This is a genomic window from Saccharopolyspora spinosa NRRL 18395, assembly GCF_000194155.1.
GTDB lineage: Bacteria > Actinomycetota > Actinomycetes > Mycobacteriales > Pseudonocardiaceae > Saccharopolyspora > Saccharopolyspora spinosa.
This window is the reverse complement of sequence record NZ_GL877879.1, coordinates 2,147,452-2,203,817: the sequence shown is the minus strand read 5'-3', so window position 1 is coordinate 2,203,817 and position 56,366 is coordinate 2,147,452. Positions and strand designations below refer to the sequence as shown.

Annotated in this window: 55 protein-coding genes and 1 pseudogene (1 of these 56 running past the window's edge); 31 read left to right on the top strand and 25 right to left on the bottom strand. The window is 67.0% G+C overall.

All coding sequences use genetic code 11. From position 1 onward, the window contains the following. The 3 genes from SSPN_RS46435 to SSPN_RS0129430 form a co-directional block, all read right to left on the bottom strand. Positions 1 to 843, bottom strand: partial view of a cytochrome P450 family protein gene (locus SSPN_RS46435; RefSeq protein ID WP_337466362.1) — the 5' portion only. 30 nt of this gene lie to the left of the window's left edge; the window shows 843 of its 873 coding nt (coding positions 1-843); its start codon is at positions 841 to 843; its stop codon lies off the left edge, out of view. Positions 844 to 1,955: 1,112 nt separating this feature from the next. Further along, a complete protein-coding gene (locus SSPN_RS0129435; RefSeq protein ID WP_010312107.1) occupies positions 1,956 to 2,336 on the bottom strand; it encodes a Smr/MutS family protein in 381 nt (126 codons plus the stop codon). 24 nt (positions 2,337 to 2,360) lie between these two features. After that, positions 2,361 to 3,785, bottom strand: a complete 1,425-nt coding sequence (locus SSPN_RS0129430; protein WP_010312105.1) for an MFS transporter — start codon at positions 3,783 to 3,785, stop codon at positions 2,361 to 2,363. Between the two features lie 356 nt (positions 3,786 to 4,141). On the opposite strand from SSPN_RS0129430, the gene SSPN_RS0129425 reads away from it, so the two are divergent. The 3 genes from SSPN_RS0129425 to SSPN_RS0129415 all read left to right on the top strand — a co-directional run bounded on the left by SSPN_RS0129425 (position 4,142) and on the right by SSPN_RS0129415 (position 8,040). Then, entirely contained in the window at positions 4,142 to 5,560 is a 1,419-nt protein-coding gene (locus SSPN_RS0129425; RefSeq protein WP_083822169.1) for a glycosyltransferase family 4 protein, read from the top strand. A 156-nt stretch (positions 5,561 to 5,716) separates the two neighbouring features. Further along, positions 5,717 to 6,715, top strand: a complete 999-nt coding sequence (locus SSPN_RS0129420; RefSeq protein WP_010312099.1) for an NAD-dependent epimerase/dehydratase family protein — start codon at positions 5,717 to 5,719, stop codon at positions 6,713 to 6,715. Next, positions 6,712 to 8,040: a D-arabinono-1,4-lactone oxidase gene (locus tag SSPN_RS0129415; protein ID WP_010312097.1), complete on the top strand. Its 1,329-nt coding sequence runs from the start codon at positions 6,712 to 6,714 to the stop codon at positions 8,038 to 8,040. The genes SSPN_RS0129420 and SSPN_RS0129415 overlap by 4 nt, the downstream gene beginning before the upstream one ends. Before the next feature lie 278 nt (positions 8,041 to 8,318). Here SSPN_RS0129415 and SSPN_RS0129410 read toward each other — a convergent pair whose 3' ends face one another. Next, positions 8,319 to 9,317 carry an NAD-dependent epimerase/dehydratase family protein gene (locus SSPN_RS0129410; protein ID WP_010312095.1) on the bottom strand — a complete coding sequence of 333 codons (999 nt, stop codon included), beginning with the start codon at positions 9,315 to 9,317 and terminating at the stop codon, positions 8,319 to 8,321. Positions 9,318 to 9,786: 469 nt separating this feature from the next. Here SSPN_RS0129410 and SSPN_RS62290 point away from each other — a divergent pair, with 469 nt between their 5' ends. Genes SSPN_RS62290 through glnA form a run of 4 tightly spaced genes read left to right on the top strand, consistent with a single transcriptional unit; the run spans position 9,787 to position 14,759 of the window. Further along, entirely contained in the window at positions 9,787 to 9,870 is an 84-nt protein-coding gene (locus SSPN_RS62290) for a hypothetical protein (RefSeq protein WP_337466378.1), read from the top strand. Continuing rightward, on the top strand, positions 9,867 to 10,427 hold the full coding sequence (locus tag SSPN_RS60550; RefSeq protein ID WP_029535824.1) for an alpha/beta hydrolase fold domain-containing protein: 561 nt from the start codon (positions 9,867 to 9,869) through the stop codon (positions 10,425 to 10,427). The genes SSPN_RS62290 and SSPN_RS60550 overlap by 4 nt, the downstream gene beginning before the upstream one ends. A 20-nt stretch (positions 10,428 to 10,447) precedes the next feature. Further along, entirely contained in the window at positions 10,448 to 13,306 is a 2,859-nt protein-coding gene (uvrA, locus tag SSPN_RS0129395) for an excinuclease ABC subunit UvrA (RefSeq protein ID WP_010312093.1), read from the top strand. 28 nt (positions 13,307 to 13,334) lie between these two features. Beyond that, positions 13,335 to 14,759 (top strand): type I glutamate--ammonia ligase, encoded by a 1,425-nt coding sequence (gene glnA / locus SSPN_RS0129390; RefSeq protein WP_010312092.1) that lies wholly within the window; start codon positions 13,335 to 13,337, stop codon positions 14,757 to 14,759. Between the two features lie 42 nt (positions 14,760 to 14,801). Here glnA and SSPN_RS0129385 read toward each other — a convergent pair whose 3' ends face one another. Beyond that, on the bottom strand, positions 14,802 to 16,862 hold the full coding sequence (locus tag SSPN_RS0129385; protein WP_010312090.1) for a M28 family peptidase: 2,061 nt from the start codon (positions 16,860 to 16,862) through the stop codon (positions 14,802 to 14,804). 152 nt (positions 16,863 to 17,014) lie between these two features. Here SSPN_RS0129385 and SSPN_RS58750 point away from each other — a divergent pair. After that, positions 17,015 to 17,128 (top strand): annotated as a pseudogene (locus SSPN_RS58750) (Atu4866 domain-containing protein); the annotation flags it as partial. 58 nt (positions 17,129 to 17,186) lie between these two features. On the opposite strand, the gene SSPN_RS52280 reads toward SSPN_RS58750, so the two are convergent. Continuing rightward, positions 17,187 to 17,657 (bottom strand): citrate/2-methylcitrate synthase, encoded by a 471-nt coding sequence (locus tag SSPN_RS52280; RefSeq protein WP_237710778.1) that lies wholly within the window; start codon positions 17,655 to 17,657, stop codon positions 17,187 to 17,189. A gap of 429 nt (positions 17,658 to 18,086) precedes the next feature. Here SSPN_RS52280 and SSPN_RS0129370 point away from each other — a divergent pair, with 429 nt between their 5' ends. Next, positions 18,087 to 19,112: a hypothetical protein gene (locus tag SSPN_RS0129370; RefSeq protein WP_010312083.1), complete on the top strand. Its 1,026-nt coding sequence runs from the start codon at positions 18,087 to 18,089 to the stop codon at positions 19,110 to 19,112. A gap of 781 nt (positions 19,113 to 19,893) precedes the next feature. Here the strand turns inward: SSPN_RS0129370 and SSPN_RS0129365 are convergent. Together SSPN_RS0129365 and SSPN_RS0129360 are read right to left on the bottom strand one after the other, a co-directional pair. Continuing rightward, positions 19,894 to 20,142: a hypothetical protein gene (locus SSPN_RS0129365; protein ID WP_010312081.1), complete on the bottom strand. Its 249-nt coding sequence runs from the start codon at positions 20,140 to 20,142 to the stop codon at positions 19,894 to 19,896. A gap of 14 nt (positions 20,143 to 20,156) precedes the next feature. Further along, positions 20,157 to 20,369 carry a hypothetical protein gene (locus SSPN_RS0129360; RefSeq protein ID WP_010312080.1) on the bottom strand — a complete coding sequence of 71 codons (213 nt, stop codon included), beginning with the start codon at positions 20,367 to 20,369 and terminating at the stop codon, positions 20,157 to 20,159. A 327-nt stretch (positions 20,370 to 20,696) separates the two neighbouring features. Here SSPN_RS0129360 and SSPN_RS0129355 point away from each other — a divergent pair, with 327 nt between their 5' ends. The 8 genes from SSPN_RS0129355 to SSPN_RS0129315 all read left to right on the top strand — a co-directional run bounded on the left by SSPN_RS0129355 (position 20,697) and on the right by SSPN_RS0129315 (position 28,321). Further along, complete coding sequence (locus tag SSPN_RS0129355; RefSeq protein WP_010312078.1) at positions 20,697 to 22,130, top strand: helix-turn-helix domain-containing protein; 1,434 nt, start codon at positions 20,697 to 20,699, stop codon at positions 22,128 to 22,130. Continuing rightward, positions 22,127 to 22,678 (top strand): GNAT family N-acetyltransferase, encoded by a 552-nt coding sequence (locus tag SSPN_RS0129350; RefSeq protein WP_010312076.1) that lies wholly within the window; start codon positions 22,127 to 22,129, stop codon positions 22,676 to 22,678. The genes SSPN_RS0129355 and SSPN_RS0129350 overlap by 4 nt, the downstream gene beginning before the upstream one ends. A gap of 356 nt (positions 22,679 to 23,034) precedes the next feature. After that, positions 23,035 to 23,277, top strand: coding sequence for a nucleoside hydrolase (locus tag SSPN_RS49415; protein ID WP_158309668.1), 243 nt, complete (start codon positions 23,035 to 23,037; stop codon positions 23,275 to 23,277). 79 nt (positions 23,278 to 23,356) lie between these two features. Next, the gene (locus SSPN_RS61855; RefSeq protein ID WP_010312072.1) at positions 23,357 to 23,479 is read left to right on the top strand and encodes a hypothetical protein; all 123 of its coding nucleotides are present in this window, start codon (positions 23,357 to 23,359) and stop codon (positions 23,477 to 23,479) included. Positions 23,480 to 23,998: 519 nt separating this feature from the next. Continuing rightward, positions 23,999 to 25,504: an APC family permease gene (locus tag SSPN_RS0129330; protein WP_010312067.1), complete on the top strand. Its 1,506-nt coding sequence runs from the start codon at positions 23,999 to 24,001 to the stop codon at positions 25,502 to 25,504. A 282-nt stretch (positions 25,505 to 25,786) separates the two neighbouring features. After that, on the top strand, positions 25,787 to 26,596 hold the full coding sequence (locus tag SSPN_RS0129325; RefSeq protein ID WP_010312065.1) for a thioesterase family protein: 810 nt from the start codon (positions 25,787 to 25,789) through the stop codon (positions 26,594 to 26,596). A 533-nt stretch (positions 26,597 to 27,129) separates the two neighbouring features. Then, positions 27,130 to 27,585, top strand: a complete 456-nt coding sequence (locus SSPN_RS0129320) for a hypothetical protein (RefSeq protein WP_010312063.1) — start codon at positions 27,130 to 27,132, stop codon at positions 27,583 to 27,585. A gap of 217 nt (positions 27,586 to 27,802) precedes the next feature. Next, complete coding sequence (locus SSPN_RS0129315; RefSeq protein ID WP_010312061.1) at positions 27,803 to 28,321, top strand: family 43 glycosylhydrolase; 519 nt, start codon at positions 27,803 to 27,805, stop codon at positions 28,319 to 28,321. Positions 28,322 to 28,504: 183 nt separating this feature from the next. Here SSPN_RS0129315 and SSPN_RS0129310 read toward each other — a convergent pair whose 3' ends face one another. Next, a complete protein-coding gene (locus SSPN_RS0129310) occupies positions 28,505 to 29,368 on the bottom strand; it encodes a LysR family transcriptional regulator (RefSeq protein WP_010312059.1) in 864 nt (287 codons plus the stop codon). 81 nt (positions 29,369 to 29,449) lie between these two features. On the opposite strand from SSPN_RS0129310, the gene SSPN_RS0129305 reads away from it, so the two are divergent. Continuing rightward, positions 29,450 to 30,340 carry an EamA family transporter gene (locus tag SSPN_RS0129305; protein ID WP_237710777.1) on the top strand — a complete coding sequence of 297 codons (891 nt, stop codon included), beginning with the start codon at positions 29,450 to 29,452 and terminating at the stop codon, positions 30,338 to 30,340. A 215-nt stretch (positions 30,341 to 30,555) separates the two neighbouring features. Continuing rightward, a complete protein-coding gene (locus SSPN_RS0129300) occupies positions 30,556 to 31,479 on the top strand; it encodes an alpha/beta hydrolase (protein WP_010312055.1) in 924 nt (307 codons plus the stop codon). A gap of 384 nt (positions 31,480 to 31,863) precedes the next feature. On the opposite strand, the gene SSPN_RS0129295 is transcribed toward SSPN_RS0129300, so the two are convergent. Continuing rightward, entirely contained in the window at positions 31,864 to 34,032 is a 2,169-nt protein-coding gene (locus tag SSPN_RS0129295) for a putative bifunctional diguanylate cyclase/phosphodiesterase (RefSeq protein ID WP_203218565.1), read from the bottom strand. Positions 34,033 to 34,762: 730 nt separating this feature from the next. Between SSPN_RS0129295 and SSPN_RS62285 the strand changes: the two genes are divergently transcribed. The 3 genes from SSPN_RS62285 to SSPN_RS55605 all read left to right on the top strand — a co-directional run bounded on the left by SSPN_RS62285 (position 34,763) and on the right by SSPN_RS55605 (position 36,731). Further along, positions 34,763 to 34,909: an FAD-dependent monooxygenase gene (locus SSPN_RS62285; protein WP_337466361.1), complete on the top strand. Its 147-nt coding sequence runs from the start codon at positions 34,763 to 34,765 to the stop codon at positions 34,907 to 34,909. Positions 34,910 to 34,959: 50 nt separating this feature from the next. After that, entirely contained in the window at positions 34,960 to 36,198 is a 1,239-nt protein-coding gene (locus tag SSPN_RS0129285) for a phytoene desaturase family protein (protein WP_010312050.1), read from the top strand. A gap of 86 nt (positions 36,199 to 36,284) precedes the next feature. Further along, positions 36,285 to 36,731: an MFS transporter gene (locus SSPN_RS55605; protein ID WP_143539666.1), complete on the top strand. Its 447-nt coding sequence runs from the start codon at positions 36,285 to 36,287 to the stop codon at positions 36,729 to 36,731. On the opposite strand, the gene SSPN_RS0129280 is transcribed toward SSPN_RS55605, so the two are convergent. After that, complete coding sequence (locus SSPN_RS0129280; RefSeq protein WP_029535821.1) at positions 36,691 to 37,083, bottom strand: DUF5997 family protein; 393 nt, start codon at positions 37,081 to 37,083, stop codon at positions 36,691 to 36,693. The genes SSPN_RS55605 and SSPN_RS0129280 overlap by 41 nt on opposite strands. 60 nt (positions 37,084 to 37,143) lie before the next feature. Between SSPN_RS0129280 and SSPN_RS0129275 the strand changes: the two genes are divergently transcribed. Further along, on the top strand, positions 37,144 to 37,887 hold the full coding sequence (locus SSPN_RS0129275; RefSeq protein WP_010312044.1) for a LysR family transcriptional regulator substrate-binding protein: 744 nt from the start codon (positions 37,144 to 37,146) through the stop codon (positions 37,885 to 37,887). 5 nt (positions 37,888 to 37,892) lie between these two features. On the opposite strand, the gene SSPN_RS58745 is transcribed toward SSPN_RS0129275, so the two are convergent. Beyond that, complete coding sequence (locus SSPN_RS58745) at positions 37,893 to 38,087, bottom strand: hypothetical protein (RefSeq protein WP_010312042.1); 195 nt, start codon at positions 38,085 to 38,087, stop codon at positions 37,893 to 37,895. Positions 38,088 to 38,136: 49 nt separating this feature from the next. On the opposite strand from SSPN_RS58745, the gene SSPN_RS63030 reads away from it, so the two are divergent. Beyond that, positions 38,137 to 38,490: a hypothetical protein gene (locus tag SSPN_RS63030; RefSeq protein WP_395474244.1), complete on the top strand. Its 354-nt coding sequence runs from the start codon at positions 38,137 to 38,139 to the stop codon at positions 38,488 to 38,490. Here SSPN_RS63030 and SSPN_RS0129260 read toward each other — a convergent pair. From SSPN_RS0129260 to SSPN_RS0129250, 3 genes are read right to left on the bottom strand one after another with little or no spacing between them, the layout of a single operon-like run. After that, positions 38,398 to 39,255, bottom strand: a complete 858-nt coding sequence (locus tag SSPN_RS0129260; RefSeq protein WP_010312040.1) for a geranyl diphosphate 2-C-methyltransferase — start codon at positions 39,253 to 39,255, stop codon at positions 38,398 to 38,400. The genes SSPN_RS63030 and SSPN_RS0129260 overlap by 93 nt on opposite strands. Positions 39,256 to 39,272: 17 nt before the next feature. Continuing rightward, complete coding sequence (locus SSPN_RS0129255) at positions 39,273 to 40,334, bottom strand: family 2 encapsulin nanocompartment cargo protein terpene cyclase (RefSeq protein ID WP_010312038.1); 1,062 nt, start codon at positions 40,332 to 40,334, stop codon at positions 39,273 to 39,275. Beyond that, a complete protein-coding gene (locus SSPN_RS0129250; RefSeq protein WP_010312036.1) occupies positions 40,334 to 41,725 on the bottom strand; it encodes a family 2B encapsulin nanocompartment shell protein in 1,392 nt (463 codons plus the stop codon). Before SSPN_RS0129250 ends, SSPN_RS0129255 begins: the two co-directional genes overlap by 1 nt. A gap of 793 nt (positions 41,726 to 42,518) precedes the next feature. Here SSPN_RS0129250 and SSPN_RS46420 point away from each other — a divergent pair. The 5 genes from SSPN_RS46420 (at position 42,519) to SSPN_RS60540 (ending at position 47,082) form a co-directional block, all read left to right on the top strand. Further along, positions 42,519 to 42,902 (top strand): serine hydrolase, encoded by a 384-nt coding sequence (locus SSPN_RS46420; protein ID WP_083822164.1) that lies wholly within the window; start codon positions 42,519 to 42,521, stop codon positions 42,900 to 42,902. Positions 42,903 to 42,965: 63 nt separating this feature from the next. After that, a complete protein-coding gene (locus SSPN_RS0129240; protein ID WP_010307527.1) occupies positions 42,966 to 44,654 on the top strand; it encodes an IS1634 family transposase in 1,689 nt (562 codons plus the stop codon). A gap of 216 nt (positions 44,655 to 44,870) precedes the next feature. Beyond that, on the top strand, positions 44,871 to 45,161 hold the full coding sequence (locus SSPN_RS60545) for a serine hydrolase (RefSeq protein WP_010312033.1): 291 nt from the start codon (positions 44,871 to 44,873) through the stop codon (positions 45,159 to 45,161). Between the two features lie 518 nt (positions 45,162 to 45,679). Next, a complete protein-coding gene (locus SSPN_RS0129230; protein WP_010312029.1) occupies positions 45,680 to 46,366 on the top strand; it encodes a DUF899 family protein in 687 nt (228 codons plus the stop codon). Positions 46,367 to 46,398: 32 nt separating this feature from the next. After that, the gene (locus SSPN_RS60540; protein ID WP_337466377.1) at positions 46,399 to 47,082 is read left to right on the top strand and encodes a GntR family transcriptional regulator; all 684 of its coding nucleotides are present in this window, start codon (positions 46,399 to 46,401) and stop codon (positions 47,080 to 47,082) included. A 192-nt stretch (positions 47,083 to 47,274) separates the two neighbouring features. Here the strand turns inward: SSPN_RS60540 and SSPN_RS0129220 are convergent, their stop codons facing one another. The 8 genes from SSPN_RS0129220 to SSPN_RS46395 form a co-directional block, all read right to left on the bottom strand. Next, on the bottom strand, positions 47,275 to 48,000 hold the full coding sequence (locus tag SSPN_RS0129220; RefSeq protein ID WP_010312026.1) for an aspartate/glutamate racemase family protein: 726 nt from the start codon (positions 47,998 to 48,000) through the stop codon (positions 47,275 to 47,277). Between the two features lie 85 nt (positions 48,001 to 48,085). Further along, positions 48,086 to 49,564, bottom strand: a complete 1,479-nt coding sequence (locus SSPN_RS0129215) for an NCS1 family nucleobase:cation symporter-1 (protein ID WP_029535819.1) — start codon at positions 49,562 to 49,564, stop codon at positions 48,086 to 48,088. A 106-nt stretch (positions 49,565 to 49,670) separates the two neighbouring features. Then, positions 49,671 to 49,892, bottom strand: a complete 222-nt coding sequence (locus tag SSPN_RS0129210) for a hypothetical protein (RefSeq protein ID WP_143539665.1) — start codon at positions 49,890 to 49,892, stop codon at positions 49,671 to 49,673. Positions 49,893 to 50,117: 225 nt separating this feature from the next. Further along, positions 50,118 to 50,558, bottom strand: coding sequence for an ankyrin repeat domain-containing protein (locus SSPN_RS46405; protein WP_010312020.1), 441 nt, complete (start codon positions 50,556 to 50,558; stop codon positions 50,118 to 50,120). Next, the gene (locus tag SSPN_RS60535) at positions 50,540 to 50,695 is read right to left on the bottom strand and encodes a hypothetical protein (protein WP_010312018.1); all 156 of its coding nucleotides are present in this window, start codon (positions 50,693 to 50,695) and stop codon (positions 50,540 to 50,542) included. Before SSPN_RS60535 ends, SSPN_RS46405 begins: the two co-directional genes overlap by 19 nt. A gap of 209 nt (positions 50,696 to 50,904) precedes the next feature. After that, the gene (locus tag SSPN_RS46400) at positions 50,905 to 51,240 is read right to left on the bottom strand and encodes a tRNA-specific adenosine deaminase (RefSeq protein WP_202798928.1); all 336 of its coding nucleotides are present in this window, start codon (positions 51,238 to 51,240) and stop codon (positions 50,905 to 50,907) included. 30 nt (positions 51,241 to 51,270) lie between these two features. After that, positions 51,271 to 52,560 (bottom strand): ArsB/NhaD family transporter, encoded by a 1,290-nt coding sequence (locus tag SSPN_RS0129190; protein WP_010312012.1) that lies wholly within the window; start codon positions 52,558 to 52,560, stop codon positions 51,271 to 51,273. Then, entirely contained in the window at positions 52,560 to 52,811 is a 252-nt protein-coding gene (locus SSPN_RS46395) for a hypothetical protein (RefSeq protein WP_010312010.1), read from the bottom strand. Before SSPN_RS46395 ends, SSPN_RS0129190 begins: the two co-directional genes overlap by 1 nt. A 288-nt stretch (positions 52,812 to 53,099) precedes the next feature. On the opposite strand from SSPN_RS46395, the gene SSPN_RS0129180 reads away from it, so the two are divergent. Continuing rightward, positions 53,100 to 54,095, top strand: coding sequence for a HAMP domain-containing sensor histidine kinase (locus SSPN_RS0129180; RefSeq protein WP_202798927.1), 996 nt, complete (start codon positions 53,100 to 53,102; stop codon positions 54,093 to 54,095). Beyond that, positions 54,088 to 54,744 carry a response regulator gene (locus SSPN_RS0129175; RefSeq protein WP_010312006.1) on the top strand — a complete coding sequence of 219 codons (657 nt, stop codon included), beginning with the start codon at positions 54,088 to 54,090 and terminating at the stop codon, positions 54,742 to 54,744. The genes SSPN_RS0129180 and SSPN_RS0129175 overlap by 8 nt, the downstream gene beginning before the upstream one ends. An 81-nt stretch (positions 54,745 to 54,825) precedes the next feature. Here the strand turns inward: SSPN_RS0129175 and SSPN_RS0129170 are convergent, their stop codons facing one another. Both SSPN_RS0129170 and SSPN_RS0129165 read right to left on the bottom strand, forming a co-directional pair. Beyond that, on the bottom strand, positions 54,826 to 55,476 hold the full coding sequence (locus SSPN_RS0129170; RefSeq protein WP_010312004.1) for a 4'-phosphopantetheinyl transferase family protein: 651 nt from the start codon (positions 55,474 to 55,476) through the stop codon (positions 54,826 to 54,828). After that, on the bottom strand, positions 55,473 to 56,333 hold the full coding sequence (locus SSPN_RS0129165) for a metallophosphoesterase family protein (RefSeq protein WP_029535818.1): 861 nt from the start codon (positions 56,331 to 56,333) through the stop codon (positions 55,473 to 55,475). The genes SSPN_RS0129170 and SSPN_RS0129165 overlap by 4 nt, the downstream gene beginning before the upstream one ends. Positions 56,334 to 56,366: the final 33 nt, after the last annotated feature.

Genomic DNA, 56,366 nt, shown 5'->3' with positions numbered 1-56,366 from the left:
CTTCGACCACGTCCGCCCAGGAAACTTCGCCGGCCCGGACGAGGGCGAGCTGCTCGGGGTGAGTGAGCAGAGCCGTGACGGCGTGGTCGATGAGATTGGCGGAGGTTTCGTGTGCCGCCGCAAGCATCGACATAAGAGTGCCCACCAACTCCTTTCGTTGAGCCGTGAACCGTCGTCGTCGCGGGCGGCGATGAGCGCGGTGGCCATATCGTCGCCGGGATCTTTCCGTTTGGTGGCAACGAGGTCAGCTAACCCGCTGTACAGCCCCTGTCGATTGGCCTCAGCTTCTTCTGGACTGGCCGAGGTGGCGACGACACCGTCGATGCACTGGCGCAGGGCAGGACGCGCGGCGTCGGGAACACCAAACAGTTCGCAGATAACCTCGGCCGGCAGCGGATAGGCGAACTTCTTGCGGAGGTCTACCGGCTCTCCACGCGGTGTCATGGCCAGTCCGTCGAGCAACTTGTCGGTGATCTGCTCGACACCCGGCCGGAGTTTCTCGACGTGGGGCGGGGTGAACGCCTTGGACATCAGCGAACGCAACCGCCGGTGCTCATTGCCGTAGGCGGTGAACAGGCTAGGCACCGAGACGTAGACATACAGCGGCCACTCCTCGGTTATCTCACCGTTGATGAAGGCAGGCCAGTGCTGTCGGGCGTCCTTGGAAACGCGTGGATCACTCAGCAGCCGTTTGAGCAGATCGTGGCTGGTTACCGCCCACGCCACCACTCCACCAGGAAGTTCCACCAGCGTTGCGGGGCCTTGTCGCCGGATGCTGGCCGCCTCCGCGTAGACGTCGGCGCCGGTGGGGTCGATCTTGAATGGGCAGGATTGCTGCTCCATCGGCTTTCTACAGGGGTTTGTCGAACCGGGTGGGTCCGTCTATGAGCCGAGGTAAACGAGAAGGTATTCAGGGCATAGCGAAAGGGGGCCCGTCGCCACTCCAGTCGTTCAGCACGCGGATTATTCCGTATTGACCTGGGATGATCTCCCTGTGTGATGGCTTGTGTCTCGTCTGTGAGGGATTAAATAGGACAACGCGGTGGTTCACCTGCCTACTTGCGCGAAGGTGCATCTCGCATTGCACGAAAGTCCTGCGAGTCGGGGATATCAGCGGATTCCGCGTCATAGGGGCGAAATGGTCTCAGCCGTTCACGGGTGGTGGAGGCTAAGCAGGCACCTCCTGCGAATCCCGCAGGTGATCCTCCGCATTTACACGCCGGCACTGCGGGCCTGGCCACCCGCTGGAACTCCGACCCGTCGAAGGACGGGGCAACCACATCATTCTGTGGAATCTGAGCTATCGAGCTCGGTCCTGTTTCCCTGGCACCGGCACGATTGGGTTTGAGGGTGATGTGACGTCGTTTGGGCGTGAATGTTTACACCGGCCTCGGGGGTGGGTTGGGCCATGTCGGCGAAGTGACGTCACCAGCATGGTCCGATGGGACGATCGGCGTTGCTCTGAATGGAGAAGTGCCGATGCCGAGGTCGAAGGTCGAGCACGGGGCGATCCGCCGTGACACCCGCCCTCTCGCCGTTGATCGGTCGTCTCGCCGACCGCATCGGTACCCGCCCCCTGGTGCTGGCGGGCCTCGCGACCATCGGGCTATTCGCCCTGTTCCTCTCGACCGTCACGGCAGGCGCGTCGGTGATCCCCGCAGGAGTCGACGCTCGGGCTCAGCGTCAGTCCCGGCCTGGGCAAGGCCCTGCGCGGGCTTGCCCAGGCCGGGGTCGTTGTGGAACCGGTCAGAGGACCTTGTCCAGGGATGTGCGAAAGCGGGGATTGTGTTGCTGTCGGGAAAGAACTCCGGCGGTGGGAGGTCGGCGACGATCTTCCCGTCGTCGACGAAGACGACGCGGTCGGCGACCTTGCGTCAGGCGGTCACCGACCTGTGCCTGAGACCGCCCTGCTGGGCGATGAAGTACTTTTCGGCGGGCCTAATGCACCAGCCGCGCTACCTCAAGTGCACCAGCACCATCCCGTCGTTGCCGGGGACCACCTCCACACGTCGGTACAGCTTCTTGATGTGGGGCTGCTTCAGCATCGCGAGAACGCGGTTCTTGAGCTTGCCGGAGCCCTTGCCCGGAATGATTTCGACGAGCGGCACCTTCTCGCCGGCGGCACGGAAGATCGCGTTGCGCACCGCGTTGTCGATGTCCCTGTCGCTGCGGAAGATCGGGTGAAGATCCACGGTCAGCTTCTCCGGCATCGCTTTCTCCCAGGTGTGATCACTGAATTGGCTCCCGCTGGACCCAAGCATGATGCGGGCGAGAACCCAAGCCTCGTGCGCAGGGTTGAGCACGAACGCGCGCAGTTTGTGCCCGTCAAGGACCATCAGCCACCAATCACGACGGCGCTATCAGCTTGGTTGCGGGGTGGAGGCGGCGCTTGCCTGCGTGCGCACGGCGTTGCCGGCCTGTGGGTGGAGGCGTAACGCCCCGGCGGTGGCGATCAGCGCGGCCAGCCCGAGCAGGGTGAAGGCCACGGTGTAGGCCGCCCCGCTGCGCGCGCCGAACACCATCTCACCCAAGGGCGCGCCGAGACGCAGAGCCACCGTAGCCAGCGCGATCGCCAGCCCGGTGGACAACTGCTGCGTGGTGGCAGCCAGCGTGTTGGCGTCGCGCATCTGCTCGGGCGGGACATCGCTGAGCCCGATCGTGGCGTACGCGGTCAGCCCCACCGAGCGGGCAACCCCGGACAGCAAGGCCAGCGCGGCGAGCACGGGTAGCGGGGTGGAGGCGGTGGTGAAGCCGAGACCGATCATGGACAGCGCGAGGGTGATCGTGGAGACGAGCAGCACCGGCCGGAAGCCGAAGTGGTTGAGCATGGGGGTGGTCGCCGGCTTGATCGCCAGGTTGCCGACGAAGATGAACAGCACCAGCGTGCCCGAGGTGATCGCGCTGTAGCCGAACACGTTCTGCCACATCAGCGGGCACAAGAACGGTGCGGCTCCGACCACGATCCAGAACAGGAACCCGCTGGACTGGGAGAGACGGAAGGTCGGCACGCGCAGCGTGTGCAGGGTGACCAGCGGGTTCGGGGTGCGCAGCAGGTGCCAGCCTGCCACGGCGAGGCAGGCGACACATAGCGCGGTCAGCGTGGTGGTCACCGGCCAGCTCGTGTCGCTGTCCGAAATCAGGTGCGCGGTAAAGGTGAGCCCGCCGAGCCCGCCGCAAGTGAGCACCAGGCCGAGCCAGTCCAGTGGTCGCTGGGCGGTGCCGCTGTCGGCTTCCCTGACCAGTTTCCATGCCGCCACAGAGGCGAACACGCCGAGCGGCACGTTGATCAGGAACAGCCACTGCCAGGACGCATACGTGGTGATCAGTGCACCGGCTAGCGGTGCGACGACGGGTGCCAGCAGACCGGGCCACACGATGTAGGCCATCATCCGCAACAGGTCCGGTTTCTCCGTCCTGGACAGCACTGCCATCCGCCCGACGGGCACCATCATCGCGGCGCCGACGCCCTGCATCACACGCATGGCCACCAGCATCGGAAGGCTGCCGCTGGCTGCACAACCGAGCGAGGCCAGGGTGAAAATCACGATTGCGGCCAGAAACACCGGCCGGACACCCAGCCTGCTGGTCAGCCAGGCGCTAAGTGGGATCAGCACGGAGAAGGTGACGAGGTAAGCCGTCATCACGAGACCGACCGCAGTCGGTGGTACGCCGAACGACTCGCCGATGTCAGGGGCGGCCGTGGTGACGATTGTGCTGTCCAAGTTCTCCATGAAGAAGCAGCCGGCGACCAGGAACGCGGTATTCCGGTGGCGCGCGTCGATCATGGCTGTCCGAGTCCTCACGGCGTGAATTTATGGGATAGCGAACGTCCACCACGCCTCGATCCGCTCACGAGCGCCGGCGCTGACCGTGGCATCACACTGCGCGGTCCGTTCAAGGCTCCCCATGCTCGTCTGGGAATCGCGTGACATGAATCAGACGCAGCGAAGAACAGTCTGAACGGGCACCCATAGTGCACTTCTTCCTCTAGTTCACCGAGCTTGATGCTCCGTTCGGATAGGAAGTGACCGCGCCAACCACAGCAACCTCGGGGCGTACGGCCTACAGCAACGGTGCCTTGGGTGCTGATTGCTCAAGCAGGAGCGTGGTGGGCTCTGGGACAGCGAAAGGAGGTTCCGGCATGGGGTGCCGCAGGCCAAGGTCACTGGTCGAGCGCAGACCGACCTCGCAGGCTTTGGTCAGCCTCGCCGGGCGAACCGCTTTCCCGGAGCGCCACCACATTTCAACGAACATTCCGCAAACATCCCGAACATTTTCATGCTGGACCGAGCTACGGGCAAACCGGATCCATTGGAGTGCGCCAAGCACGGCGTCCACGGCCCTGCGGCGATCCGGCAAGCGGCGCAGGTGTAGCCGGATACGGCATCTGGAGGTCATCATTGCCAGTCAACGTCCCGCGCGCATAGTTGTCCACGATTACCTGGGGCATCCGTTCCAAATCGAACTCAGCCGCGAATTGGCACGGCGAGGACACGATGTCCGTCACGTGCACTGCTCGACCATCGCAGTCGGACAAGGGAAGCTGCAGGTCGGAGAACCAGATTCCGGTCGCCTGTCGATCATTGGTGTGCCTCAGCAACAAAACCCGATTTCGGGTCCTGACACATACGGCCAAGACGTCGGCAGCCTCATCGGAGACTTCGCACCCCACGTGGTGATTTCGGGAAATAGCCCGGTCCCGGTTCAGCGGGACATCCAGCAAACCTGCGCTCAGTGGCGAATCCGGTTTGTGTACTGGTTGCAGGATGTCTACTCCGCGCGTGCACCCAGCGTGAAGACCCGCCCCGACGACTGGGAACGCACCGCACGGTGCGAGAAGGCCACCTTGCTGAGCAGCGATGCGGTTGTTGCCATCGCAGAGCCGTTCGCGGATTTCGTTCGTCAGTGTGGGGTCCAGCCGGAGCACATCACCGTGATAGAGAACTGGGCGCCGCTGGCAGAAATGGAATGCGACAGCGACGACTGGGCACCGGCGAGCTCCTACCACAGCTCCGGAGAGCCCATTTTCCTCTACTCTGGCACGCTGGACGACCGTCACGGCGCAGACCTGCTGGTGCGGTTGGCGAAGGCCTGCGATGCCCGGAACACCGGCGTCCTGATCGTCGTCAGCGAGGGAAGCGGCCGCCGTGCACTGGAAAGTGCACGCGCGCTAGGAATACGTCGGCTGCAGTTATACGACTTTCAGCCCTACGAACACGTTCCGCGCATGTTCGCGGCGGCCGACGTGCTACTCGCTGGGCTGAGCACCGAAGCGGGTCAGATGTCGGTTCCCTCCAAGGTACTGGCCTATCTATGCGCCGGACGCCCGGTGCTCGCTGCCATCCCCTCGACGAATCGTGCCGCGCAGTTGCTTGCGGAAATCGGAGCGGGGCAAGTAGTCAGCCCAGACGACCCGGATAAATACGTGGAAGCGGCGTTCGCCCTGCTCGCTGACCCCGCACGTCGTCTGCGCATGGGAAGCGCAGGACGGCAGTACGCCCGACGCGCTTTTGCGATCGAACCGATAGCCGACCGCTTCGAGGAGATCCTCGTGCCCTGACACCCCGGAGTACCTGATCGCACAGCAGTCCGTGTGCAACGCGACGTATCGATGACTAGGGAAAACCCTAACAGCCAGGACTGCGGATTGCCTTGCAAAACGTCGAAAATCGGCGCTTTCCGGATTGATCGTAGATACCTAGAGGAGTTGATTGCCGTGAGTGACTACAGTAGCAGTTCAGCTCTCGTAGCCGGCGGCGGGGGCTTCATCGGCGGGCACTTGGCCGCTCGCCTGCTGCGCGAGGGCTACCGCGTTCGCGTGGTCGACTGCAAACCGGTTGACGAGTGGTACCAGGTACATCCCGACGCGGAGAACGTGGTGGCCGATCTGTCACTTCTCGACGCAGCACGCGCGGCGGCCGACGGGATGGACGAGGTTTACAACCTAGCCGCCGACATGGGTGGCATTGGTTTCATCGAAGGCAACAAGGCCCGCTGCATGTTGTCAGTGCTGATCAACACGCACCTGCTGATGGCCAGCCGCGATGCCGGCGTGGACCGATTCTTCTTCTCCTCGTCCGCCTGTGTCTACGCCGCTGCGCACCAGACCGCCCCGGATCTTGAACCGTTACGGGAAGAGATGGCTTATCCTGCGATGCCCGAAGACGGTTACGGGTGGGAGAAGCTCTTCGACGAGCGCATGTGCCGGCATTTCTCCGAGGACTTCGGCCTGCGCACCCGGGTAGCCCGCTTCCACAACATCTACGGCCCGCATGGGACGTGGGACGGCGGACGCGAGAAAGCCCCGGCCGCGATCTGCCGGAAAATCGCTGCTGCGGTCATTAACGGCGACGACCAGATCGAGATCTGGGGCGACGGGGAGCAGAGCAGGAGTTTCACCTACATCGACGACTGTGTCGAGGGCATTCTCCGCATCATGCGCAGCGACTGCGACCAGCCACTCAACCTGGGCAGCGAGGAGCTCGTCACCATCAACCAGCTCGTCGATCTGGTCCAGGAACTTGCTGGCTGCTCACTAACCCGGCACCACAACCTTTCCGCTGCGCAAGGTGTGCGGGGACGAAACAGCGACAACACGCTCATCCGTGAACAGCTCGGCTGGGCACCAGCCGTATCGCTGCGCGAGGGAATTTCCGAGACGTACAAGTGGATTTACAAGGAAGTCGGCTACGCCTCGCACAGGTTCCTGCCATGACTGGCGTCGCAGAGCACGCTGGCGCCAGAGGGGACTGGACGAACTGGGCAGGGTCCGCCCGGTGCTTCCCGGCCCGTCGCGTCAGCCTGCGCAGTGAGGACGAGCTGGTTCAGCAAGTCCGGGACGCATATACCACGGGTCAGCCGCTACGCATTGCCGGAAATGGGCACTCCTTCGCGCCACTGGTCAGCACGGACAGCGTCCTCGTTGATCTGCTTGAGTACGATGATGTCGTCGCAGTGAACCCCGCCGCCATGACGGTCACGGTCCAGGCCGGCACACCGCTCTGGCGCATCAACGCCGAGTTGGACCGGTACGGACTCGCGCTCGAGAACATGGGGTCCATCAACGTTCAAACCGCGGCCGGCCTGGTCTCGACGGGGACACACGGTTCGGGCACCCGCTATGGCTGCCTGTCGAGTCAGATCGCGAGTATGCGGCTCGTCACGGGACGCGGGGACGTCGTGGAGTGCTCGGCGACGTCCGAACCAGACGTTTTCTCGGCTGCTCGTCTGGGCTTGGGCGCTTTGGGAGTGATCTCTACGGTCACATTTCGTTGCGTACCGGCATTTTCGCTCGGCCTCGAGGAGAGAACAGAGTCATTTTCCCAGCTAATCGAGCGCCTGCCCGAACACGCCGAGAGCATTGACCATCCCGTCTTCTTCTGGCCTATGTGGAGCGACCGGGTACACATCCGTGCCTTGTCGCGCACGACGGCGCCACGGCGGCCTTCGTCACGGTGGCAGGCCTGGCGAGATCACTACCTGGCGGGCCATGTCGGACTGCAAGGTGTGCTCTGGGCCCACCGGCGCGATGCTGCGCTCGTGCCATTTGCCTCCAAAGTCCTGACGCGCCGACCTCTTCGGTCGTTCGTTGACGTGAGCCATCGGGTTTTCACGTTTCCACAACACGTCCGTGTGGTGTCGATGGAGTACGCCGTGCCGCTCGAGGCGTTGGGACAGGCGTTGCAGGAATTGCGTCGAGCACTACCGTCCTCCGGCGAGGTGGTTTCGCTGCCCCTGGAGATACGGGTGGCAGCCGGCAATGACATCCCGCTCAGCCCGGCTTACGGGCGCCGAACGGGTTACGTCAATTTGGCGACCGATGGGCGCAGCCCGCACGACAAGATATATCAGGTCGCCGAAAGGGTTCTTAGCGATTTTGATGGTCGCCCGCACTGGGCGAAGCTGCATTCCCAAACCGCAAGCAGCCTCGCGCCCCGCTATCCACGCTGGAACGACGTGCAGCGGATTCGCCAATCTCTCGATCCGAAAGGAATCCTGATCAACCCCTACCTGGAGCGAATCTTCACGGGTACGGCCTGAGCGCCTGCAAGCCTCCGGTCCATCCTTGCCATGTTGGGAACCGTTGGCCCGGAGGGGAAGGCCGCTTGCGCCTTCCGGCAGGCTCCGCACCGTCGGTGTCCCAATGGTTGCAGGCCGCCTTCGCTGCTGAACGTCATCGAGTGCGTACATACGTCCCCTATCCCGTCGCCGTTCTGGTCGGTGCCGGTGTGCCGACCACCGCCGACATCCCAGCGCCGCGAGGCGACCGCAGGACGCGAAACGTTACTTGTTACGTGAAAGAGGCCGAGTGTGCGGCTTCAGCTTTGGGCGGTGAGTTTCTGCTGCCACCAGTTGATGGTCGCCGCGAGCGCTTCTTCGGTTGGGGTTGGTTCCTCGTCGAACGTTTTCGTGTAGCCGCTGGAGTCGATCACGAATGGGGAGTCGAACTGGTAGCGGATCTCGGACAGCTCGCGCACCAGCGGGGAAACCAGGCCGATCGCCTGCAGCGCCCACCACGGCATGGCAGACACGCGAGGCACCGCGACACCGGCGATTCGGGACATCTGCTCGATGGCCTGGCGTGCCGAAAAGGGTGGCGCGGTGGGAACATGCCATGCGCGGCCCCATGCCTGCTCTTCCCGGGCCAGTCGGACCAGGGTGCGCGCGATGTCGGGCACGTAGGTCCAGCTGTGCGTTGCATCCGGGTTACCGAGAACCTGGACCGGCCGTCCCTTGAGCAGCTTGGGCACGACGCGTGCAGCCAGGTGACCGCCCGCAGTCACGCCGGGGCCGATGAAGTCGGACGCGCGTGCTTCCGTCACGCGGACGCGCCCCTCCTGGTGACGCGCCAGGGCGTCCTGCCAGACGCGTGTTCGAACTTTGCCCTTGCGGAATCCGGCATTCAGCGGGAGGTCTTCGGTCATCGGAACGTCCGTCGGACCGTATGCGTAGAGGTTGCCGGTGAGGACCAGAACCGCATTGGTGCGTTCGGCAACATCGAGCAAGGCGGTCGACAGTCGCGGCCAGTCCTGGGTCCAGCGGTGGTAGGGCGGGGCCGCGCAGCCGTAGATGGCCACCGCGTCGGCGCTGGCCTCGGCAAGCCGGTCCGCGTCACCGGCATCCAGTGCGACGTGCTTGATCGGGCTTTCGGAAGGGCCGCCTGAAAGGCTGATCAAGCGGACCTCCTGGCCCTGTTCGGCGAGCAGATTCGCCGTGGCCGCACCGACCGGCCCCTTGCCGACTACGACGTGGACTGACATCCGGTCTCTCTTTTCGACGTCGAGATCGCTGAACGTCGTCGAGGCATCGATCGACATTCATCCCCACGCGTTTCTACCAGCACCCCGAGCAAGAACAAGAAAGATATACGCGTAGGGGGTATGACGAAAGAGGCGGTGATGAACGAGTCGATGCACGCCGGTCACCACGGGCAAGCTGCCGCGCACCACGAATCGGAGCACGCGGGGGCGCTGCGCCGGAAGGCCCGCAGTTCAAGAAGGACCGCTACACCTTCGCTCCGGAGACGGCGCGGCTGGCTGCGGGCGAGGCCGGCGACTACCCGTGTCTCTGGCACCTGCACCCGGTCGAGGTCGGCCACGGGGTCTGGTCGGCGCCGCTGGCGTTGGCCGAGGCGGGCGAGTACCGGGCCTTCGTCGACTTCCGGCTGCTCACCGAGCACCCGTGGGCCGCTCAGATCGCGGAGCGCTCCGGCGGTGGTGATCTCGGCGGGTTACCGCCTGGCCCCTCGAACACCGCTTCCCGGCCGCGCTGCACGACGCCTACGTTGTGCTGGCCTGGACGGCCGAGCACGCAGCCGAGCTGGGCGTCGACCCGGGGCGGATCGCGCTGGGTGGCGTTGCGGGCACGTGACCAGCAGGGGACCGCCGATCGGCTTCCAGCTGCTCAACCAGCCCGGGCTCGACGACAGGCAGGAGACGTGGTCGGCGCGGCACTCCACCGGCACGCCCTGGATGAATCGCGACAAAGTCACCGCGGCGTGGCGGCACTACCTGGGCTCGGCTCGTGCCTCGCCGTACGCCGCCCCAGCGCGGGCCGTCGATCTGTCCGGCTGTTGCGCGGTCACGGCCTCGGGGATCATCTGGCTGGCCGCGTTGGTCGCCGGGACCGGTCGCGGCGGCGATCCGCATCTGGCCGGGACGCTCGATGGCCGCCACCGATGCGGAGCGCGCCGAACACGACCACGAGGCCACCGGCAGCAAGTGAATGAGTCGGTAGGTTGCGACACGACGGGCGCCGCTTCCGGCAGTTCTTCGCCCGGCCTGCCACCAGCTGCCTTCGCAGATGGTTGGTGCGGTCAACTGGACAACTCAGGCCTGGGTGCGCCAGGGGCCTTGCCGGAGGGCCTGGACCTGCCGCCGCGGTGCGCCACGGCGCGGTCCTGTGCCAAACTGGCTGTGTTGTCCTGACGTGGTCTGGTTCTTGAGCCGTGGCTGACCGACTGGTCGTGCGTGGCGCGCGTGAGCACAACTTGCGCGGCGTGGGTGTCGACCTGCCCCGGGACAGCTTGATCGTGTTCACGGGTCTGTCCGGTTCCGGGAAGTCCTCCCTGGCGTTCGACACGATCTTCGCGGAAGGCCAGCGCCGATACGTGGAGTCGTTGTCGGCGTACGCGCGGCAGTTCCTGGGTCAGATGGACAAGCCGGACGTGGAAGTCATCGAAGGACTCTCGCCCGCGGTGTCGATCGATCAGAAGGCGACCAGCCACAACCCGCGGTCGACGGTGGGCACCGTCACCGAGGTCTACGACTACCTGCGGCTGCTGTACGCCCGCGTGGGCGAGCCGCACTGCCCGGTCTGCGGCGAGCGGATCAGCAGGCAGACCCCCCAGCAGATCGTCGACCAGGTGCTGGCCCTGCCCGAGCGCACCCGGTTCCAGGTGCTGGCGCCGGTGGTGCGCGGACGCAAGGGCGAGTACGCGGAACTGTTCGCCCGCCTGCGATCGCAGGGGTACGCGCGGGTGTCGGTGGACGGCGAGGTGCACCACCTCGACGACGTGCCGAAGCTGAAGAAGCAGGAGAAGCACTCCGTCGAGGTGGTCGTCGACCGGCTCGTGGTCAAACCGGCGGCGAGGCAGCGCTTGACGGAGTCGGTGGAGGCGGCGCTGGCACTGGCGGACGGCGTCGTGATCGTGGAGTTCGTCGACCAGCCGCCGCAGGCGCGGGACCGGCAGTGGCCGTTCTCGCAGAATCTCGCCTGCTCCCGCGGCCATCCGATCGGCGTGCAGGACTTCGAGCCGCGGTCCTTCTCCTTCAACTCCCCGTACGGCGCATGTCCGGTGTGCACCGGGATCGGGGTGCGCCGCGAGGTCGACCCGGAACTGGTGATCGCGAATCCCGAGTTGTCGCTGGCGGATGGTGCCGTGGCACCGTGGCAGGGCGGTCAGACCAGCGAGTACTTCCAGCGCCTGCTGAGCTCCCTGGCCGACGCCCGGGGCTTCTCGGTGGACATCCCGTGGCGACGGCTGCCCGCGAGGGTCCAGAAGGCGGTGCTCTACGGCTCCGACGACCAGATCCACGTGCAGTACCGCAACCGCTACGGCCGGCGGCGGTCCTACTACGCCCGCTTCGAAGGTGTGATTCCGTTCCTGGAGCGCCGCTTGGAGCAGACCGAGTCGGACTACGTGCGCCAGCGGTACGAGGGCTACCTGCGGGAAGTGCCCTGCCCGGAATGCGCGGGCACCCGCTTGAAACCGGAAGTCCTCGCCGTCACGCTGGAGCACAAGACGCTGGGGAAGCGCTCGATCGCCGAGGTGTCCGCGTTGTCGGTGGCGGGCTGCGCGGAGTTCCTGCGCGGCTTGGTGCTCGGCCGCCGCGAACGCGCGATCGCCGGCCGGGTGCTCTCGGAAACCCAGGCGCGCCTGGGTTTCCTGCTGGATGTCGGGCTGGACTACCTGTCGCTGGATCGGGCGGCGGGCACGCTCGCCGGGGGAGAGGCCCAGCGGATCCGTTTGGCCACGCAGATCGGCTCCGGGCTGGCCGGGGTCCTCTACGTGCTGGATGAACCTTCGATCGGCCTGCACCCGCGCGACAACCACCGCTTGCTCGCAACGCTGACCCGGCTGCGCGACCTCGGCAACACGCTGATCGTCGTCGAACACGACGAGGACACCATCCGTGCTGCCGACTGGGTCGTGGACATCGGTCCCGGCGCGGGTGAGCACGGCGGGACGATCGTGCACAGCGGTCCGCTGGACACCTTGCTCGCCAACCAGAAGTCGCTGACCGCCGAATACCTGACCGGTCGCCGCAAGATCCCGGTACCGGCCGTGCGGCGTGCGGTCGACCGCAACCGCGTACTGACGGTCCACGCGGCACGCGAGCACAACCTGCGCAGCATCGACGTGTCCTTCCCGCTGGGCTGCATGATCGCCGTGACCGGCGTTTCCGGCTCGGGGAAGTCCACTTTGGTCAATGATGTCCTCTACAACGGGCTGGCCCGGAAGCTGCACGGCGCCCGCGCGGTACCGGGAAAGCACGGCTCCATCACCGGAATCGACAGCATCGACAAGGTCGTCCACGTCGACCAGTCGCCGATCGGCCGCACGCCGCGTTCCAACCCCGCGACCTACACCGGGGCGTTCGATCCCATCCGCAACCTGTTCGCCGCCACCACCACGGCAAAGGTCCGCGGCTACCGGCCGGGTCGGTTCTCCTTCAACGTGCCCGGCGGACGCTGCGAAGCATGCGCCGGCGCCGGAACCATCCGGATCGAGATGCAGTTCCTCCCCGACGTGTACGTGCCGTGCGAGGAGTGCGGTGGGGCCCGCTACAACCGCGAAACCCTGGACGTGAGCTACAAGGGGAAGACGATCGCGGAGATCCTGGACATGCCCATCGAACAGGCGCTGGAGTTCTTCGGGGCGTTGCCGGGCATCGCCCGCCGCCTGCGCACGCTGGTCGACGTCGGGCTGGGGTACGTGCGGCTGGGGCAGCCCGCGCCGACGCTGTCCGGTGGTGAAGCGCAGCGGGTGAAGCTCGCGACGGAGCTCACCCGGCGCTCGAACGGCGGCACCGCGTACATCCTGGACGAGCCCACCACGGGACTGCACTTCGACGACGTCCACAAGCTGCTCGACGTGCTGCAACGGCTGGTGGACGTCGGCAACACGGTCATCGTCATCGAGCACAACATCGAGGTCGTCAAGACCGCCGACTGGATCATCGACCTGGGGCCCGAGGCCGGATCCGCCGGTGGTCGGGTGGTCGCCACGGGCACTCCCGAAGCGGTCGCCGGCGACGAGACCAGCTACACCGGGCAGTTCCTGCGCCGGGCGCTCGCTTCCTGAAACCAGATCGAGAATTTCGGAGGTAGCGATGTTCAACAGCCCGGAGGAGGTCCTGCGGTTCGTCTCCGATGAGGACGTGAAGTTCATCGATGTCCGGTTCTGCGATCTCCCGGGCATCATGCAGCACTTCGCGGTGCCCGCCAAGTCGTTCGCCGCCGAGATCTTCGACGAAGGCATCGCCTTCGACGGGTCGTCGGTGCGCGGATTCCAGGCGATCCACGAGTCGGACATGCTCCTGCTGCCCGACCCCTATACCGCGCGACTGGATCCGTTCCGCAATAAGAAGACGTTGAGCCTCAACTTCTTCGTGCACGATCCGTTCACGTTGCAACCTTACTGCCGCGATCCGCGAAACATCGCGCGCAAGGCCGAGCAGTACCTCGCCGGCTCCGGCATCGCCGACCTCGCCTACTTCGGGCCGGAAGCCGAGTTCTACCTCTTCGACTCGGTGCGGTTCTCGAACGCGGAGAACACCTCGTTCCACGAGATCGATGCCATCGAGGGCTGGTGGAACACCGGTCGCGCCGAGGACGGGGGCAACCAGGGGTACAAGATCAAGTACAAGGCGGGGTACTTCCCGGTGCCGCCCACCGACCACCTGGCGGACCTGCGCGACGAGATCGTGCTGAACCTGATCGATGCGGGTTTCACCGTTGAGAAGGCCCACCACGAGGTCGGCACCGCGGGGCAGGCCGAGATCAACTACCGGTTCAACACGCTGCTGCACGCCGCGGACGACCTCCAGCTCTACAAGTACATCGTGAAGAACACCGCCTGGCAGCACGGCAAGACGGCCACGTTCATGCCCAAGCCGCTTTTCGGCGACAACGGTTCCGGCATGCACACCCACCAGTCGTTGTGGAAGAGCGGCAAGCCGCTGTTCTACGACGAGGCGGGCTACGCAGGGCTCTCCGAGCTCGCGCGGCACTACATCGGCGGCATCCTGCACCACGCGCCGAGCCTGCTGGCATTCACCAATCCGACGGTGAACTCGTATCACCGCATGGTGCCCGGCTTCGAGGCGCCGGTGAACCTGGTCTACTCCCAGCGCAACCGCTCGGCCTGCATCCGCATCCCGGTGACCGGCGCCAGCCCGAAGGCCAAGCGCATCGAGTTCCGCTGCCCGGACTCTTCCGGGAACCCGTACCTGGCCTTCGCGGCGATGATGCTCGCCGGCCTGGACGGCGTCGCGAACAAGATCGAGCCGCCAGACCCGATCGACAAGGACCTCTACGAGCTACCGCCGGAGGAGTCCACCGACGTCGTCCAGGTTCCGTCCTCACTGGACGCCGTGCTGGAAAGCCTCGTGGCCGACCAGGATTTCCTGCTGCGCGGTGACGTCTTCACCACGGACGTTATCGAGACCTGGATCGCCTTCAAGCGAGAGCGCGAGATCGACCCGCTGCGACTGCGCCCGAACCCGTACGAGTTCGAGCTGTACTACGACGTTTAGCAGCTGCTGCCTCCGCCGGGACCGTGGCGACCGGGCCACTGGCTAGGCTCCACGGGCCGCTTCGGCCGCTTTGTGCAGGGAATCGATCAGCAGATCGCGGTACTTCTCGGCCGTTGCGGTGTCGCGGTCGGTGATGGCGTCATCGATCGCTGGCAACGGCTGCACCGCGTAACCCGTGTACAGGCCCGGTGCGTAGACCATGTGCTTGTACCAGTCCCGGCCGGGCAGACCTTCCCGGTGGGTCAACGCACGTTCCTGAGCGATCAGCGCGTCGTTGACGGCATCCGCGTCGGCGTGCCGTCGGGTCTCCAACCGCTTGGCCGCCTCCTCCCACTGCCGAGCGGCGAGGTAGGCGGGGGCGAGATCGACGACCTGGTGGTCGGCCTGCTTCGCGTCGAGATCCCGTAGGTGACCGGCGACCGCGGCCGCGTAGTCGGAGTAGACCAGTGGTGCGGTGTCCGAACCGGCCAGGCGCAGCGCGAAAGTGCCCGCGTACGCGGCGGCTACCTCGTGGTACCGGTAACCGGGATCGAGGGAGTTGCGCATGAGGTGCAGGTCGTCGTAGGCGCTGTGATACTCGCCGCCCGGTGTCGACGTGCCGAACTCGGCCGAGGCGATGCCGAGATGGTCCAGGAACGCGGTGTAGTCCGATCCGCTGCCCAACCGCTCCGGCACCGGTTTCTGCTCGCCCGACGACTGCTGCCAGTTCCGGTACAGCGTGCCGTGTTCGGGGTCTGGGATGTCCTTGGCGATGTCGGTCAGCACGTGGTCGAGTGCCGGGACGGAGCCTGCGGAGAAGTTCTCGCCGCCGCCCGCGCCGTCCATGTTGAGGTACACCAACGCGTTCTTGAGCAGATCGGCCCGGTGCTGCTCGACCCATTCGGTCGACCCCAGCAGCCCGTACTCCTCGCCGTCCCAGCCAGCGAGGACGATGGTCCGCTCCGGTTGCCAACCGCGATCCCGCAGTTCGGCCAGCGCCCGAGCCGTTTCCATCAGCGTGGACCACCCGGCGACGTCGTCCTTGGTGCCGTAGGCCCACGAGTCGAAGTGCGCCCCGAGGACCACCTTCTGCTCCGGGTGCTTGGAACCGGGGATCTCCACGATCACATCGTTGACCGGGATCTGCTGGTAGTCGATGTCCAGGTCGAGGTCGACCCGGGTCGGCCCGGGGCCCACCCGGTAGTCCAGGTCCAAGCCGCCCTGCCACCCCTCGGGCGCGGGTGGTCCTTGCAGCGCTGCCAACAGGTGCTGGGCTTGGCCGTAGGAGATCGGCGTGGTCGGCACGCTCGTCACGTTGTCCGCTTCGGACGGATCGATGCGGGGCGTGTCCGGTGTGGACGGTTCTCCGGGCGTGAGCGGGTCGCCCGGGTGCTGGAAGATGTACTGCACGCTCCCGCGCTGGATGCTGTCGGCGTTGCGCCACGGCCCGTCCGGGTAGACGGCGCCCTTGGCGAAGCCGTCGTCCGCCGGGTCGGAGTACAGGATCAACGCTGCGGCGCCGTGCTCTTCGGCCACCTTCGACTTCACGCCGCGGAAGCTCTGCCCGTAGCGGGCGAGCACAATCTTGCCCCGGGCGTCGACGCCCATCTTCGCCAGCTCGGCGTAGTCGTCCGGCAGGCCGTAGTTCACGTAAACCACGTCCGCGGTGACGTTTCCAGGCGGTGAATAGGCGTTGTACCCGACGACCACGTCGTCGAACCCCCCGTGCCACGGGAAAGGCGGTTCCTTCACTTCCAGTTCCCGCTGCTCGGGCCCGGTCATGGTCACCGAGATGTCGCGCGGCACCGAGGCGTGGACGCCGTAGCTCTCCAACCTCGGGTGCAAACCCCAATCGGCCAGCTTGTCCATCGAGTACTGGGCCCTGCGCATGGCGCCGCTGGTTCCGACCCTGCCGGTGTAGGTGGACATCGCTTCGCTCATGCGCGCCGCGCTATCCGCGTCGACCTCCTTCTGCAGCGCGCGCTCCCAGAAGCGAAGGTGGGCGTTTGCGTCCTGCGCGGTCGCGGGGGAGGGCTGCACCGCGAGCCCGGCGACGAGCGTCGCGGCCAACGCCGCCGAACCGAACAACCACCTACCGCGTCGATGCGGTGCGTGCAGGGACATTCGTCCTCCTGATGCCGTGGCATGCAGTTAGCAAGACGAAAGGTACAAACGCGTCCCCGCCGACACAACGATCACCACCCGTTCGCGCGGGGTGATCGTGGACGTGCGCCGCGCCCGAACAGGTCGCTACCAGCAGCAAGTCATTCCAAGCCGGCAACCACCTCGACTACGCCGACGACACCAGGTTCACCGCGACGGGCGACGTCCGCGACGGAGTGCTCCACCACGAGCACCTCGTGCTCCATCCCGAGGAAAGGCAGTCTTGACGGATGTCGCTCGGGCTTGACTGCGCCACCACCAACGATCGAGGAACGGATTTCCATCTCAGAGCAACGACCCAGTGGTGTACCTGGCGTTGCTGGTGTGAAGCGAACGGACTGTTCGCGTCGATAGGTGTGACGAGCGGGCCGTTCGCCCAAACCCATCACCGGATTTGCCGTGGGGCGCCGGTTTGGTCTCTTCCGAGGTGTGGGCGAGGACGCCGACGCTGCGGGAGAGGACGAACAGCCCTCGGCGCAGTTCTGGGGGAAACCCGAGTTCGGAGTAGACGATGGCGGTGGCTCCGTCGATGTTCATGGGTACCGGTCGGGAGCGGCCTTCCGCGAACGCTGCTTCCAGAGCGGGGCCTGCTTCCAAGGCGCGGCCCGGCACTTCTCCGGCTTCGACCGCTTCTGCGACGAGTTCGAGGAGCGGATCGCGGCGCGGGTCGCGGAGGTGGAAGTGGTGGCCGAATCCCGGGATGTGGCGGCCTACGGCGCGATAGGAGGCGACCAGATCGCGGGCGGCGCGGCGCACGTCGTCGGCTCTGTTGAGGCCGAAATCGCACGTGGCGGCGATGCGAGCGGCAGCGATCGACGGCGCCTGCGGGCCGTGCCGGCGAAGGTCTTCAACGGTGTCGTCCCCGCGCTACTGCGCAGGCTGGTCGGCAAGGACGTTGGCCAACTGGCTCAAGGTTCCGCACTCGCCGCTGTGGCAGGCTGTCGTTCGAAGCTACGTGGCCGTGCTCGGGGGACTGGAGCGGATCTAAGACCGTTCCCGGCTGGGCAAGCGGTTGCTCGATAGGTTCGGCAAGGCCCAGTACGAGCCGGGTGACCGCGCTCGCCATGCGCCCTTCCCCGGATATCGGCACTGGTAGTACCTTCGAATGTCGGTTGCCGCTCCTGTATGTCAAACTATTAGGGTACTGACAGTACCGTAATCTTGACGTTTGGAAGAAGGCGCGACATGCGGGCCAAGGGCATCAGCTACGACACCGGTTTCGTCCACGGCGCAGCGATCGGGCACAAGCACTTCGACTCCGAGGTGGTCGAGCGCGAGCTGCGCATCATCCGCGACGACCTGCACTGCACCGCGGTCCGTGTTATGGGTGGCGATCCGGAACGGATGGAGATCGCGGCGGCGCACGCGGCCGACCTCGGTCTCGAAGTCTGGTTCTCGCCGTACCCGCTGGAGCTGACCACCGGCGAGATGCTGTCGCTGTTCGCCGACTGCGCCGCGCGTGCGGAGCGGCTGCGGCTGCGGGGCGCCGAGGTCGTGTTCGTCACCGGTGCCGAGCTCAGCCTCATGAACAAGGGATTCCTGCCCGGCGACAGCACGGACGAGCGGGTGGCGCTGCTGAGCCAGCCGCATCTCGTGCGCGAGCAGATCGGCGAGATCAGCGCGCGCGTCAACGACTTCCTAGACAAGGCCGTGGCACTCGTCCGCGAGCACTTCGGCGGCGAGGTGACCTACGCCTCCGTGCCGCTGGAGCGCGTCGACTGGGCACCCTTCGACATCATGTCCGTGGATCTCTACCGGTCGGCCGAGATCGCTGACCGCTTCGCCGAAGGCGTCCACGGCCTGGTCGCGCAGGGAAAGCCCGTCGCGATCACGGAGTTCGGCGCGGCCAGCTACCGAGGTGCTGGCGAAAGGGGCGCTCGCGGCCTGGAAATAGTCGAGTACGACGGCGAAACCCGTGCGCCTGTCCGCTTGAAGGGTGAGTACGCCCGGGACGAGGGCGGACAGGCCGCGTATCTGCGCGAGTTGCTGGAGGCGTTCGATGCTGGAGGCATCGACAGCACCTTCGTGTTCACCTTCGCGCTGCCGGACCACCCGCACCGCCCCGACGGCGACCCTCGCGACGACCTGGACCTGGCCAGCTACGGCATCGTCAAGGTCTACGAAGACCGCCGCGGAACCACCTACCCCGATATGACATGGGAACCGAAAGCCGCGTTCACCGCGCTAGCCGGCTACTACCGCGAACACTGAGGCGGCGAAAGCGGTCTTGCCTACGCTCACCCACTGCTCCTGCATCGGTGTTGTGCCCGAAGGCCATCCCGCAATCACGGGACAGCCTTCCGGAATTCCGCGCGTTCAGGACCTGGCAGTTCGCCCGGTGCCCGTCGCCTCCTCGACGAGGCTCGTGCTAGGCGGAGCTGTCGTGACATGTTCCAGCCGAGGACGCCGGTCGGCCGCCCGTTCTGGGTGCAGGTGGCGATGAACCTCCGCTCAGACCCGTCGCCGTGGGCTTGGATGGCTGGTCGGAGGAAGTGGAGCTGGCCGGGCCCGGCCAGCGCTACGTGGGTGCCGCAGTGTCTGACCACAGTGGACGAACGGCGGCGGAGCGAGCACCACGTGGAGCCGGTTCCACGAGCGCCACGGTCAGGTGCAGCTCGGAAAGCCCTAGCGCGAAGCGGAGTACGAGCAGGGCACGCAAGTATTCGTCGTCCGCGGACATTGGCGTGGGAAGGAAGTTGTTCCCTTGCTGGCAGCGTAGATCGACACGCGGTCGGAGGACCTGGCGGTGACGAACGATCCTGCCTCCCGACGGCGGTTGTCCACCGAGACGGGTGTGCCCTCGTTGTGGCAGAACGTGCACGTCGTCCCACACGCATCGATGATCTTCGCGCGTAGCGTTCTATTCCTCAGAAAGGTCGGTATTTCGTCCACCGATCCATCAGATCTTCGTTTCCACGGCGGTCTCTTCCAGTGCGCTCGGGCAGGTGAGGCCGGCCGTAGCGGCGTCTTTAACCGGCTACGGCCGACCTCGTTACGGCTCGGTGCCGCGGAGGATGTCGCGGTCTTCGACATCGGGTCGCGTCTTCATCCGTTTCAAGGCGTGCAGGACGATGCGCAGGAAGTTCGGGTCCTTCGCCGCCTCCACCGGGTCGTCGAACGGCGGAATAGCCGGGAGCGGAAGCAGCATCGTGCGCATGTCCGGTGGCAAGTCCCAGCCTAGATCGCCGGACCAGGCGGTTACGTAGCCGTCTGTGGTTCGATCGGCGGGGTGCTTGCCCACACCGGTACACGTCATCAGTGTCCAGCCGGCGGTGAAGGCGGCTCGTCCGTTGACTTGCCCGCGAGATTGGACAGCTGCGTCAGCAAGGCCTCGACATGTTCGCCGACGACGTGGGTGACATCGGAAGGCCGGGCGAAAAGCATGACGCCACGCCCGGTGCGCCCCAAGCAGAGCTTGACCCCGTCCCGCCGGATGCCCTCGCCCTGAATCTCAATCCAATTCGGCAATATTGGCTCCTTCCTGCCGGTTAAAGGCTCCGGGCGGTGCGTCGGGGGGCTTCCGCACCGCCCGGAGGTGGAACCCCGGTCGGACGTCGAGTTCGGGGCACAACGTCGGACCGGGCGCCTGTCGCCAGACGGCGCGCTCCGCTGGCCCGGCAGTCCGGACGGCTGTTGCCGGGAGTGATCCCAAGAACCGGTGGAGCTGCCATGCAAAGAGCCTCGCGCTCCCCACTGCTTCGCGGAACGCCCTGAGGACACACCCAAGACGCACTGCTGACGTACTTGTGCGCGGATTGCTGGATGTGGTGGTCTGGGGCGTGCGATCATTGGCCAATGCCGCCTATCGCTCGTTGGACGGGGTTCGAGGCCAAGCTGTTTCGCAGCGCACTACGTCTTACGGTTGATGACTTCGCGGCTTTGCTCGGTGTGCATCCCAGGACGATCAACAAGTGGGAGAAGCGGCAAGCCGAGATCACACCGCTTCCCGAAATGCAGGCTGCTCTCGATACTGCACTTCAGAAGGCTGCCGGTGACGCTCGCGAGCGGTTCGTCCAACTGACGCAATGCGCCTCCGCCGCCACAGAAGCAAGCTCGGCTGATCGTGCCCAACTAGTCCCCGGAATTGAGCCGATGGGCCCAGAGTTGGCCGCTGTCGGCAACATCGTTGAATTCATCGGGAGCGACATGGCAACGCGTCGAGAATTCTTGGAGCTGTCGCTGCTGGCAGGTGCAGCTCTGATCGTTCCAGTCCGGCAGTGGTCCGCCTGCGCCCCGGTCGTACCGATCAAGCCCGGGAAGGTAGGTTGGGACGAAATTCACGGCCTTGAACGCGCGGTAGAGCTGTTTCGGCGGTGGGATGAGTCTGGCCAGGGCGGCTTGCACCGCAAGGCGGTGCTCGGGCAGCTCAACGCCGTGGTCGAAACCCTTCAGCACAGGTATCCCGACGCAGAGCAACGTGGCTTGTTCCAGGTAGCTGGCGAACTTGCTCAGCTCGCGGGCTTCATGACGTGGGACGCCGGTCTCCCGGTCGCAGCTCAACGCTACTTCCTCTACGCCTTGAGTGCGTGCAAACGCGCTGGCGCGCTCGACCTAGGAGCCAAGATCGTTGGCGACATGGCGCAGCTGTCCAAGGCCCTCGGCAAGTACGAAGACAGCCTGGCGATGGTGCGGACGGCGCTAGCGACTTTGCCTAGAAACGCCAACCCGTTGGTCCGATCGGAGCTTCATGGCCATGAGGCGTGTACCTATGCGAGATTTGGCCGGGACGAGGTAACGAATACTCGCCGGGCCGTCGAAGCTTCGTTGGAGGCTTTCGACCGGGCCACACCCGACGCGCAGCAGACCTGGAACCAGTACATGGACCGCGCCGAGGTTGAGAGCCTCGCGTCAGCGGCTTACACCCAGCTCGTGCTCGAAGACCCCACATCAGGACAAGCGACTACATACACAAGGCACGCAGAGGACCACGCACTTAACGCGGCGGCCAACCGCCAGCAGCACCGCCTACGCAGCCGACTGTTCGATGACCTCCGCCTCAGCAAGGTTCGGCTCGCGCAGCAGGAGCCGGACGAGTCGGGCAAGCTCGCCCAACGTGCCTTGGCCCGGGCTGCGGAGACCAGTTCTTCCAACGCGATCAACCGGCTCGTGGCCCACTCGCAGAGCCTCACAGCCCGCTACGGTGACGTGGTGGCCGTCGTTGACTTCCGAGCCAACTTAGCCGACTACGTGCACAAAGTCGCCCCAGGAAGAGAGAACGATCTGGCGTGAGTGATGTCGAGTTCCACTGCGTGCCCTTCGAGGAAGCAGGCCAACTCCGCGACGAGCTGGGCGAGGTTTACCGCGAGGTCTTCTCGGAGCCGCCCTACGAGTACGGAGACGAGCACGTGCGCCTGTTCAAGGACCGCTTCGACGTACAGCACCAGCGGCCAGGCGCGGGTCTGGTCGTCGCCCGCAGCTCGGGCGGAACAATGGCTGGCTTCAGCTTCGGTCTCACCTTGTCGCCGTCGGCTCCGTGGTGGACCGACCTCACCACCGACGTCGAACCAGGAGTCACGGATGAACCGCCCGGCCGCACCTTCGTTCTGATCGAACTTCTCGTGCGTAAACCCTGGAGGCGCACAGGCGTGGCCGCACAACTCCACGATCTTCTCCTTGAAGATCGGCCCGAGGAACGAGCGACGCTGACGGTTCAACCCGCTGCTGGCCCTGCCCAGCACGCATACGCGGGCTGGGGCTGGCGAAAGGTCGCGCAGAAGCGGAATCCGCTGCCCGGCTCCCCGATCTTCGACGTGCTGATCAAAGACCTTCGGGAGTAAATCGCGTTTGAGCAAAAGGAAACAGCCCTTTCTCGGTTCCTCCGCGAAGGGTCCAGCAGAGCGCGCCCACCAGCGGGGAGAGGGCATGCCCGAGCAAGAATCCACCGAAGGCGGTTCAGCGCCGCATCGTGAACCCCGGACGACGATTTCGCCGCCATGCTCAAAGGAGAGCAGGGAACCGTCCAATGTGGACCGCAATAGGGGCCCGAACGGCAGTCGATCGCGGCGGAGCTAGCCCGGATCATCGTGCAAAGGGGCGGTGATCCGGGCAGCTGAAACGTCTGCGTTTGGGGACGATGTCTCATTATGTTGGGAAGTCCTGCCCGCACCGACTCCCCGATGACAAGGACCTTCCCGTGACCACGAGGCTTGTGCTCGATCGCGACACCGGGTCCGACGATGCCGTCACGATCATGGCCGCGGCACTGCACCCGGGTCTGGAGCTGCTCGCCATTTCGACCGTCAACGGCAACGTCGCACTGCCTAACACGGAGAACACCCTGGGGCGCTCGACCACATCGGCGTACACCTGCCCGTCCGCGCCAGCGCCGCCCGTCCGCTGGTGCGGTCCGACTTCCCCGTCCCCCGGCACATCTTGAACGCCGATACCCCGGACTTCCAGATCGAGTACCTGGATCTCGCGCCAGCGACGACGGAGGTCCGGCCGGATCGGTCCAGATGCTGATCGACACCTTCCTCACGGCGGCGAACGATGATGTCGTCATCGTCGCGACCGGTCCGTTGACCGACCTCGCGCTGATCGCCGAACCGCGGTTCGCGGCGGGATCGGCGAGCTCGTGATCACGGGCCGAGCCCACCTCCGGGGGCAACGTGACTCCTGCGGCGGAGTTCAACTTCTGGGTCGACCCCGGAGGCGGCTCGCGCGTCTTCCGCGAGGTGCTGCGCGACGCGTACCGCAAGGACACGAAGGCCGAGTTCGTCGCCCGGTGACACCAGCCCACTGGGATCTCGACTGCGGTAGCACGCAGGTAGATCGTTTATGCGACGCAGAGTGCGCCTACGACCGCCGGCCGGCCTCTGCTGATCGGCACGCTGGGTGACCTGCGGCGTTCGAGTCGCCGGACAACGGGTGCCAGAGGACTATTCCGGTATCCGCGTTCGCGGGGGTGGTACGGGTGCCCGAGTTGCTGGTGCGAGGCGACAGCCGCGAGGCCGTCAACCCGTTCGATGCGAGCGTGACCAGTGCGGTCGACGAGGCGAACGAACCTGAGGTCGCATCGACGCCGTGGCCATGCATGGTGCTCGTGGCCGCCGAACGCGGTCGACCTGATCCGGACCTGAGCGACCGAGGGGGCCGTGATGTCCACTTCGGACCGCAGCACCGGCGGCGACGACGTGCGGCTGAGCGAACTCGGCTACACCTCCGAATTCCGCCGGGAAATGAGCCTGTGGGCGAACTTCGCCCTCGGGTTCACCTACCTGTCGCCGGTGGTGAGCACCTACACGTTGTTCGGGGTCGCGCTGGCCACCGGTGGTCCGCCGATGATCTGGAGCTTCCTGCTCGCCGGAGCCGGGCAGTTCCTGGTCGCCCTGGTCTTCGGCGAGATCGTCGCGCAGTTCCCGCTGGCCGGCGGGATCTACCCGTGGTCCCGGCGGTTGTGGGGCAAGCGTTGGGCGTGGATGTCCGGCTGGGTCTACCTGATGGCCTTGCTGGTGACGATCACGAGCGTCGCCTACGGCGCCGGGCCCTACATCGCCTTGCTGTTCGGCTTCCAGCCGACCGTGATCAACAACGTGCTGTGCACGATCGCCCTGATCGTGGTGGCCACCCTGATCAACTACGGCGGCACGAAGGTGCTGTCGATGGCCGCGATCATCGGGTTCACCGCCGAACTGCTGGGTGCCTTGTTCGTGGGCATCTGGCTGCTGACGACCCATCGCTTCCACGGCCTGGGCGTGCTGTTCGACAACTTCGGCGCCGGTGGGACCGGCTCCTACCTGCCGGTGTTCCTCGCCGCCGCGATCATCGGTTTCTACCAGTACTACGGCTTCGAGGCGTGCGGCGACACCGCCGAGGAAGTCCCGCACCCGGGCCGAAACGTGCCGAAGGCGATGCGGCGCACCATCTACATCGGCGGAGCCGCGGCGACGTTCGCATGCCTGACGCTGCTCCTGGCGGTGCCGGACTACGGCAAGGTCATCTCCGGCGAAGACTCCGACCCGCTCATCAACGTGCTCAACAGCGCCTTCGGCGCCCTGGGCGCGCGGGCCGTGATGGCCGTGGTGCTGATCTCGTTCCTGTCCTGCACGATCAGCCTACAGGCGGCGGCCGGCCGGCTGACCTACTCGTACGCCCGCGACGAGATGATCATCGGCTACAAGCTGCTGCGCCGCTTCTCCCACGCCCGCCACGTGCCACCGTACGCACTGCTGCTGGCCGGGGTCGTGCCGGTGCTGATCGCCTTTGGTTCGCTGGTGTCCACCGACGCGCTCACCAAGATCGTCTCGTTCGCGATCCTGGGAATCTACCTGGCGTTCCAGATGGTCGTCTTCGCCGCCCTTCGCGCCCGGCTGAAGGGCTGGCGGCCGACGGGGGAGTTCACCCTCGGCAGGTGGGGCCTGCCGGTGAACGTCCTGGCACTGGCCTACGGAGTCGGCGCGATGGTGAACATCTCGTGGCCGCGAACGCCGGAAGCCGCCTGGCACGACAACTACATCGTCCTGCTCTCCGGTGGTGTCGTCGTCGCCATCGGCCTGGTCTACATGTTCACCACACACCACTACGGCCGCAGCAACGCTCAGGCTGGGGACGCCATACCGGCCCGTCGGCCGACCGCCGATCAGCCCTTCAAACCAGACGGATGACACGTGTACCGGCACCACCCGGCGCCGCCGGGTGGTGCCGCCGATGGGGATCGTCAGCCGCACCTGATCCATTTTTGGTATAACCAATCGTCTTGGTGGCAAGTTCTGGGCTCCCGGACCCCGTCGGAGCCCGTGGTGGAGCGGACCGCCGGTCGACTGCTCGGTCGGGGTGCCGGTATGACGCTCCCAACGCTTGGGGTCCACCTTGCGTTGCGCCGTCTTACGATCCTGAGCGTTGAGAGCGGCACCGCCGCACCCGCCCGCAGTCCCTGGAGAAACCCTGTGAACGCAGGCACACCTGCCACGAACAGCTACTACGAGCGGATCGACGAACACCGCTACAAGCCCACCTGCCACGCCAGCGGCGCGTGGAACCCGGACGAGCAGCACTTCAGCCCACTGGGCGGGCTCATAGTCCACGCGATCGACCAGCAGCTGGCCGCACGTCCGGACGACGGCTTGGTCCTCGGCCGCATCAGCTTCGACATCCTCGGGCGTCTTGCCCTCGACGAATGCGAGATCCGGGTGGAGACCATCCGGCCCGGCCGCACCATCGAACTGATCGAAGCCACCGTGCTCGTCGCCGACCGCCCGGTCGTGAAGGCCCGCGCATGGCGCCTCGCAGTACTGGATACCGAAGCCGTCGCGGGCGGCGGCGCCGACCCGCTCACCCCGCCCGAAGAGGTCGCCCCCTGGTCGATGGACTCGGTGTGGCCCGGCGGGTACATCGCCTCCTTGAACGCCCGCCCGCTCGCGCCGTCGCAGCCCGGCCGCACGACGGCCTGGATCTCGACCGAGCTCGACCTCGTCGCCGGTGAGTCCAGCAGCCCGCTGGCGTCCTACATCGCGCTCGTCGACACTGCCAACGGCATCGCCCCGCGCCAGTCGCCCACCGACTGGATGTGGCCCAACGTCGACCTGACGATCCACCTCCACCGGCAGCCCGAAGGCAGCTGGACCGGCCTGGACACCACCGTCGTCTTCGGCAGCACCGGCCAAGGCAGCACCAGCACCGTCCTGCACGACATCAACGGCCCGGTCGGGCAAGCACAGCAGATCCTCACCGTCCGACCGCTGCGGACCGACGGCTGATCAACGCCCCTGCCCAAGGTGTACCGGCGCACGGCCGGGGCCTTCGTCGCTGCGCTGGGACAATTGCCAAGCAGCAACCCGTTTCCGGGCACGGTCGATCGACCACGGGCGCCGGTGCTTGCGCAACGAGCTGGTGAAGCGACGAACACGCGACAGTTGATTTCGCAAGGTCACCAGTACTGTCCCCTGGCGCAGCTGATCGACCAGGCCCGCCGCCAAGTCGTCATCTGGGACGAGCTCGCCCCGCCCTGGCGGTCGCCGACCGCCGCGACGCCCACTCCCTCGCCCAACGACTCGAACCGCCCACGAGGCGCGCAGCGCGTGACGGAGCAAGGGGTCCGGCGATCTCCCGGCCCGCTCGCGGGTCGTCATGCGAGCGACATCTGACAGTCATTGGAGATATCCGGTCTGGCAACAATCGACTCGATGTCCGACCGGGTTAAACGGGTTCATTCGCGTCACGGCCAAGCCGAGTCCGTGCCAGACTCCGCTCGCGCATTCGGACGATGCGCCTTGCTGATCTGGGAGGAATCATGGCACGAGCTGGTTTCCGGAGCGGTCTCACGGCGTCCGCGATGGTCGCCGCGTCACTGCTCGCGTCGATGGTGGTGACGCCTGGTGCCAATGCGGCCGGCAAGCTGTGGGGGCCGATCTACGCCAAGAGCGGCCAAACGGCCATCGGCTCCGCAGATGGAGACTTCGCCAACAACGGGGGTGTCTACGCGACAGTCGGCGCCAATTGGCGTGACCTGCGCAACGATGGCATGCCCACGTTCGTAAGGGTGGAGTTCTTCTTCCTCGTAGAGGGCAAGTGGGAAAGCGCGGGCAGCAGCGAGTCCGCCCGAACCCACACACACGCCAGCGGGCCCCTGTCCCGCAGGCTGCGGCATGAAGCGACCGCAGCACGCGCCGCGATTCACGTGTGCGTCGACCGCAACATCCTCCCGGACTTCTGCTCGCGCGACGCGATCGTGTCGTTCAACTACTGACCCGATTTCTTCCTGACCATGCGCTGCGCAGAAAGCCTCCTTCCGACTGGGAAAACGCTTGGCCGGGCGGCCCGACGGCACCGACTAGTTTGGAACCGCCGGGATACGGTGAGAACTGCCCATGCGCGCCGACTGGGTTGCGGGCTGGCCACCCCACGGTGGCCAGTGGCCTGCTGTCAGCAGTATGTCGGGAGGGGGACCGTGGAGAACGGTTCCGTTGGTCGCGTTTTCATGTGCCCATGAGACCGGCCCGTCCGCGGTAGGCGGCCCAGCCAACGGCCCGAACGCGATTCGCCGCATCTACCTCCGGGGCCTGACGGCCGACGGGCTGTCCATCAGCGGCGACCGGACGCTGCTCGGCGAGCGCGACTTCAAACACGAGAACCCGCAGATCATTTACCAGAAGGGTAAGTACTTTCTCTTCATGTCGCGGGACGAGTACCGCAGCGCCGAATACGCGACCACCGTGAACTGGGCGGACAGGGTCACCGGCCCGTATCCGGCCAGCCGCGCCCACAACCTCCTCACCAAGGAGAACACCAGCATCGCCGGCCCCGCGAGCGCCGAGCTGGTGAGGCTCGCTGACGGCCGGACCGTGGCCTTCTGCCACGGCTGGCGGCAGAACGGCGGCGAATGCGACGCGCCGCGCTACCGCTACGCCGCCACGATCACCTGGGGAGCCGAAGGCGACGACACGCGACTTGAGGAGCCTCACCCCGGCGAAGTGCACTGCTGAGCAGACGCGGGAGATCACACACCCCGCAAGCCCCATCATCCAGAGGCAGCTGGTCCTTGGTGGTGTTGATGACCGATTCGATGCGTTGCCGGATGAGGGCGAGGTTGCCATAACGGCGGTTCTCGTCCCGGCGGTCGGGACGCACGAAGGTAATGCCGAGTTCGCTCGGATTCGCTTCGTGGCTCAGGGTTTTCCGGGCGTGAGAACTTCGTGTGCGAGTGCCAGCAGGTCCGGGATCGCCGGGTGTCCCACGCCCTCGCGCCAGGCGAGGACGACCGGGACCGCTGGGGCGTCCGCGAGCGGGCAGTAGACCAGCGAGGGGTGTGCGTGGCTGCTCGGGGTGGCCGACGTCGAGACCCCCACGGCTCTGCCCGCCGCTATCGCGATGAGCCATTCGTCGGTGTTGGTCACCTCGATGGTCGCGGCGGGGCGGGCCGTCGGCGGCCACAGGTCCAGCGTCGTGGTGCCCGAGACGGTGTTGAGGGCGATCGGGTGGGCGGCGAGGTCCGCCAGGGTGATCTGGGGGAGCGCCGTCAGCGGGCTGTCCGTCGGCATGACCACCACCCGCTCCTCCGACAGCAGCAACTCCGTGCGGAGCCCGGTCGAGGTGACTGTGCCGCGCAGAACGGCCGCGTCGACCTTGCCCTGCGTGAGGCCCGCCGTCCGGTCGTCGATTCGGAGCAGCTCCAGCGGAATGCCGGGGTGCGTCTCGTCCCAGCGGCGCAGCAGCGGGACGGTGTGGTCGCCGAGCGCCGCCCAGGTGTGGCCCAGGCGCAGCGGCCAGCTCGTCAGCCCTCGGGGGTCGAGAGCGGTCTCGACGGCGGCGATGGCGGCGGCTGCCTTGTCGCGGAACGTGCGGCCTTCGGCGGTCAGCTCCAGGTGGTGCGTGGAGCGGTCGACGAGGCGGGCGCTCAGGTGGACTTCGAGTTGGCGCAGGGTGCGGGAGAGCGCGGGCTGGCTCAGGTGGAGGCGAGCGGCGGCGCGGGTGATGTTGCCTTCCTCGGCGATGACGAGGAAAGCGCGCAGGTGTCGCAGCTCGATGGTCATGCGTCATGAGCATAACCGCGGCCGACTCGGCATTTCACCAGGCGCGGCCGGATTCCTAGCGTGAAGCGCATGAAATCCACGGTGCAAAATTCATCCGCGACGACGGCTGCGCCCGCTCCCACCTGTCCCGCCGCGGGCCACGGCACCCTCAGTGGCGTCGGACTGGTGCTGGCAGGGGCGGTGTCCGTGCAGTTCGGGTCGGCCTTCGCCGCGCTGCTGTTCCCCCGGGCCGGGGCGCTCGGGGCGGTCGCACTGCGGGTGGCGTTCGCCGCGGTGCTGCTGCTGGTCATCACCCGGCCCCGACTGCGCGGGTACTCGCGCGCCGACTGGGCTGTGGCCGGCGGGTTCGGCCTGGCTCTCGGTGGCATGAACATCCTCTTCTACCAGGCGATCGACCGCATTCCGCTGGGGCCGGCGGTCACCCTGGAAGTGCTCGGGCCGCTGCTGCTGTCGGTCGTCGCCTCGCGTCGCGTCGCCAGCCTGCTGTGGGCCGGTCTCGCGCTGGCCGGGGTCTATCTGCTGGGCAGCGGCGGCTTCGACCAACTCGACGTCGCGGGTGTGGCCTTCGCGCTGGGGGCAGGGACGATGTGGGCGGCGTACATCGTGCTCAACGCCCGCGCGGGTGCCCGCTTCCCACGGCTGGACGGCCTGACGATCGCGATGTCCGTCGCCGCGCTGGTCAGCCTGCCGCTGGGCATCGGGGCATCGGGCGGGACGCTGCTGGAACCGGAGGTGCTCGGTCTGGGCCTGGCGATAGCGGTGATGAGCTCGGGCGTGCCCTACGCCCTCGAACTGCTCGCCCTGCGCCGCCTGCAGGCGGCGACGTTCGCGGTGCTGACGAGCCTGTCGCCGGCCATTGCCGCGACGGCGGGTTATCTGGTGCTGGACCAGGGGCTGTCGCTGCTGCAATGCGCCGCGATCGCGATGGTGGTCACGGCGAGCGCGGGCGCGGTGCGCGCGGGCAAGCGCTGAGTCGAAGCCCCACCGCCTGCCGCACACCGCGACCACCGGATCGATCAGCGCCCACCGCTCACCGAAAAGTCGCTGAGGGTGCCGATTTCGTCCGGCTCGCCCGGCTCCCGCCGTCGAACCGCCTTTCGGGTGCGAATGGGCGGGACCGTCGCAGCGGTGGCCGGGTCGGTCGCACTGGCCGGACAATGGTGGTACCTCGGCAAGGGGGTGGCCACGTGTACCTGGATCCCGAGCTGGCAGCAGCCCTGCCCGCGCTGCCCGACCTGCACATCCAGGACCTCGCTGGGGCCCGTGCCCGGATGCAGCAAATGGCTGCGGGCGCGGCGCAGCCCGACGAGGTCGTCATGACCGACCGCGCGGTGCCCGGTGTGGATGGTGGCTCCGTGCAGGTCAGGGTCTGCAAGCCGCCCGATGCCGCCGGCCCGCTTCCCGCTCTGCTCTTGTTGCACGGCGGTGGATTCGTGATGGGCGGGCTGGACGCGGTCACCGCGCAAGCCGCGGATCTGTGCACTCGGGTGCCTGCGGTCGTCGTGGCTGTCGACTACCGGCTGGCCCCGGAACATCCGTATCCGGCTGCCCTGCAGGACTGCGAGTCAGCGCTGCGCTGGATCGCCGCTGGAAGTGGAGCGATCGGGGTCGACGCTGCGCGGATCGGCGTGTACGGGATGAGCGCCGGCGGCGGTCTCGCCGCCGCGCTCACCCTGCTCATCCGCGACCGCGGCGGACCACCTCTGTGCTTCCAACTGCTCGATGCCCCCGAGGTCGACGACCGGCTGGACACCACCTCGATGCGGACGTTCGACGACACTCCATTGTGGAACCAAGCCGACGCGGTGCTGAGCTGGCGGTACTATCTGGAGGGCTGCGACGGGGCCGTTCCTCCTTACGCCGCACCGGCTCGCGCCAGCGATTTCTCCGGCCTTCCCCCGGCGTACGTGTCGGTTTACGAGAACGACCCGCTGCGCGATGAGGGATTGGCCTACGCGTCCGGCCTGCTCGACGACGGCGTATCGGTCGAGTTGCACCTGTTCCCCGGCACATTTCACCGGTCGGCCGTCGTCGCGAGCGCGACCGTATCCCGGCGTCAGGCCGCCGAAACCCTCGACGCGCTCCGGCGGGGTCTGAACCCCGTCGCATGACCACAGTCCGAGCGGCGTCGTTGCGAGGCGTACCTACGTGCTCGAATCGTGTTCTTGAACGTAACAGAAGATCGCGTCCGGCGTAGATTCTCGCTTTGTTTCGGCTGATTAACGCGATGTCTCCGCTCGCGGGCGGGTGTGAAACAGACGGCATCCGGGATACGAAAATGCTGACACCTAATTTCGCATAGCGGAGTTATGAGTTTGCGATGTGGAATCAAAATGCTAGGACGCGACTGCGGCGGGGCGTTCCCCGGACGAACTACGACGTCGGGCGCGAACGGGCCGGTGAGATCGCGGGCAACCGCCATCTCACCGGAGTACAGCGCAACGAACACAAAGCGACCGCCTACCGGGCTCCCACGGTGGCTGACACAGGTGTCTTCAACCCCGAGCTTGTTTCGTACCAGTACTACGCAGCGCCATTGTGGACGATCGCGTTCGGGGCTTGCCTTTCCCCGAGTCGTGTTTCCGGGGGCCGGCGGACTCCGGGGACTTGAGGAGGGCGTGGAACTCCGCTGCGGGCAGCGGGCGGGAGAACAGGAAGCCTTGGCAGGCGTCGATGCCGAGGCTGTTCAGCAGCGCGTGCTGGGTGGTGTTCTCGACGCCTTCGGCGATGCAGGTGCGGTCCATCGCCCGGGCCAGTTCCACCACAGCACGCGCGATCCCGAGATCGGCCGGGTCCGACCCCATGCCGGAGACGAACCGCCGGTCGAGCTTGACGATCTGGGTCGGCAGGTCCTTGAGCCGAGCCAGCGAGGAATAGCCGGTGCCGAAGTCGTCCATCGCGAACCGGACTCCCGTCCGAGCGAGTTCCCGCATCGCTTGGCGCGGTCTCGCGGGCAGGTCCACGAGCAGCGTTTCGACCATCTCCAGGACGATGCGGTCGGGGGCGATGCCGCTGGCGGTGATCGCAGTGGAGACCTCGTCGCTGAAGTTCGGGGCGTCGGGACGGATTCCGGAGACGTTGACCGTGACTCCGATGGGCCGCTGCCAGGTGACCGCCTCCCGCAGGGCGGTGCGCAGTACCCAGCTGTCCAGGTCGTGCATGAGACCGCCGTTCTCGGCGACGGACAAGATCGTGTCCGGTGTGAGGAGTCCGCGTTCCGGATGCGGCCACCGCACGAGCGCTTCGGCCAAGGTGATGGTTCCATCCCTAGCCACGATCGGCTGGTAGTGCAGCTGCAGGCGATCGTGGCGCAGCGCGGCGCGGAGATCTTCTTCCAAGGTCAGCTGCGCGGTGGGAGTGCCTGGACCGGTCCGCGCGCGTCCGCGGCCCCTCTTGGCGTTGAACATCGCCGCGTCGGCGTCGCGGATCACGTTCTCAGTGGTGGTGTGCTCGCCGGGTGTGGTCGCGCCGATGGAGGCGGTGACGCTGACCAACCGACCCTGCAACGGGACGACCGCGCGGAGCAGGTCGGCCGCCTTGCTGGTGAGTGCGTCGAGCCCGCCGCAGGCTTGCACGTTCGAGCAGATGATCAGGAACTCGTCCCCGTAGAGCCGCGCGGGCGTGCAGCACGCCGGGAGCTCGCTGCGCAGGCGGCGGGCGAGCGCTACGAGCAGTTCGTCGCCCGCATCGTGGCCGAGCGAGTCGTTTACGCGCTTGAAGTTGTCGATGTCGCAGAACAGCACGGCTATCTGGTCGCTGCTGCTGTTGAGCATGGCGACGAGCAGTTCGTCGACGCCCTGCCGGTTGAGCAGCCCGGTCGTCGGGTCGTGTGTGGCCTGGTGGTGCAGGACCTCTGCGCGGCGGATCTGCTCCGTGACGTCCTGGAACACGGCCAACCAGAACCGGTCCCCGTCGTCCTGCACCGAGGCTGCGCACCGCACGTGGCAGTACACCGGCTCACCATCTGCGCGGGCGAGGACCCGGTGCGACATCCTCTCGCCGCCCGCCCTCGCTGGGTGCGGGACCAACCCGGACCCAGCGTCGTCGGGGTGCATCAACTCTGACGCGGCCTTGCCGTGCAACCGGTAGCCCAGCAGATCGCACAGCGCCGCGTTGGCGTCGAGGACCTGGTCGGATTCGTCGAGCAGAGCAATGCCCACCGGTGCGAGCTGGAAGAGGTCGGTGAACCGCCGAGCCGACCGCTCGCGCTGCGTGCGTCCCTCGGACTCGTCGCGGGTCACCTTGATGAAGCCGGTCAAGCTGCCGTCCGGGGCCCGCTGCGCGGTTATCACGACGTGCGCCCAGAAGCGCGTGCCGTTCTTGCGCACGCGCCAGCCCCGGTCGATGAAGAAGCCGCGCGCGGCGGCCTGGCGCAGCTCCCAGGACGGGAATCCCGCCTCGACCTGCTCACGCGGGTAGAACCTCGAGAAGTGTTGCCCGATGATCTCGTCGCTGGCGAACCCCTTGATCCGCTGCGCACCCTCGTTCCAGCTGGTCACCAGGCCGTCCTGGTCGATGGCGAAGATGGCGCAATCACTGAGGCCCGCGGCGACGTCTCCGATCAACCGCTCGGTGTCGATCTGTGCTTCCGACTGGTGGAACCGGCGGCTCGGCTCCCACCGACCACTCAAGTTACACGCAGCCTCTTCCTTTTGCGTGTTCACCGAAACTCCATTCGTTCTGCGAAGGAACGACGTCACCCGGTCGAGGAAATCCAAGCGGACGAGGCGACTCTGCTTGCAGCTCTTGGGCGTTATCAGCTCGCTTTGGGGGAAGGCGTCTCACGTTTCCAACCGCCTGCTCGACGGCTGGCAATCGACGCTACCGGCCGTTCAGTTGACGCTGCAAGACGGTCGCCGGTCCACCGCAACACGACATCGCACGCGTGCGGATACGGCGTCTTCAAGCCCGTCCGCACCGACCGCAGTGCTGGACCTCATCGACAACTCGCACTTCCCCGAGTCTCTCAGGCGAAGTCCTCCCGGCTGCCGCCTCCGTGGAGATTGCTGCGCACCGCTGCCAAGAGCTGAATATTTGGTGCTGTTCCGCCTGGAACCTCCCTGCTGCTCTACTTTGGACTCCCGGTCGGACGATCCGCTCGCGCTCGAAATGCGGATCGGCGAATTCGCGAGATCGATGCAATTACTCCGGGGCGGATCGCAGACGTGGAGTATTCATTCGCGCACTGGTTGTGAACGGTGGGCGAGAGTGGGCGAGACTCCGTCGCCGTTTCGCGCAGGAATGGCCGGGCAGCGCCGCTGGCGTTTTGTGGCTCACGAAGTCGTTGCGCTCCCAGTGGTGGCCAACGGCCCCGTTCCGTTGGGGGTCGGCTGAACCCGCGTGGCCCGGCTACCGTTCGATCCGCAGCGGCGACTCCACGGTTGGGAGCTGGGCATGAGCACGGCGGTTGTGGTGGGCAGCGGCCCCAACGGGCTCGCCGCCGCCGTCGCCCTGGCCCGGGCGGGGGTGCAGGTCACCGTGCTGGAGGCCGCCGGGGAGGCGGTGGCACCCGTTCCGCCGAAGCGATCCTGCCCGGGCTGATCCACGACCAGTGCTCGGCAGTTCACCCGCTGGCCGTCGGGTCTAGCTTCTTGGCGAGCCTCGATCTGGCCCGCTACGGCTTGGAGTGGCGGCTGCCGGAAATCGACTGCGCGCATCCGCTCGACGACGGCACTGCCGGGGTGCTGCACCGCTCTGTCGCCGAGACCGCTGCTGGACTCGGCAAGGACGGTGCCCGCTGGTCGCGCCTGTTCGCTGGCCCTTCGGCGGGTTACGACGCGCTGTCGGAGGACATCCTCGGACCGCTGCTGCGCATCCCGCACCACCCGTTGCGGCTCGCCCGCTTCGGGATTCCGGCCCTGATGCCGGCATCGGTGCTGGCGAAGGCCTTCGCGGGGGAGAAGGCGAAGGCCCTGTTCGGCGGGGCCGCATTGCACGCCTTCCGCCCGCTGGACCGCCCGCTGAGCTCCAGCATCGGGCTGGGGATCCTGACCGCGGGGCATCGGCATGGCTGGGCGGTCGCGGCCGGTGGCTCCCGGTCGATCGCCCATGCGATGGCGGCGCTGCTGCTCGATCTTGGCGGCAAGATCGAGACCGGCGTCCGGGTGCGGTCCACTTCCGGCCTGCCGGACGCCGACGTGACGATGTTCGACCTCGCGCCGACCGGAGTGGCCCGCATCCTGGGGGATCGGCTGCCGCCGCGCATCGCCCGGGCCTACCGGCGGTTCAGGTACGGGCCGGGCGCGTTCAAGGTCGACTTCGCGGTCGAGGGCGGCGTGCCCTGGACGGCCGAGTGGGCGCGCCGGGCGGGCACCGTCCACATCGGAGGATCGTTCGCCGAGATCGCCGCGACCGAGCGGGAGATCCACGCCGGACGGATGCCGCAGCGGCCGTTCGTGCTCGTCGGGCAGCAGTACCTGGCCGACCCGCAACGCTCGGTCGGAAACGTGCATCCGGTGTGGAGCTACGCCCACGTGCCTCGCGGATACACCGCCGACGCGACCGAAGCGATCATCGCGCAGCTCGAGCGCTTCGCCCCCGGCTTCCGGGAGCGGATTGTCGGCACTGCTGTGCGCACCACGCACGATCTGGCCGAGCACAACCCGAACTACATCGGCGGCAACGTCGTCACGGGGGCGAAGAACGTCCCCCAACTCGTGTTCGGGCCCCGCACCACCTTCACCCCCTACGACGTCGGCGTGCCCGGGCACTTTCTGTGCTCGGCGGCCACACCTCCCGGGCCGGGCGCTCACGGCATCTGCGGCGCCCAAGCCGCGGCCCGAGCCTTGAAGTACCTGCGCGGCGGCGCACACCGTCGTAGCGGACCGTGACCGGAGTGATTTGTGCGGAGTGCTGGAAATGCTTCGGTGGGCAGGATCAGATCGGGTAGGCACCGGTCAGGTCGCCGACGGCGCGCATGCTGAGTCCGACGAGGCTCGCCGAAATGGCTTGCGGTCTCGTTGAGCCCTGGCAGCACTCCGAAGAAGAACGCGTCGTTGCTAATCGCGCCGGTCCGTTGTTCTCCGGGTGGCGGGAGGTCGTGGCGAACCGGATCTTCTGCTGGTTCGCCGCCAGCTACAGCGGGCAGCTCGTCGCCTACAACCAGCGGTACCTGGCGTTACCCCGCGAAGTCGTTCGCGCGACCGGGGACGACAGCGCATCGGGCTGGCTGTTCGCGCTTTCAGCGATCGTGGTGACCGCTGGGCAGCTCCCGCCCAGCGGCTTGGCCCTGCGCTGTCTCGGCGCGGTGACCAGCGTTGATCGGCACGCTGGCGCGCCGGGGCCTGCTCGCCGGCGCGCCGCGTTGAGCGGGTCTGGTGCTGCTACCAGGAACGCGGGCGGCGGGCCGCCTTCTTCTCCTTGATGCGCTCGGCTTCCTTCTGGGCCTCGGCCTGAGTGGCACGTTCCTGCTGGAGCCACTCCGGGTCTGCTGTCTTCAGCGCTTCGATCTGCTCAGTGGTGAGCGGGTCGGTGATGCCGCCACGCGCGAGACCGCCGATGGAGATGCGCAGCTTCGCCGCGACGACCTGCCGCGGGTGCGGGCCGTTGCGGCGCAGATCCCGCAGCCACTCCGGCGGGTTGGCCTGCAGGGCGTTCAACTCGTCGCGCGAGACGACACCCTCCTGGAACTCCCCGGGGGTGGCTTCGAGGTACACGTTCAGCTTCCTCGCCGCGGTCGCGGGCTTCATCGTCTGAGGGGTCTTGTGCGACGTCATGCCCTCAAGGGTATCGACCGCGCGTGCGCTGCCTGCGGTCACGCCCGGTAATCTGGCCTCGTGACAGCCTCGGACGGATCTCCGTCGTTCACGCTCGCGTACGTCCCGGGGGTGACACCCGGCAAGTGGGCGCGGATCTGGGACGAACGATCGCCAGAGGTCCCGCTGAACCTCGTCCAGGTGTCCGCCGCCGAAGCCGCCGGCGTGGTGCGTGACGGCGACGCCGACGCGGCCCTCCTCCGGTTCCCGACGGACCGGACGGGGCTGCACGCGATCCCCCTCTACACCGAGACGACGGTGGTCGTGGTCCCGAAGGACCACGTCGTGGCCGCGGCCGAAGAGGTGTCGCCAGACGACCTAGCCGACGACATCGTCCTGCACCCGCTCGACGACACCCTCGACTGGGAACAGCCGCCCGGACGGCCGGCGATCGAGCGCCCGGCAACGACCGCGGCTGCCATCGAACTGGTGGCGGCCGGAGTGGGGCTGCTCGTCGTCCCGCAGTCGCTCGCCCGCCTGCACCACCGCAAGGACCTCACCCACCGGCCGCTCGCGGACGTCCCGCAGTCGAGCGTCGCGCTGTCGTGGCTGGAAGGCGAGACCACCGACTTGATGGAGCAGTTCATCGGAATCGTCCGTGGGCGAACGGTCAACAGCACACGCGGGCGTCCGCCGACCCTGCCGAAGTCCAAGCGTCCCGCTGGCGACGCGAAGAAGCCCGCCACCCGCAAGCCGACCGGCGGGAACCGGCGTTCCGGCGCGCCCAAGGGTGGCAAGCGCGGGAAACCCCGCCGCCGCTCGTAGGGGCGTCAGGCGTTGCGGATCGTCAGTCCACCGTCCACGGCCCGCACCGCGCCTGTGATGAACGACGCCGCCTGCATCAGCAGCGACACCGTGGCGTGCGCGCACTCCCCGTGGCCTGCAACGTAAGTCACTGGGACCAGCGCGGCACCCTCGTCGAACGCGCCTACGGCGAATTCGGCAGGGGCGAGGCTGATCAACAACGCCGGTCTCTCGTCGCTCTACCCGAGTCTCGACCAGGTCAGCGAAGCGTTGTGGGACAGGGTGCTCGCAGTGACCTCGGGACCGTTCCGGCTCGCCGCGCTGATCGGCACCCGAATTGCCGAGGGCGACGGTGGCTCGATCGTCAACGTCTCGTCCGTCGCCGCAATCTGGCCGGCGCCCATCGAACTGCCCTACGCCGTGCGGACTTCACGAGCGGTGCCGGTAACCCCGCCGGCCGTGCGTCTACTGGGCAGCTATGGCAGCCCAAAAGACGCACGGCCGGCGAACGGCACAGCAGGCGGCGTCGGGTTACACGCGATCGGCGGCGATGAGCATGTACTGGAAGCTGCCGTTCTCGTACGCCTCGATGAACGCCTCCTCGATCCCCGTCACCAGGGGTGATTGGGCGCGCAGGCGCCAGTAGGGCAGGGTCGCCTCGGTCAGGTCCACCACGGCGGCGGGCACCAGCCGGTTCGCGGCCATCGCGCGGAAGTAGCCGGAGCGGGGGTGGATGTCGCAGATGTAGTGCGCGTTGATCGTGGAGACCGCGCGGGACGGCAGGCCGTAGACGTCGTTGTAGCAGCCGGTGATCGTCACGTACCGACCGCCGCGCGCCAGCAGCCGGGAGTGCTCGCTGAAGAGGTCGTTCAGGTCGGTGTACATCGTGGACTCGTTGTTCCAGATCGCCTGCATGCTGCCGGTTTCGAACCCGGTGTCGAGCATGTTCAGCTGGTGGAACGCGACCTTGTCGGCGACTTCGCGTTGCCGCGCTTGGGCATTTGCGAAGTCGACCTGCTTGCGCGAGATCGAGATGCCGTCCACCGCGCAGCCGAACCGTTCGTGGGCCAGGAAGCTGGAGCCGCCGCGCCCGCACCCGGCGTCCATGATCCGCTGCCCCGGGGAGACCTTCCCCAGATGGTCGAGCAGGAATTCGGCTTGCTGGCCTTCCAGGCGGTGCAGTTCCCGGGTGATGCGTTCGCGGATGGTTCCGGGGTCGCCTTCGGCGACCGACCAGTTGGGCTCACCGATGCCGTAGTGGTGGTGGAAGTAGCCGCTGACCTCGCCGAGTTCGAGGTTGACCGGGTTGGCCTCCTGGTTCCAGTAGTTCGCGATGCTGCCTTGGTACACGCTGGTGGCGGGGGTGGTCCGGTAGGTCGTCTCGGTCATTGTCAGTGTTCCCTTCGTCAGGCGTGCCGTGCGGTGGTGAAATGCCAGTGGCGGCTTCCCGCGAGCCATGACCACAGTCCGGTCAGGTAGCGGGCGACTGCCGGGGCCGGGAGCGCGGCTGCGGCGCGCGCGGTGTCCTCCTCAAACGCCCGGATCAGCTCGTTGTGGATGTCGCAGGCCTTGATGAACGCCTCGTCGAGCGGGATGTGCTCTTCCGCGGCGATCACGGCCGGCAGGTTGAATGGCAGGCCGTGATCGCGGATCTCCCGCTCGCAGCCGGCCAGGTCGTTGTAGAGGGTGGCGATCAGCGATGCCCGCGCGATGCAGTCCTGCACCAGGGGGTGGGTGAACAGCTCCGACGGGATTTCGTAGCCGTCGAGGACGTCGGTGAGGTTGAGGCAGGGGCGGAACGAGTTCATCTGCCGGTTGGCGAGGTACTGCCAGACCGGCGGAAGCCGGTTGATCGTGCGCCACCCGTTCTCGGCGTTGTAGCCCAGGTAGAGCTGGGCGATGTCGTGGCGGACGCGTTGGGCCTGCGCCGGGCTGCTGATCTGCTTGATGTCGTTGAACGCCTCGTGTTGGGCGCGCAGCACCGGGTGGTTGTCGCGGCGCTTCTCCCACAACGCCTGGTAGGTGGGAGTCAGGCACGGCGCGTCGATCGCGGACTGCGTCAGCGACAGGTTCGGCCCGATCGACTGGTCGTGGGCATCGCGGCGGCTGTTGGTTTCGCAGAAGTAGTCGTCCACCGCCGTTTCGGCCACAATCATCTTCGCCGCGACCGTCATGCGTTCGACGTCCTCGCTTCCCGGGTGGCACAACGTGATGCCGCGTCCCGGATCGTGCTTGTCGACGCCGGCGATGTTCTCCTCGCTGCCCAGGCCGAGCTCGATGAGCCACGCGACGGTGCGGTGGTTGATCTCCGCCGCGATCTCCGGGCGTTCGGGTGGTGGCGGCGGACAGTGCAGGACGGTCGTCTTCCGCTGCCGTCCCGGTGGAACGCACGCGCTCGTTCCCTGGACGCCCCCGCTGTGCGGTTGCTGGAACGGGACGGGGGTTTCGTGCTCGACGAGCTCGATCATCAGGACTCCCGGCCGATTTCCACGTGCTCCAGCAGCCCGATCGCATCCGGGACCAGGGGAGCGACGCTGTAGTAAGCGGTCACGAGGTAACGCAGGATGGCCTGGTCGCTGATGCCCATGAAGCGGACGTTCAAACCGGGCTGCGTTTCATCTGGCAGCGCGGCCGGCAGCAGGCCCACGACTCCCTGCCGGTCTTCACCGCGCCGCATGGCGATGATCGCTGTGGTGTTGTGGTCGCTGATGCCGATCTTGCCCAGCGGGAAGACCGGGACGCCGCGCCAAGACAGGGCCTTCGACCCGTCGTCGAGCGTGGTCGCATCCACCGCCAGCCCGCGCCGGTTGCACTCCCGCAGGAACCCCGTGATCGCCTTCGGGTGCGCGAAGAACGCGTCCGTCGACCGGCGCATCGACAGCAGGTCGTCCATGTCGTCGGGCGTCGGCGGGCCGGTGCGGGTGGAGATGCGCTGGTCGTAGGAGGTGTTGTGCAGCAGCCCGAAATCCGGGTTGTGCAGCAGCTCGCGCTCCTGGGTTTCGCGGATCTCCTCCACCGTGAGCCGGAGCTGTTCCTCGACCTGGTTCATCGGGTCGTTGTAGAGGTCGGCGACTCGGGTGTGGATCCGCAGGATCGTCTGGGTCAGCGACAGCTCGTACTCACGCGGCGAGAGCTCGTAGTCGACGAAGGTCCCCGGGACCAGCGCTTCGCCTTCGTGGCCCGCGGAGAGCGCGATTTCGGCTTCGCCCCTGCGGTTCTGCGGCAGCGCGCGACGCCGGGCGAAGCCCTCCAAGTGCGTGCGCAGGCCCTCCTCGCCGTTGAGGAGCTCGAGCAGGGAGTCCCAGTTCAGGACCATGATCGTGCCCGCGGTGGAGCACCGCAGTGTCGCCGACCACGTGGGGTCTTCGACTCCGACGGCTTCGTCACCGACCTGGTCTCCGTCGGTGATCACCCCGAGGTGGTCGACGGTGCCGTACTCGCCGGTCACGAGGCGCTCGACCCGGCCGTGGGCGACGACGAACACTTCCCGGATCGGCTGGCCTTCTTCCGCCAGCACCTCTCCCTGCGTGACCTGGCGGACCGTGAACAAGCCCGCGAGGCGTTCCAGGACGCCGGTGCCGCTGTAGCCCCTCAGCGCGGCGAGTTCGGTGAGCGTGTGCGGGATGATGCGGACGTCGGCGCCGTCCTGGACGAAGGACACGCGACCTCGGCCCACCTTGATCTGCAAGCGCCGGTTGACCCGGTACGTGCCGCTGGAGACGGTGATCCACGGGAGCCGTTTGAGCAGGTTCCGGGAGCTGATGGACTGCATCTGCGGCGGCGTCTTCGTCGTGGTGGCGAGCAGCCGCGCCGCTTGGGTTTGCAGGGACAAGAACGGTTCGGCACCGGGTGACGACACGTCACGAACCTCCGGATTGGGTGCATGTCGAGACGCTTGCCGGTTGCGGGCGCGCTCGACGACGAATTCTTGCTCTCTTTCGCGAATGCTGGATTTGTTGCTGTGCAGAGGAAGTCGGATCAGCTGGCGTGGCTTCGTACTGCGCGGTCGTGAAGTGCTTCCACACCTGATGCTCTGGGACGTGAACTGGATCGGTGCACGAGTCTATGAGTCTGTTTAGCCGCGTCAATACGGCTAAATGGGTGGTCGGTACGTGGTCGGCGATGGTTCGCGGAAAACGAATTAGACGGCTTATTTCCTGCTATTTTTTCGCAAATTCTGAAGTTGATGTCGTGCAGGTGATTTCCGGTCAGTCGGCATGATCTGCCGCTGCGTGGTCAGATGTGTTGCAGATCATCTTGCTCGAGTCGGATGGTGCCGGGCGGAGTACCGCGCTGCGATCGCGGACTTCGTCACCGGACTGCGCTCCGGCGGGGTGTGGGCGAACTTCGCGCGCCGTCCGAGCGCGGCGACCAAGCTGCAACCGCGGCCATATCGAACGGCTATCGCGCAGCAGTGCGTCTCGGATTGGCGCTATCGAGCGGAGTGCTGCTTGATTGGCGTCGGGCCGGAATCCCGGTCGTCGACTCGAACGGAGAACTTCGTTGCAACACCGGGAAATCCGCATCGGACGTCGGGCGATCCTGGTGCGCTGCTGGCCGCTTCCCGTGGTGGCGGCGTGCGATCCGGCCGGGTCGAGCACACCGCCGCTTACCTCCGCTCCCGTCGCCCCGGGCGGTGATCGCTTGTCGAGCTGGAGCGGAAGTTCGCCGCGCGCCTGGGGGTTTACGCCCTCAACACGGGCACAGGCGCCACCATCGCCCACCGGGCGGATGAACGATTCGCGTTCTGCTCGGCGTTCAAGGCGCTGGCGGCAGCAGCGGTCCTGCGCCACAAGCCGATGTCGCACCTGGATGAGGTCGTCAGGTACAGCAAGGGCGATCTCATGAAGAGCTCCGTCGTCGCCGAGCCGCACGTGGACACGGGGATGACGATCCGCGAGCTGTGCGACGCCACAGTCCGCTACAGCGACGGCACGGCGGGAAACCTCCTCCTCCGCGAGCTCGCCGGTCCGGCCCGGCCTGGCCCGGCTGACGGCTTACGAGCGCAGCCTAGCCTGAGTTTCCCCGCTACGTGATTCATCGGCGTGTCTTGCGTTGTGGTGCTTGGGTTTCATACCGGGTTGATGTATTACCTAGATATGCCTTCGATCGTGGGGAAACGCCAGGGTGGGAAGACCTACTACTACCTGGTGGAGTCCGCCAGGGTGGACGGCAAACCACGGATCGTGTCCCAGCAGTACCTGGGCAGCGCCGAGGAAGTGATGGCCAAACTGACCGGGGCATCGGCGGGTGAACCGGTCCGGACCCAGCACAAACGGTTCGGGGACCTTGCCGGGGTCTGGTCGATGCTGGAGCGCCTGGATGTGGCCGGGGTGGTTGATGAGGTCGTGTCGCGCCGCTCGGACGCCACCGCCACGGTCGGGACCTATCTGGCGTTGGCCACGGCGAACCGGATCATGGCTCCGTGTTCCAAGGCCGCGTTCGCTGACTGGTGGGCCACTACGGCCGGTTCACGCTGGGTGAAGATCCCGCACGCGGCGCTGGACCATCGCCGGTTCTGGAAGGCCATGGACAGACTTGGCGAGGACGACCTGCGCCGGATCGAGACCGAACTCGGGCGGCGGATGGTCACCGAGTTCGAGCTGGATGTGTCCGGTCTGGTGCTGGACATGACCAACTTCGCCACGTTCATCGACACCGGCAACGACCGGGCGCCGATCGCGCAGCGCGGCAAGGCCAAGCAGAAACGCACTGACCTGCGCCTGGTCGGGCTGGGCCTGGTGGTGACCCGCGACGCCGGGATCCCGGTGGTGTCCCACGCCTACGGCGGGGACCGCCCGGATGTCACCCAGTTCAGCACCGTCATCGACGAACTGGTGGCCCGCTACCAGGACCTGACCGCACAGGTCGAGTCGCTGACCGTGGTCTACGACGCCGGGCAGAATTCAGCGGCCAACCACGCGCTGGTCGAGGACGCCGGGATCGGGTTCGTCGGGTCGCTGCCGCCCAGCGACCATCCGGGACTGCTCGCGATCCCCAAGACCCGCTACACCCCGGTCGACGAGGACCGGTATCCCGGTGTGCGGTGTGTGGACACCGAAGTCACCGCACTGGGCGTGACCCGGCGTGCCGTGGTGACGTACTCACCGACCCTGCACGCCAAGCAGTCCCGCGGGTTCGACCAGACTCTCGCCAAGGCCCGCCGCCGCCTGGCTGAGTTGCAAGCGAGGCTTGCACGCGGCAGGACCCGCCGGGACCGCACGGCCGTGGAAGACGAGATCGCCGCGATCTGCCGGCCTCGCTGGGTCGGCGAGGTCCTCACCATCTCCCTGACCGGCCACACCCCGGCCGAGTTCCGCTTGGCGTGGCGCACCGACCAGAAAGCCCGCAAACGTCTGGAGAACCGGTTCTTCGGCAAGCGGGTCCTGTTCACCAACCGTACTGAGTGGACCGTCGCAGAGGTGGTCGCCGCCTACCGGTCGCAATCTGAGGTCGAGTCGGGGTTCCGGCAGATGAAAGACCCGCACGTGGTGTCGTTTTCCCCGATGCACCACTGGACCGACTCCAAGATCCGGGTACATGTCTTCTACTGTGTGCTGGCCCTCGCTGTCGCGCATCTGATGCGTCGCCAAGCAGAACACGCGGGCCTGCACCTGTCCGTGCGGGAACTGCTCGACGAACTCGGCGGCATCCAGGAAACCGTCCTGCTCTACCACGACGGCGGCAAAGGCCGCCCCCGCGCACAGCGCATGCTCACCGAGACAACCCCTACCCAGAAACAACTCGCCGAACTGTTCGACATCCACCGCTACGCGCCCACCCGCTGACCAGGCCACCAGCCGGATTAGGTAATACGTCCACCTCACCCGAAAACCCATCCTGGCCAGCACAAACACCACTCAAGAACGGACTAGCGGGGAAACTCCGGCTAGGCGACCTCGTCACCCGGATAAATCGGAGCGAGCCGGACATCGGGGAAGCCACCCCGGGCAACCCCGCGACACGACTTCGCCTCGGCGTTCGGCAACACTTTCCAGAAGATCGTGCTGGGGAACGCCCTGCCGACCGAACAGCGCGACGTCCTCCGCGACCTGCTGGAACGCAACGCCACCAGCGCCCAGCGCATCCGGGCAGGTGTGCCGCAGGGGCGGATCGTGGCCGACAAGACCGGTACCGGCGACTACGGAACGCTCAACGACATCGCCGTCGCGCGGCACCCGGAACGCCGCGCCGCTCGTCGTCGCAATTATGTCCAGCAAAGCCACCAAGAACGCCGAATACGGCTCGGCTTCATCGCCGAGGCAGCGGCCCACCCCGTGGCAACTTTCACCTGATGGTGGTTTCCGGATCCAGCCACGTGGTGCAAGCGAAGATATCCCGCGACGACGGTGAAGCGAACGGACCCTTCGCGCCGATAGGTGTCACAAACGGTCCGCTCACCTCACCCACCGAGCCTGGACCTCCAGGACGACGAGCGTGAAGCGAATGGACCCTTCGCGCCGATAGGTGTCACAAACGGGCCGTTCGCCTCATTCGCCTAGCGTGGAACTGCAGGATCACGAGGGTGAGGTGAATGGATCCTTCGCGCCGATAGGTGTCACAAACGGTCCGTTCGCCTCACACCCATCACGGGCTGTGGCAGTGGACCTCTGTCCTGCTGTCTGGGGCGGTAGCACGTTGCGGGCGCTGGTGCTCGCGTTGGCCGTCGTTGTACCACCGGGAAGCTGGAGGGACCCTGGCACTGTGAGCCAGTTGGTTTCACACCGGACCGCACCGGGTACGAAGTGGGCCGTCCAAGGGGCGTCAGCGGGCCGCCTGGCTGCCCCGGGTCGAAGCAGCCACGGAGGTAGCAATGCACCACACCAACCTCACCGCGGAGTCCGCCGAGTACCTCCAGGCCCGCGAAGACCTGTGCCATGCCGAGATCGAGCTGATGCGCCACCGCGAACGGGTCGCCGAGTTGCGGCGCGGACTACCGCTCGGCCCCGTCGTCGACGACTACACGTTGGAGGAAGGACCCGCGGACCTCGACGCCGGTGACACCCCGACCCGGAAGGTGCGGCTGAGCGAACTGTTCACCGCACCCGGTCGGGACCTCGTCATCTACCACCTCATGTACGGGAAGCAGCAGGCCCGGCCGTGCCCGATGTGCACGATGTGGATCGACGGGCTCAACGGAGTCGCCCAGCACCTCGCGCAGAAGGTCGACTTCGCCGTCGTCGCCGCGGCCGACCTGCCTGCCCTGCGGCAACACGGCAGGAATCGGGGGTGGACGAACGTGCGACTGCTCAGCGCGGGTTCGGGCACTTTCAAGTACGACCTCGCCAGCGAGGACGCCGAAGGCAACCAGGATTCGACGGTGTCGGTCTTCGCGCGCGACGACAGCGGCGCGGTGCGCCACGTCTACACGACGCACCCGCGGATGTCCGACGACATCGACCAACGAGGCATCGACCTGCTCAGCCCGGTCTGGCACGTTCTCGACCTCACCCCGAAGGGCCGGGGCGAGTGGTTCGCATCGCTCGACTACCTGCCGTGAGCGTCGCGGCGGTGCGGGAGCTCGGCCTGGTTATGGATTTGGTGGACCAAACAGGGCGGGGGCTTCAGCGGGGATTTGGACTCATGACGCAGGCGGCGAGCTTTGAGCCGGAGTCGGAACGGGTCACGCGGCAGCTCAGCGACGAGATCCTCGACGGCGTCCGCGCGCCGGGTAGCAGGCTCGTGGAGCGGGATTTGGCGGCCGAGCTGGGCGTGAGCCGGCTGCCGGCTGTCGGCTGTCCGGTGCCCGGTGCCCGGTGCCCGGTGCCCGGTGCGGGATGCGCGGTGCGGGATGCGGGATGCGCGGTGCGGGATGCGGGGTGCGGGGTGCGGGGTGCGCGGTGCGGTGCGGGGTGCGCGGTGCGGGGTGCGGGGTGCGCGGTGCGGGGTGCGCGGTGCGCGGTGCGGGATGCGCGGTGCCCGGTGCCCGGTGCGGGATGCGCTTCGGGCGCTCGTGGCGGCGGGGCTGGTGTCACCCCGACGCCCGCTCCTGGGCGGTGGTCCGCGAGTTCACCGCCGCGGACATCGCAGACCTCAACGAGGTCTGAGCGGCGTTCGAAGCTCTGGCCTTCCGGCTCGTCGCGCTGCGACGAACCCGCGGCGGTCTGGAACAGCTCCGCGAAGTCCTGGATGTGGAACTGGACGTCGCGCGGCATCGACACGACCACGGCTACCCGCGAAAAGCACGTCCTCTTGGGGCTGTTGCAGAGGCCGTGATCGGTTGCTCCCAGCTATCCGTTCCACTGTGGATCTACCGTTCCGCCGGACGACAGCGACGTTCAGAAATTGGCCCCGGTAATCCATCGACAGTGGACTGCGTGGATCTGATGTCTATGACAAAACGGAAGGCCCGCCGAGCCGGTACCTGAGTGCGATCGGCGGGCCTTTCGCGTTGCTGTTGAAGGGAAATCAGCGCACCGGCGGGGGCCAGTTGGTCATCGCCTTGGGGCGCGGGTGTGCGTAGGTGCGAACCTTCGAGGTGGTCAGGCCCAGGCGCACGAGGGACTCCGCGATCGTCACGGCCGCCGTCACGCCGTCGACGACCGGAACCCCGGTGCGTTCGGCCACGCGCTCGGTGAGTCCCGACATGCCGCCGCAGCCCAGGCAGATGACCTCCGCCCGGTCGTCCCGCACCGCGCGGGCCGCTTCTTCGGCAATGGCGTCCACGGCGGCCTGCGGGTCGCGTTCGAGGTCCAGCACGGGCATGCCGCTGGCGCGGACCGACGCGCACCGGGCGCTGAGGCCGGCGAGGTGCAGCCGTTCCTCGATCAGCGGGACCGTGCGGTCCAGGCTGGTCACCACCGAGTAGGTGCGGCCAAGAAACTGGGCGGTGCTCGCGGCCGCTTCGGTGATGTCGACGACCGGGACGTCGAACAGCTCCTGCAGGCCTTCCCTGCCGTGCTCGCCGTACCCGGCCTGGATGATGGCGTCGAACGGTCCCGGGTAGGCCTTGACCGTTTCCATGACGGCGATCGCCGCGAGGTAGCTCTCGTAGTTGCCCTCGACGGATTCCGCACCGAAGATCGGTGTCAGCGGGACGATCTCGGTGCCGGGGGACGCCGCACCGGCCGCCTGTTCGCCGATGGATCCGGTGATGGACGCGGTGGTGTTGACGTTCACGACCAGAATGCGCATTGCTCAACTCTCTTGGAAAGCCCGGGATTCACGTGGGTGCCGGACCGGCCCGCAGCGGTGACCACCGCGGGCCGGTCCGGCGGTCTTACTCGGCGGCGACGGCGATAGCCTCGCCGTCCACGTCGGCCGCGTCGGGCTTGCGGTCCCCGATCATGGCGTAGATGACTGCGCCGAGGATCGCCCCGATGAACCAGGAGAATCCGGCGACGGTGCTGAAGGTGGGCGTCAGCGCCATGATGACGGCGATCGCGGCGGCCGGCACGAACGCCATGATGGCCTTGGGGTTGTACCCGCGCCGGTAGTGGTAGTCGCCGTTTTCGTCCTCGGTGTAGAGGTCCGGGACGTTCACGCGGGTCCTGCGCAGCAGCCAGTAGTCGGCCATGATGACGCCGAAGAGCGGACCGAGCAGCGCACCGAGGCCGCCGAGGAAGTAGTTCACCACCACCGGGCTGTTGTAGAGGTTCCAGGGCAGGATGACGAGGCCGATGATGGCGCTTACGAGGGCTGCCCGTCGGAAGTTCAGGCGCTGCGGGAAGAGGTTCACGAGCACGTAGATCGGTGCCACGAAGTTGGCGAGCAGGTTCACCGCGATCGTCAGGGCGATGAGCGAGAGCGAGGCCATCGCCAGCAGGAACATGTTGGGGATTGTCTGGACGATGTCGGTTGGGCTGGTGATGATCTTCCCGTCCAGCTTGAACTGCGCGCCGCTGAGGACGATGACGATGCCGGCGAAGAAGAGCATGTTGACCGGGATCCCGATCAGGTTGCCGCGGACGATCGACTGGCGGTTCTTGGCCGAGCGCGTGAAGTCGCAGAAGTTCAGCACGAACGTCCCGTAGATGACCACCCAGAGGGCGGCGCCCTGCAGGATCTGCAGCCACATCGCGCCGCCGGTGAGCGGGTGCGTCGTGGACCAGGAGATCGAGCCGTCCGCGCGGATGAACATCCAGACCGCCAGCGCGCACATGGTGATGAGGGTGGTCGGCGCGGCGACCGCCATGTACTTGCGGATCACGTGCATGCCGTAGCTGACGATCAGGACCTGGATGATCCAGAGCGAGAGGAAGGTGATCCAGCCGAGCGTCGACAGACCTAGCGCGTGCGTCTGCTCCAGCGCCTGCAGCGAGGGAAACATGGCCACCAGGAGGGTGTTCAGCACGGCGGACGCGAGGTAGGTCTGGATGCCGAACCAGGCGATGGCGACCAGACCGCGAACAGCGGCCGGGATCTGCGCGCCCTTCGTTCCGAACGCGATGCGGCTCATGACGGGGAACGGCACGCCCGCCTTGTGCCCCATGTAGCCGGACAGCGTCAGCAGCAGGAACAGGAACACCGAGGCCAGGGCGAAGGCCAGCAGGATTCCCCACGCGCTCAGCCCCAACGCGAAAAGGCCGATCGCGAACGCGTAGTTCCCGAGGCTGTGCACATCGTTGGCCCAGAGCGTGAAGACGTTGTAGGCGCCCCAGCGGCGCCCTTCCTTCTTCGTCGGGGCGAGGTCGTAGCTGTACAGGCGGGAACTGGTTCCGGCGGTGTCCACAGCGGGTTGTTTCTTCGTGGCAGTCATCGAGCTGCCTCCCAAGCTTTCACTCTGCAACTGTCGGCTTCCTTGTGATGTGGGGAATGCCCGTCGCGCCGGTCGGATCCGGGTGCCGGGCAAACGGTCCGGCCGCTTAGCCGAGGGACGATGTGATCGCGGCGGGGGTGTGGCCGGCGACGTTGGAGAGTTCCTCGAACCCGATGGTGCTGGCGTCCTCGCCGGGGCGGGCCGGGAGCCTTCCATTCGCTTGGGGGGCGATGTGGAACGGGCTGATCGCGGTCCGCGGGGAGCCGGTGGCCGAGCCCTCCTGTTGGAGCTGCTTCACGGCCGGTGGGGCAGCGCTCGTTCGACGCATTGGGTTCTCCAGTGAACCAGGAGCGAGCATTGCTGAAAAGCGGCTCGCATAATTTCCATAATATGGAAGTATACGTTTAAGATACGAAAACGATAGGCGGCCTTATCTGCTCGGTCAAGAGTGGTTCTGCAAGAGGGGTACACCGGGTGCCGAGTTACTCGGTGAGTGCCCTACATGGCGCATCCGACCAGGTTGGGCGAGGCAGGGGGCTCGCCCAACCCGCGTTCAGGATGCTTCCCGGAGGATTTCGGCGATCTTGGCGTGGCAGTCGTTCTCCGCGTGCTGGAGGGCGGTGACTCCGTCGCGGTCCGCGAGGGCGGGGTCTGCTCCGGCGTCGAGGAGGACCTGCACGATTTCCTGGTACGGCCAGCTGCCGTCGCCAAGGATGACGGCTTCGAGCAGCGCCGTCCAGCCCAGGTCGTCGACGTGGTTGACGTCGATTCCGGTCCGAACCGCTGCACGCACGTAGTCGCCGTGGCCGCGTTCGCTGGCGGGGATGAAGGCGACGCCGCCGAAGCGGTTGGTCACGGTTAAGTCCGGGTTTGCGGGTAGCAGCGCTTCCAGCATGCCGACACTGCCCGTAACGCCGGTCGCGAGGAAGGCGCTGTCCCTGCGGCCGTCCTGGGCGTTCGGGTCGGCCCCGGCCTTCACCAACTCGCTGGCCACCCCACGTTGAGCGCGGCGAGCAGCAGCGGCGTGCGCTGTTGCTCGCCGTGGGCCTCGACGTCGTCTCCGGCGGCGAGGGCGGCGCGCACCCCGTCGATGTCGCCGGTGTGGGCGGCGTGCAGCAGTTGTTCGTCCACCGGATCATCGTCCCGTCTCGGTGGCCGGCCCCCGTTAAGTCGGGGACTGGTCGGGTGTTTGCCGCGAGTGCCTCGCGATCCGCCGCTCGCCCGGCGGAACTGGGCGCGGGATTCCGCGGCGGTCAAGCGGTTGGGGTGTCGGCGACGCGGCGCTGGCCGCCGTTGCGCCGCTGCCACTCCTGGCAGACGCCGACGGCGGCTTCGTGGGGCTAATAGCGCATCGGCAGCCGGCGCTCGTCCCAGTTCCTGGCGAACTCGCCGTAGAAGGTGTCGCGCTCGAAGAACTTGCGGTCGTCCACGTAGTGCGGCTCGTACGCATCGCGGGTGGTGAGGAAGACGACCTCGTCGGGGCTGCAGTAGTACAGCGAGCCCAGGCACATCGGGCACGGGTGGGCCAGGAGGTAGATCGTGGTGCCGGTGAGGTGCTCGGTGCGTGCGCGGAGGGATCTTTGGTCTGGGCGACCTTGTTGGGACTTTCGGCCACGACATCGCCGCCCTTGGTGATGACGGTGCGGTTCGGGGCCGCCGCCCCGAGCACCGCGCATGCCTCTTCCAGCACCTGTTTTCTCCCGGCGCTACATCGCGAAGTACCTCAGCCAGATGTAGAGGGCGGACAGGGAGATGGTCACCGTTGTGACGGCGAGGCCGTACTTGGTGAATTCCCAGAAGCTGATCGGATGACCGTTGCGGGCGGCCCATCCGATGGCGACGACGTTGGCGCTTGCGCCGATCGCGGTGGCGTTGCCGCCGAGGTCGGCGCCGAGCGCGAGTGACCACCACAACGCTCGGCTGGTTTCCGGGTCGGGCACGGTGGCCACGAGTTCTTCGACGATGGGCATCGTCGTGGCCACGAAGGGAATGGTGTCGATCATGCCGCCGATGACCGCGGAACCGATCAGGAGTCCCATCGCGGCCAGGAGGTAGTCGTCGCCGACCAGGTCGATCGCGGCGCGCCCGAGCGCGTCGATCACTCCGACGTCGACAAGTCCACCCACCATGACGAACAACCCCATGAAGAACACGAGGGTGGACCAGTCGACCTCCTGGAGGAACTGCTTGGTGGTGGTGCCCGAGACGAGCACCACGAGCCCGGCACCGAGCAGTCCCACGAAGGCGGGGGCGATCCCGATCGAGCCGTGCAGGACGAACGCGATCACAACCGCGCCGGTGACGATCAGGCACCGCCGCAGCAGGCGGTGGTCGTGAATGGTGTCCTTGCCGTCCAGCTCCATGACCTCGGCCATGTGTTTTTCCGCGTTGAGGAACGCCTTTCGGAACAGCACTCGGCACAGCGCGATGAACACGGCGAGCAGCACGACGGTGATGGGTGCGAGGTTGAGCAGGAAGTCCACGAAGGACAGTCCGGCTCTGCTGCCGATCATGATGTTTGGCGGGTCGCCGATCAGGGTGGCGGTGCCGCCGATGTTCGCGGCGAGGACCTCGGCGATGAGGAAAGGCACGACCGGTAGCCGGAGCCGCTGGCAGACCGCGAGGGTGACCGGTGCGACCAGGAGCATGACCGTGACGCTGTCGAGGAACGCCGAGACGACGGCGGTCAGCACCACGAGGATGATCATCAGCCGGAAGCCCCGGCCCCGGCTTCGCCTCGCTGCCCAGATGGCGAGGTAGTCGAAGACGCCGGTGTGCTTGAGCACGCTGACCGTGATCATCATGCCCAGCAGCAGGAAGATCACGTTCCAGTCGACCCCGGTCTTCTCGTTGAAGAACGCGGAGTGGGAATCTACGGCGCCCAGCAGCACCATGACAGCGACGCCGCCGAGCGCGGCGGCGACCCGGTGGACGCGTTCGGTTGCGATCAGCACGAATGCGACCACGAAGACGACGACCGTCAGGGCGGTGATCATCAGGGCTCGTGGAGCCGTTTGCGACTCCTACTGGCACTGCGCGGCCACCGGAAGAGGCGCCGGATGGAGGCCGCTAAGACTAGGCCGCCCGCGACGAGGAGGGCGTGTCCGAGGACGAGTCCCGCCACGATCGCTGCGAGCGCGATGACCAGCACGAACCAATCGGCTGTTCGCCGGGGGATCTGCCCCGTGGGCTGCACCCCGGTCCGCTCCGAGGGGATTCCGGGCTGCTGCGGGCCGTTGGGCGCCATGACTGCTCCTCTCCCGATGAGCGCCCTGGATGCACGAGGGTCACGCAACGTGTCCTAGTGGATACGTTCAGAGGATCCCCGGTCACCCGCCTGACCGCCATCCGGGCTGGCACCCATTTCCCGGGGTAGCGATCCTGCAGTCAGGACCGGGCAACGACGCGACGCACTGCTCGACGCGAGTGAGCCCACGGATGGACGGCGACCCCGAACCACCGACAAGCTGGCGCGAAGGGGCGCGGGGAGGCCGGCTGGTCCGCGGGCATGATGAACGAAAGGATGTGAGGGACAGTGCGGGCAGCTACAGCCGGGGAGGACGTGCGCATGTCTCTGTTCTGGCGGCTCTTCCTGTTCAACGCCGCGGTGCTCGTCGCGGGCGCCGCCGTGCTCCTGCTGGGGCCGGCTACCGTCTCCACCCCGTTCTTCATCGCCGAGGCGTTGATCCTGGCCGCTGGGCTCATTGCCATGCTGGTCGTCAACGCGATCCTGCTCCGGGTCGGGCTGGCGCCGCTGCAGCGGCTCGCTCGGGTGATGACCACGATTGACCCGCTGCGCCCCGGCGCCCGGCCCGCGGTCACCGGGCACGGGGAGATCGCCGACCTGATCAAGGCGTTCAACACCATGCTCGACCGGCTCGAGGACGAGCGCGCGACCAGCAGCGCAGTCGCCCTGTCGGCGCAAGAAGCCGAGCGCCACCGCATCGCCCAGGAACTCCACGACGAAGTAGGTCAAACACTGACGGCGGTCCTGCTCGAACTGAAGCGGGTCGCCGACCAAGCGCCCGACCGCGTCGCGACCGCGTTGCACCACGTCCAAGAAACCACCCGCGACAGCCTGGACGAGATCCGCCGCATCGCCCGCCGGCTGCGGCCCGGTGTCCTGGAGGAGCTCGGACTGGTCAGCGCCCTCAAAGCGCTCACCACCGAGGTCCCTCCGCACACTGGGCTGGTCGCCCGCTGCCACCTCGACAGCGATCTGCCCGACCTGGGGGACGCCGCCGAACTCGTCCTGTACCGGGTCGCGCAAGAAGGCCTCACCAACACCGTCCGCCACGCCGGAGCGACCCGCCTCGAGCTTTCGCTGCTGTGCCGCCCGTCCGGGGTGGAGTTGCTGATCCGCGACAACGGCTGCGGGCTCGGCGGCGCCCCCGAAGGCGCTGGCATCCGGGGCATGCGCGAACGGGCGCTGCTCATCGGAGCCCAGCTCGCACTCGGCCCCGGCTCCGGGGGCGGAACCGAGGTGCGCCTTCGCGTGCCCACCGCGACGAAAGCAGCCGAGCATGCCTGACGCGAAGAAGACCCGCATCCTGCTCGCCGACGATCACGCCTTGGTCCGCCGCGGGGTTCGGCTGATCCTTGACAGCGAACCGGATCTGGTCGTCGTCGCAGAGGCGGGCGATGGCACGGAGGCGATCGAGAAAGCCCGACGTGACGCACCCGACCTCGCCATCCTCGACATCGCCATGCCCCGGCTGACCGGCCTGCAGGCGGCGGTCAAGCTCTCCAGGCTCCAGCCAGATCTGCGCATCCTCATGCTGACCATGTACGACAACGAGCAGTACTTCTTCGAAGCGCTCCGCGCCGGCGCATCCGGGTACGTCCTGAAATCGGTCGCGGATCGGGATCTAGTCGAAGCGTGCCGTGCCGCCATGCGAGGCGAACCCTTCCTCTACCCCGGCGCGGTCACCGCACTCATCCGCAACTACCTGGACCACGCCGGCGACGGCGAGTCGACCGCCAAGGCCATCACCTGTCGCGAGGAGGAGATCCTCAAGCTCGTCGCCGAAGGTCACTCATCGAGGAAAATCGCCGACATGCTCGTCATCAGCACCAAGACGGTCGAGCGGCACCGGGCCAACCTGCTGCAGAAGCTCGGGCTCCGGGACCGCCTCGAACTCACCCGCTATGCCATCCGAAACGGGCTCATCGAGCCGTAGCAGCCCCGAGTCGGGCGAATCGCGGCGGTGCGTGGTCGACCACGCTCTCCCAGCGAGCCCCCCAGGCCCGCGTTCTGGTTCTCACCGAGGGTGGGAGATCGCGGTGAGGACGAGTCCGTCGCGGAGCATCCAGCGGCCGTGGAACTCGGTGCGCGGCCCGAACGTCTCCGCCGACACGAGCAAACGGGCCCGGAATGCGCCCGTGTCCGGGTCGATGTCGATCGAGGCGTCCTCGAACCCCAGCCATTGCCGCGTCACCGGGAACCAGGTCTTGTAGACGGATTCCTTGGCGCTGAAGAGGATCCTGTCCCAGCAGACCTCCTCCCGGGTGTCCGCGAGGTCCTTGAGTCGGACGAGTTCTTCCGGGCGGGCTATGGCGTCCAAGACCCCGTCGGGCAGCGGTCCGGCGGGTTCGGCATCGATGCCGAGGGCCAGGAAGTCGGACTGGTGGGCCACCACGGCCGCCCGGTAACCGTCGCAGTGCGTCATGCTGCCGACGACGCCGTCGGGCCAGATCGGTGCCCCGCGCTCGCCGGTCAGTAGCGGTGCCGGTGGAAACCCCAGCGAACCCAGCGCCTTCCGAGCGCACCCCCGCGTGGTGGTGAACTCGTTGCGGCGCTTGGGCACGGCGCTGGCCACGAGCGCGAGCTCCTCGGGGAACAACGGTGAAGCGCTGTCGTCGGAGAAGGTCTCCTCGGTCACCACCCCGGGCGCCAGGATCTCCTCGATCACCGCACGACACCCGCGGTCTCGGGGGAAAGGACCTGCCGCAGCAGGCCGTGCGGGTGGCCGTGCCGGCGCCATTCCCTGGGATAGCCGATGGAGACCTCGTGGAAGGGAACTCCGTCGTGGTGCGTTATCCGGGGGATGTGCAGGTGCCCGTACACCACGCAACGGGCGCGGAATCGCAAGTGCCAGTCGGCGGTGCGCTCGGTGCCGCACCACTGGGCGAACTCCGGGTGGTAGAGCACGTCCGTCGGCGTCCGGACCAGCGGGTAGTGGTTGACCAGCACGGTCGGCAGATCGTCGTCGAGCGCGGTGAGTCGGGCCTCGGTCTCGGTGATGCGGGCGTGGCACCACGCCTCCCGACTGGGGTGCGGGTCGGGATGCAGCAGGAACTCGTCGCTGCACACCACTCCTGCCTTGTAAGCCAGGCGCAGGGCCTCGTCCTTGTTCTGCGTGCCAGACGGCCGGAACGAGTAGTCGTAGAGCAGGAAGAGCGGCACGATCCGTACCGGCCCGCCGATGCCGCGCCAGATCGGGTACGGGTCCTCCGGGGTCAGCACGCCCAGCTTCCGGCAGCTCTCCACGAGCAGGCGGTAGCGCTCCTCACCACGGGCCTTGACCTCGTCCTGTTCGGGAGTCCACAGCTCGTGGTTGCCGGGGACCCAGATGACCTGGGCGAACCGCTGGCTGAGCAGGTCGAGGGTGCCTTCGATCTCGGCGACGAATTCGGCCACGTCGCCTGCCACGATCAGCCAGTCGGAGTCCGTCGTCGGCCGGATGCGGTCCACGACGGACTTGTTCTCGTCGTACCTGACGTGCAGGTCGCTCACCGCGAGCAGTCGGCCGGTGGTTTCGTCAGACATCCGTGCTGCCAACTCCATACGTGATCCTTCGGT

Bases quoted from the DNA above. Each gene is read 5' to 3' on its own strand.
- SSPN_RS0129435 (WP_010312107.1), bottom strand. From the start codon at position 2,336: ATGGTCCTTGACGGGCACAAACTGCGCGCGTTCGTGCTCAACCCTGCG.
- SSPN_RS0129430 (WP_010312105.1), bottom strand. From the start codon at position 3,785: ATGATCGACGCGCGCCACCGGAATACCGCGTTCCTGGTCGCCGGCTGC.
- SSPN_RS0129425 (WP_083822169.1), top strand. From the start codon at position 4,142: ATGGGGTGCCGCAGGCCAAGGTCACTGGTCGAGCGCAGACCGACCTCG.
- SSPN_RS0129415 (WP_010312097.1), top strand. From the start codon at position 6,712: ATGACTGGCGTCGCAGAGCACGCTGGCGCCAGAGGGGACTGGACGAAC.
- SSPN_RS0129410 (WP_010312095.1), bottom strand. From the start codon at position 9,317: ATGTCGATCGATGCCTCGACGACGTTCAGCGATCTCGACGTCGAAAAG.
- glnA (WP_010312092.1), top strand. From the start codon at position 13,335: ATGTTCAACAGCCCGGAGGAGGTCCTGCGGTTCGTCTCCGATGAGGAC.
- SSPN_RS0129385 (WP_010312090.1), bottom strand. From the start codon at position 16,862: ATGTCCCTGCACGCACCGCATCGACGCGGTAGGTGGTTGTTCGGTTCG.
- SSPN_RS0129370 (WP_010312083.1), top strand. From the start codon at position 18,087: ATGCGGGCCAAGGGCATCAGCTACGACACCGGTTTCGTCCACGGCGCA.
- SSPN_RS0129355 (WP_010312078.1), top strand. From the start codon at position 20,697: ATGCCGCCTATCGCTCGTTGGACGGGGTTCGAGGCCAAGCTGTTTCGC.
- SSPN_RS61855 (WP_010312072.1), top strand. From the start codon at position 23,357: ATGCTGATCGACACCTTCCTCACGGCGGCGAACGATGATGTCGTCATC.
- SSPN_RS0129330 (WP_010312067.1), top strand. From the start codon at position 23,999: ATGTCCACTTCGGACCGCAGCACCGGCGGCGACGACGTGCGGCTGAGC.
- SSPN_RS0129320 (WP_010312063.1), top strand. From the start codon at position 27,130: ATGGCACGAGCTGGTTTCCGGAGCGGTCTCACGGCGTCCGCGATGGTC.
- SSPN_RS0129310 (WP_010312059.1), bottom strand. From the start codon at position 29,368: ATGACCATCGAGCTGCGACACCTGCGCGCTTTCCTCGTCATCGCCGAG.
- SSPN_RS62285 (WP_337466361.1), top strand. From the start codon at position 34,763: ATGAGCACGGCGGTTGTGGTGGGCAGCGGCCCCAACGGGCTCGCCGCC.
- SSPN_RS55605 (WP_143539666.1), top strand. From the start codon at position 36,285: ATGCTGAGTCCGACGAGGCTCGCCGAAATGGCTTGCGGTCTCGTTGAG.
- SSPN_RS0129280 (WP_029535821.1), bottom strand. From the start codon at position 37,083: ATGACGTCGCACAAGACCCCTCAGACGATGAAGCCCGCGACCGCGGCG.
- SSPN_RS0129260 (WP_010312040.1), bottom strand. From the start codon at position 39,255: ATGACCGAGACGACCTACCGGACCACCCCCGCCACCAGCGTGTACCAA.
- SSPN_RS0129255 (WP_010312038.1), bottom strand. From the start codon at position 40,334: ATGATCGAGCTCGTCGAGCACGAAACCCCCGTCCCGTTCCAGCAACCG.
- SSPN_RS0129240 (WP_010307527.1), top strand. From the start codon at position 42,966: ATGCCTTCGATCGTGGGGAAACGCCAGGGTGGGAAGACCTACTACTAC.
- SSPN_RS0129230 (WP_010312029.1), top strand. From the start codon at position 45,680: ATGCACCACACCAACCTCACCGCGGAGTCCGCCGAGTACCTCCAGGCC.
- SSPN_RS60540 (WP_337466377.1), top strand. From the start codon at position 46,399: ATGGATTTGGTGGACCAAACAGGGCGGGGGCTTCAGCGGGGATTTGGA.
- SSPN_RS0129220 (WP_010312026.1), bottom strand. From the start codon at position 48,000: ATGCGCATTCTGGTCGTGAACGTCAACACCACCGCGTCCATCACCGGA.
- SSPN_RS0129215 (WP_029535819.1), bottom strand. From the start codon at position 49,564: ATGACTGCCACGAAGAAACAACCCGCTGTGGACACCGCCGGAACCAGT.
- SSPN_RS0129210 (WP_143539665.1), bottom strand. From the start codon at position 49,892: ATGCGTCGAACGAGCGCTGCCCCACCGGCCGTGAAGCAGCTCCAACAG.
- SSPN_RS46400 (WP_202798928.1), bottom strand. From the start codon at position 51,240: ATGCGCGGTGCTCGGGGCGGCGGCCCCGAACCGCACCGTCATCACCAA.
- SSPN_RS0129190 (WP_010312012.1), bottom strand. From the start codon at position 52,560: ATGATCACCGCCCTGACGGTCGTCGTCTTCGTGGTCGCATTCGTGCTG.
- SSPN_RS46395 (WP_010312010.1), bottom strand. From the start codon at position 52,811: ATGGCGCCCAACGGCCCGCAGCAGCCCGGAATCCCCTCGGAGCGGACC.
- SSPN_RS0129175 (WP_010312006.1), top strand. From the start codon at position 54,088: ATGCCTGACGCGAAGAAGACCCGCATCCTGCTCGCCGACGATCACGCC.
- SSPN_RS0129165 (WP_029535818.1), bottom strand. From the start codon at position 56,333: ATGTCTGACGAAACCACCGGCCGACTGCTCGCGGTGAGCGACCTGCAC.